Origin of the sequence: Halorussus salinisoli, from assembly GCA_005239435.1 — an archaeon.
Classification (GTDB): Archaea; Halobacteriota; Halobacteria; order Halobacteriales; family Haladaptataceae; genus Halorussus; species Halorussus salinisoli.
The window spans coordinates 57672-115342 of record SZNP01000004.1; the positions used below are offsets into that span (position 1 = coordinate 57672).

The window sequence follows — 57671 nt, forward strand, 5'->3', positions numbered from 1 at the left end:
TCAGCGGGAGCGGGTGGAGATTAGATTTCGACGCAAATGCCGGCCTTTGGAACGCAGACCTCTTGAGTCCCTCTAGTGTGCTGTTGTGTCTGGTAGAACCGCCGGAACGTTTGGACGGCGATGATGCCAGTCGCAGCGAGTGCAATGACGCCAGCGGTGGCGGTGGGGTACGAGAGTGCCACCATCACTGCGAAGAGTCCGAGGATGGCCAGTGCCGACGTCGCGATGATAGCGCCGAAACTCTGCGCCGAGATCGAGCTCAGATGCCGGGCCGGATCTTGGTTTGGTGTGTACCTCATCACAGATAGATGTAAGAGTGGCACCCGCATAAGTGTAATCTGAATTATATTTCTGTAGCGATGCTTACTGAACCACGATTATGTAGAAATATTGTCGTATGTGGCTACATCAGATACATTACAAATCAAAGCAGCTCGAAACAAGAGCACTCCCATCTAATAACAAACATCGAAAGTAAGCCAGCAAGAAAAGCAGGTATCTGGCGTGGTTTTCGATGAAGCACCGAATCGAAGATACGACTGGAGCATGGCAGACTCTGGTGACAGCTTCGACAAACTCGCCGACACGAACACGTGGAAGAACATTTTTGTGCTGTTCGACGGATTCCTCGGCCCAACGCCCTTCAAAACACTATCGAGGGTTGCGTGAACATGCATACATCCGATGAGGTGTACGGTATCACCGTCATCGCTGGCCCACCTGAAACTAGTGAATCGAGAACCTCCAGATACCGACACGGTGACGATTCCGGAGAATTAGCTTGCCCTGTGACATGGTTGTTTATTCCGATGTGACACTGGTGGAAATAGTAGGGGGAAGTGGAGTGGGAGTGCTCCGTCAGGGGTTTGAACCCTAGTCCTTGCCGTGAGAGGCCAACCAAACAACCGCCAACAAACCAACTAGCCTCTTCACCCCCACCGCGCATTCAGTGCGTTCCAGCCCTGGCAACGCCAGATAACACCACCGAGGTACATAAATACCCGCTTTGTTGGCATGGCGCCAAACCAGGTTCAGCGGATTCGTACGGTGATGACTTTCCCAATATGGAGACTGCTGTTGCAGAGAAGAGACTTCTACTGATTGCTCAATGTATTTGTTCAACTCGATAACTCACGTAACACGAGTTCGTGCATTTTCCGCTTCCTCTCTGAGTCTGGTGACTATCATCTTGAGGAAGACCCGTATGGTTTCGTCCTCGGTTACCATATCGTTCAGAACCATCCCCTGTCACCGGCAAAGTCCCCACCCAATTGGGGAGACGAGGTTCAGCAGCGACTGACTCAAAAGGCCGAACGACTAACCCGGGTCTATGGCCATCGAAGCCTCCTTCACTATCGACCAGGCCGATTTCCCGTTGAGCACCGTCTTTGCACAATTAACTGACGCCACCATCGAACTCGATCGAATCGTCCCGACGAGTAACGCCGTCATCCCCTACTTCTGGATTTACGCCGATGACACCGCCACCCTCACCACCGACTTAAGCAACGACGTCGGGATCGATCAGGTGACGATAATCGACGAAGTAGAGGGACAGATGTTCGTTCGTGTCGATTGGAACCTTGACCACGAGAGCGTTCTCACGGCAATCGTCAATACCGACGTCACGCTCCTCTCCGGGATGGGAAATCAGGAACAGTGGACATTTGAAGTGCGCGCGAACGAACAACAGGAACTCGCCGCGTTCCAAACGTACTGCCAAAAACACGACATCCCAATCGAACTCACCCAGCTGCACGCGCTCGCATCACTCAAGGCGGATCAAGAGTACGACCTCACCGAGGGCCAGCGCAAAGCAATCACACTAGCGTATTCCAAAGGGTACTTCGACACGCCGCGCACCGCCACCCAAAATGATCTCGCAGACGAACTGGGAATCACCCGGCAGGCGGTCTCCTCGCGGTTACAGCGTGGCCTTCGACGACTCGTGGCAAGTACACTCATTACCCCGCAAGAGTGACCACTTAAACCACCATATAAAGGAATGTTGCGCACGCAACAGCCACCCTCAACCAGTTGTAAGGCCTGTGCTAGGGTAATGAACTCACCTCAAGATACGCGCGGATGTCTCGAACTCGTAGACTCGATGACGACCATCGAGTTCGATGCGAATCGAGAACTGTTTCAGGCGGTGTACGACAGAAATCAAGATTCGGTGGGTCTGGCAGTGGTCGCACTGGTAGCGACCGTCCTCGACAAAGAACCTGACCATCTGGCTCCACTGTATTCCTCAATTGATGAAGATGAATTCGAGGGACTACTCCAAGAGACAACCGACACTCGGCGGGGACAGGGACACATTTCGTTCAACTACGAGGGGTTCGAGGTGACCGTGTTCGGAGACGGAAAGATAGAGGCCGACCCCACTGGAGACCACGTAGTTGGCATCGCTGGATAGAATGAGGAAGACTGAGCGGGAAGCGACGAGTGACGGAGACTTCGAAATGGCTCTCCAGGAACAACAACAACGGGTGTTAGCTAGGTTGAACGAGGAGAAAACGCTGAACGCTACACCAATCGTCCGGCATGATGAGAGCCTGAGTTGCGAGGAGTATCTCACCCTTGTCTACGAACTCCACCATGTCCATCTTCCCGAGCTACAAACAAATGACTTGGTTGAGTTTGACCGACAAGAGGACGAGGTGACACGAGGGGCACAATTCAAGAAAAAACGCCCATCCCTCAAATCTGGGGACAAAAACTGAAAATCACCCCAGGTGATGGTCACGTATCCATCTCTGGGATTTCACTCTTGGCTTGTCTGTACGGACGCCAGCCCTTTACTGACGGAGCGAGACAGACCATCCAATGGCTACCGAAGCGACGTTTACGGTGCCGTCCGACCAGTTCCCCTTGGGAACCGTGTTCCAACGATTACCAGGAGTGACGGTCGAACTTGAGCGAATCATTCCGGCCCAAGACGTCGTGATTCCCTATTTCTGGGTGCGCGGGACTGACGTCGACGACATCGAGGGTGCGTTTCTCGACCATCCGGGCGTCGAGAACATTCACCTCGTCGATTCCGTTGCAGACGAGTATCTATTGCGCGTCGAGTGGACGCTGGAGTACGACGGCGTGCTGAGCACACTGATGGAAACGGGGGTTCCCCTCACCGAAGCCGTCGGCACGAGCGAGCAGTGGACGTTCGATATTCGGGGCGACGACCGACGTGACATCGCGGCGTTTCAAGAGCGGTGTCGGGAGTTGGACATCCCGATTACGCTCACCGAACTCCACGCACTCACGCCCATCGAGTCGGAGGTCGGGACCGCACTTACCGACACCCAACAGGAGGCGCTGGTACTCGCCTACGAGCGGGGCTACTTCAACACCCCACGCGACGTGACGATGGCCGACCTCGGCGACGAACTCGGCATCTCACAGCAGGCGGTCGCGTCCCGACTCCGACGCGGAATTAGTTCGATTCTCGGCAGTTCGCTGGCCGAACTCCACCCATTAGAGTGAGCACCATTTAAACGGTTTGTGTACCCAACAGCAGAGGGGAACCGCGTAGGCAGATTACAGAAGCGTATGGTTGGGACACCCGAGTTGGACACGGTTCTTGACATCTGTGAACACAAGCATCGCCGCATCGTCCTTGCGGCACTTGCAGATCAGCACCAGTCGCTCTCGATAGACGACCTTGTAGAGGCAATCGTCAGACACAATCACCACACGTCACCGTCAGAGGCTGCTGACAAGGTAGTGACCCGGATTCGGACCGGCCTGCATCACGTCCATCTCCCGAAGTTAACTGAGGCCGGGTTCATCCAATACGATTCCGAGCGACAGTTGGTGGAGCCAACAGCCCAGCTTGAACAAGCAGAGTCCCACCTGTCGGTGATTCTCGCTGTGGATTCTGAGCTTCCAACACCACTTGAAGGACCCTAACCACCACACGATGAGGACCAACGACTCCACACGCGTCGATGGCACGCACGTAACCGAACAGAAACGAGCTGTCGAAGCACTCACCAAGGCACTCGAGACTGAAGATTTGGACGAAAAGGACTACCATATTCGGGAAGCCTTACAACTGCTCAGCATTGAAAATCGGTAGATTTGCACACACATTGATCGTATCACTGGAGGGAGATCCGTGTCATCGACGGCTTCGAAGTTGCCACGCATAGGGTGGTCTTGATTGAAACACTCCAACTACTCTCCTTCGTCGGATTCCTCGTAACCTTGGCGGGGTTCGTGTTGCTGAAGTGGAAATCCGACTGCAAGTGGGTTCGTTGAGCCGCTAGCGGTATTCTCAGCGACTACTCTCGTGATAGTCTTGTGTTCCGCTCAAATAGCATCGACGGAAAGTGCAACTGCCTGAAGAAGATTTGACTAATCGGTCGACAATAGAAGGACGCTGGTAGAACTAATCGGGATGGTCGTTCTCACTCGCGTCGTGCCTGCGTGGCTCGTTCCAACGGCTCCCGAACCTCACTCCATTTCTGGATTCGTGCGGAGCGACTGAAACGCTGTGACCGCCGTAATCACGTGTGCGATACACGAGGGTGGTTGATTGAGAGGATGCACATAACGTGTGTAGATGGCGAGCCGTATGCTCTTGTGCAGCCATACCGTAATGACGCCACGATGACCGGAATTGCGTTCGTCTGTGTCGGTAACGCAGGTCGAAGCCAGATGGCAACTGCACTTGCAGAGCGAGAGCGGGCTGAGCGGGGTATGGATGTGGAGATCATCACCGGCGGTGTTGATCCGGCTCAGAGCGTCCATGACGAGGTTGTCAAAGCGATGGGCGAGATTGGTATCGACATCAGTGACCGGAAACCACGACAAATCACACCTAAGGATATCGAAGACGTGGACTACGTCATAACGATGGGCTGTTCAGTCGAGCAATTCCGTCCGGACGACTGGGACGGTGAAAGTTACGTTTGGGAACTGGAGTCCGCTGACACCCGTGATCAGCGTGATGAACTCAATCGTCGCGTTAAACAGTTCTTCGACGATCTCGAACAGCACAAAGGAGAACCGTAGCACACCTCCATTTCCAATTGGGTGAGTCACAGTTGTACGTACGCGAAACCAATATTGGTTATTTTTGACCAGTGGGATAGCCAGATCTCGTTGCTGGACAGTTTAATGTCTTTCGAGGACTTGACCCGAAATAGTGGCGTTCTCAAGCGATTATTGGGGTAAGAATTCGGTCGGATTCTCCGTGGGTGAATTTACCGGGGCGATAGGGGATTCAGTTACGGTGTTCCCAGTGGTCGTCGCGATTGCTGCCCTTACGGAGCTCTCGCTGACCCACCTCCTTCTCGGGTTCGCAGTATTCCAGATCGTCTGGGGGCTCTACTACGGCCTTCCGGTATCGGTCGAGCCGATGAAGGCACTCGCCGCGCTCGTAATCGCAGGCGCTCTCACGGCGAGCGAACTCGCAGTCGCGGGTCTCCTCGCCGGCGTTGTTCTTCTCGTGGTTGGATGGACCGGTACGCTCGGTCGCATTGAGCTGTACGTGGGTCAGCCAGTAATTCGAGGCGTTCAACTCGGTGTCGGGCTCATTCTTCTGGAAACTGGCATTCAACTGAGCCTCGATGGGTTGACGCTCGCACTCCTATCGCTGGGCGTCGCAGCGGTCGTGATTGTCGCGGGCTATCAGAAAGCGAGTGCACTTGTCGTCCTCTGTGTCGGTGTCGTCTTCACAATGACACAAGTTGGCATCCCAGCACCACAGCTTCCTGTGTTTACGATTCGCCTTCCGAGTCTGTCATCGGTCTCTGTGGCGACGCTCGAAGGAACGGTCGCGCAACTTGCAATGACTGTCGGAAATGCCGCTGTCGCCACTCGTTACTTCTCTCGGACTTCTACGACGCCGGTGTGTCTGCCGATGAACTCTCGACGAGTATGGGCGTGATGAATCTGTTCGCCATTCCGCTCGGGGCTATGCCAATGTGCCACGGAAGCGGAGGTGTCGCTGGAAAGTACGCCTTCGGTGCCCGAACCGCCGGAGCGAACGTGATTCTCGGATCGATTTACGCGGTTGCTGCTGTTCTGGCGGTCGGTATTGTGGCTGCATTTCCCCCTGCCGATGCTCGGGGTTGTCCTCGGTTTGATTGCTATCGAACTCGGGCGAGCAGGTCTCGACACGGATCATTTGCCACTCACGCTTGGAATTGGATTGCTCGGCGTGGTGACAAACATCGGTATTGCGTTTGTGGTGGGTGCCCTTGGATATCTTCTCCTTGAGCACATGTCGTAGTCACTTCTCGGGTCAAATCCCTCTGAATGAGAAACACGCAGTGTTTTCAACACAACATCGAGAAGTGTCAGATACCTAGGTTTCGACAATGCCAACCATTCCACATTCTCCCCCGACCCATGGCCGGAAACCTACCACTGACTGAGATCTCAACGAAGCTGTTGTTGCTGGTCTGGAGAACTTTAAACGGGAAATCCTTCTACATACACGTGAGATGATGCGAACAGCCGTTCTCCCCTCTGACTGGCTACCTCACCGGGTTCGCCACGGGGAGCAGTCCCGAGGAGAGTATCCGGCGAAGGAGGACAACGATACCGTTCTCCAGGCCGTTGGCGAAGATCGCCTGCTCGTGTGATTCGTCGTGGTCGGCGTCCGGGTAGAACGAACTGACCAGCAACGTCGTGCGGTCAACCAACAGCAGGCGGCTGATGGCAACCTCGTCGTCGCTCGCGGGCCCCAAGAGCCAGTCCAGTTCGGTTTCGAACACCTTCACGGATGGCATCTCGGTATCGAGCTTGGCGATGATCGCGTCCGTCTCGCCACCGATGATCACGTCCACGCCACGGTCGACCGCGTCGTGGAGCCGCTCGTACAACGCCTCCGTCAGGAGTTCCTCCTCGACGACCACCAGCACGATCTCCGAGTCGGCGTCCGCCAGCAGATTGTGTGTCCGGGCCTCGATTCCATCGTGGCCGGACAGCGTCCACACCTCCTGCATCCGGTCGCTGTCGTCGTCCTCCGGTTGGAGGTCGAGCGCTTCGAGGTGTGACTGAAGGGTGTCGATCCGCGTGTCGTACTGCTGACGCAAAATCGCGGTTGCCTCCTCGATGCTGACCGCGCGAAACTGCTTGGGGTTAGAGTGCTGCACTTCGACCAGCCCCTTTGACTCCAGCACGCGGACGGCGTCGTACACCCGGGTCCGAGGAACCTCCGACAGCTCGCTGATTTCCTTGGCTGTCCCCGTCGCAAGTTGGGTCAATGCCAGGAAAGACCGCGCCTCGTACTCTTTGAGCCCGAGGTCCTGCAACAGATTCACCGTCTTGGCTTTAAGTTGTTCCGCGGTCATTAGATGGTCCTATCATGCTTGACTGGTTGAGAGGCCTAATTCACGCTCGGTCGGGATTTGGGTGACTGACTCTCCACACTTCGAGCAGGCGTCCATCTCCTCGCTAATGTACGTCGTCTCACAGGCAGGGCATGAATACAAGGCTGTAGTGACTTCGTGCTCGGAGTTTTGACGAGAGGACTGTGGCTCGGTCTGTGTGCGCCCACCGAGTCGGGAAGGCCACGAGTGGAGACGCCGGCTCATTGGGTTACGGCCATACCGTGGCAACGACGTACTAACGAATAAGCCCTTTTTACCATATAACCCTCATATTTGGAAAATTCAACCTAAACCATTTCTCGGTGGATATATTGAAACTCGGATGTGACCGAGAGCCTATAGACGCAGATGGATTTGAAAATTTCAAGCGATTCCCCGACTATCCTTGATCGGTGACCGACCCGTCGTCGGTGTCGTCCTCCTGATGCGCGTCGGGGCCCGTCCGTGGATAGAAGTGGTCCCATGACTGGACCTGCGTCTCGGAGATAATCTCGGAACTGTTGATCGTCATGCCCAAGCCCGCCAGTTCGTTGCGGATCTCTTCGATTTCCCTGACCGTGCCGGCGACGACCTCGACGTGGACATTCCGTTCGCCCCCAAGCAAATCGCGGGTGGTCACCACACCCTGAACGTCGAGAATCTGTTCGGCCAGCGATTCCAGCTCATTCGGATCGACCGTGCAGACGAACATGACGTGGAGGGGGTAGCCCGCTTGCTCGTAGTTGATCTCGGGGTGGTAGCCCCGGATCACGCCCTTCTCTTCGAGTTTGTCGAGGCGATTCCGGACCGTCGTGGAGGTCACATCCACCTTCTCGGCGATCTCCGTATCGGTCTGACGGGCGTTGAGCTGAAGTTGGTGCAAGATGCTTCGGTCCACGTCGTCGAGTGGGTTGTCGTCCATACTGTGTCCTTGGACGGGGCGACTGAAAAGTCCGCATGGGCCCTTCACTGGCAGAGAGTGAAGCAGTCCGTCCGATAACTTCGCAAGCATACGGATCGCCCGTTTCAGGCGTTTACAACTGAATCGAGCGCCCACATTGTGCTGAATCTATCCTCTGTATCTTGCAAGACCGATACCAATATGCCGAGAAGCTATCAGAAACGGTGTACTGTATAGAGGGCGCGTATCGGTCACTGATATCTCAGCCGTTGGTGAGAAGACGAATTGGTAGAGACAGAGGAACAAGATACTGCATCGGATCTTAGCGTTGTGATTCGCGGAGGATCAGCGGCTCGATGGCAAGTGTCCGTTTCGCTATGGTGACGACGCGAAGGACGTACGAAACGAACAGCATGAATGGAACGATCGTCACCGCAAACGCACCGCCCACGACGAGGATGATGTGATCGAGACCGAGTGTGCTTCCCGGGAACGTCCCCCCATCGACGATTCCGACCATGATACCCGCAACAGCCAATGCCGGGACTGCAGCATAGAGAATCATCTGAGACAAGTCGATGAGTGCCCACTGGAAGTACAGCGTCTTGATGTGTTCGCGCGCCGGACCAAACAGAGACAGCGCTGTTTTGAGGTCGTCAAGTAAGCCGCGTTCTTCCTCAGTGAGGCTCTCTTCGTATTCGTTCGCGAGACGTTCAACTTGGAAGATTTTCCAGCTATAATTGAAATTCAGTGCGGCGAATAACACATCGAACGAGCCGAACTGCGCATCCTCAAGTTGGTCACGGACCAGGTCAGCGTTCCCAGTGACGCTTTCAGCGAATTCATCGACCTCTTCTCGGAGGTTCTCGTTATTATTCTTGTCAATAGACTCTCGAAGAGCCGTCGCCCGTTGTGCCGTGATTCCGATGATCTGCCGGAGGAATTCGGATGGATCAGCAGGACTCGGAGATCCGATTAATTCTTCAGTAAAGTCCCGGACATCCATCGAACTGGCCATCCGCTCGCGTTGATCGCCGAGCGGGCCGTTCTCTTGGGAGAGGACGAGCTGACCGATCGTGACGACGAGTGTTGTCCCAGTCACGATGACCGTGATCATCGTCGAGAACATCGTCTCGATCATGTCGCCGGACTCGATTTGCCGTGAAAACGGTGGATCGAGGACAGCGACGGCGATGACGAATGCGACGAACACTGCACTGGTCAGGACGCTGGAGACGAGAAGGCGGTTCGCGCGCAGCAGCAACCAGAGTTTAATCCGACTCTCGCCCGAGCGCTCACGCATCGTGTTGGCCGTACTGATGTCGGTCTCGTCAGTCATACTGGCTCATCCGATTGGGCAGGTCGCTTGAAAACGAGATACTTGGTGCCGCCTCCTTCGTAGTCGATCGTCTCCACAAACTCCCAGCCATCTCCACCGAGTTGATTCAACTCTGCTTTCGGATCCTCTGCTTCTTTTTGGGTCTCATCGCGCGGCGGGCGAAGCGTCTCGTACTCCCAGCGGGTCGCCTCTGATTCGGACATCACTCCTAGTAGGTACTGCAGCCCTCTATATCCCGTTCCACTACCGAGATGGTACATTATACGGAGAACGGATTTATCGGTCTGTCTCTTTCCAGTCGTCCGTGTCTCCTTCACGGAATTCACCCTTGGCATGGCGCTCGTGGGGCCAGAAGGTAACGCCCAGCAGTACGACGTAGAACACACCCACAACGGCAACCACAGCAATCCCGGGGATACGGGCGATTCCAGCGATTGTCAGCCAGTCTTGACGCGGCGCGAACGCGGTAATCCTGAAGACCCATGCGACCAATAGGACACTGAGCAGAGCAAGGTACACACGCCGGAGCCGGTTTGCGAGTGCTTCAAATACCGAGACTTTCAGCGTCGGCCTGCGATAGTCCCTGCTCAATTCTACCCGCCAGTCGTGGCTTTCGACACCTTCGGACGGATCGAGGGCGTTTGCGAACAGGTTCTCCTGGAGAAGCCGAACGCGCGAGCGAAAGACATCGTAGTCCCGGTACCGCCGTGCTTCGATGCCCAGAAAGATGGTGACGACAACGATACCGATCAGCAAGATGTAGTGTGGGTTATCAGCACTCGAAAACGCCCACGTCAAGATTGCTGCCATCAGCGTCACCGCCCACGTCGTCGTCTGGTCGAGGCGCTGGCGCCACGTCCCCACTCGGTCTATCTCTCCGCGATAGGCGTGGGCCATCACCGAACCGAGTCCCGTACTGTCGTCAACCATTTCGCGGCCAATCTCCCGCTGGTCCGGTGCTGTTGGGTCGAACTCGTCGCTACTCGAATCGGTCATAGGGGAGAGACATCTCCTCGCTCCATAAGCAGGTATGGTGACGGCGTACTCTGAGTGTCATGTACTGGAGAACATCATAACAGTACGCATCTCTAGTGATCGGCATATTCAGTGAAGACCGCTCGGAAGAAACGGAATCAGTTGCTGCATACATCCTCTGTATCTTGCACGGTCCCATTGGACCTACCGATACGCTGCCAGAAACGGTGCTTCTCCCATGTCAATTTCTGTGGGTTCATTTCCCCTCGACATTGTTCCACAGAAGACTTTTGTCACGTCGTATGAATCGACGAACAATGCCCTCCCCACGCCTCGCCTATCGAGTTCTCGCGTTCTGTGTTCTCATTTGTGTCTGTTTGGGTACCGCTATCGCCTCGTTCGGAATAGTCCACGGGACGGCCAATACGACGATGGGGTGTTTCCCAAGCGTTGACTCGGTAGAGCAAGGAGAGGCTGTCGGAGACGTGGTTGACATCGAGATGCTGCTCTGTTTCACCGGCTCAGTCACTATCGAAGGTCCGGGGTACCACGGCAATGCGACACTCGGAGATGGACACCATTCCGGACATGTAACACTACATCTAAACACCGATGTCAACGATTCAGCCGTCTTCAACGTTACCTCTGACCGACTCGACTCAGTCCCGATGAACGCGACCGGAGACGGCTCATTCGAATCTGGAACCTATACTGTCACAGTCCATGACGGGAGTGGAGACGTCGCTGATATAGTAACCTTCGAGCTCAGCAAACCTCGGGCCCGAACACCGAATTCCACAAGTGACAACCTTACCGTGTATCGGACATCGAACACCAGCCTCGAAAGCGTTGAGAGTATCGAGGAGGCGATTGTGAACGGTACCATCGAACCTGCAGACACCGTGGCTGTGGGAGAGACCCTTGTCGTAGTCATCGACTCTGAGCGACTCGCCGACACGATGAGTACCACCAACGGCTCGACCACTGCGAGGTTCTTCACGGCGCTCGACGGAGACGCAGAGTTCCGCATCATCCAGACGAACCCGACCACGATGGCGAATAGAAAGGTTGCGTCGATGGGTCCGAAGAATGTGACGGTCTATCGTACTAGGTCAAGAGTGTACGCTGTTGTTGAGACAGGTAACCTTACGGTCAAGTATCGCCGTGTCCTTCGAAATACGCAATTCGACAGCGGAGAGCGCTACGCAGTCCAATTTGGGTACGAACTCCCCGACGACTGGTCTCGGGGGACCGTCCCATCAAGTCCGATCATCGAGTTCCAACCACGGTCGCAACTGACGACAGAACAGTCGAGGTCCACAGAACAACTGCGAACATCAGCAACGTCAACTCGGGTAGAACCTGAAACGTCCATGGTAGAGAATTCGACAACGACGACCGCTGAGCAAGTGACCATGAATGGAAAGGAGGGAAATCAGACTGGGACGTCTGGAGTACCGGGGTTCACGGGACTGATGACCCTCATCGCGCTAATTGGCTTTGCAGTACTGTGGTCTCAACGTTTATGAGTGAACTACCTGGCGGATCGCCGTACTGGTCACTTCTGACGATATCCTTGATCTGCTTGAGCAGCCGTTGACGTTTAGTAGTGAGTCGATCATCGTGCGCTTGGTCGAGCCCATCATAAACCAATATATGCACTGGAGGTCGAGAGCGTTTCTCTGCGGTAGTTGGACCAACCATTGGTTATAAACCGGCAATTCGAACACCCTCGTTCAAACATGAACCGAACCAGTACCGATGGAATCTATATACATCACCTATTCGCTGAGCGCCTATTTGTGCATAGATCGCGTCTGGTGAATACATTCGCGTCGAACCCGGGCGGTTGCGTCTATATTGGCATGTAGAACCGCGACCGTGAGCATCCCGACGAACGCTCCGTCGAGCGCCGAGACTTCCGACGGTGGTCGAAGGCGAGGCGGTCGCGTGGTCCGCTCTAATGCTCTCTACTTGGACCGGCTAGCCCGCAACTCGTATTGGAATTGACTTGCTTGGTCAAGCGTGGCACCCTGGACCTGAATTATCGCTTCTTGTTCGTTGAAGACAAGTGCAAGCCCGGTCCCCACACCCATCGGGTAAAGGTTCGTGATCCCCGGGACTGGTCGGCAGGGAATGATAGAGCGCTCAAGGACGAGCGAGTTCGCTGCCCCTCCTCTCTCGTAAATCTCAGCGAGTTGCCCCACGAATCCCGCGGTATTGGGGTCTCCAGTATCCACCCTCTCGCCGGTTGGTTGGCGATAGGACGATATCATGCGGTATCTCGCCGACCGGCCGGATGCCAGTCTCACAGCCTACTTAGATTTGTGCATCTCCACTGGCCAACACTGCTGTTTAGTGGAAAGCTATTTAGAACCGGTTTCTGAAAGCACCTCGTACGATGGAGCGAAACCCGGATAAGTTCGTCACCTTTCTCCAGCAGCGGGCTGGGCAATCTCTCCGCGCAGTCCGGTTCTATTCGGAAACTAATCAGCGGTCTGTCTACGCACGGGACGACGTTCAACAGGAAATCTCCCAAACAGACATCGAGCAGATAGTCTCCCAAGCACGTCGGGAATTAATGGAACGAGCGGACGACCAATGGCAGTTCACCCATGGTGAGATGGAAGCTACAGTACGGATTTTCCAAAATGCCGTAATAATTAACCTCCTCAGTTCCGGAAACTTCGGGGTGTTGTTGTCTCTTGATGCGGAGATCGCCTCGCGCTTGCACTCGTTCATCTATGACTGTCAGTCCTGGTTAAGCGACGAATAGCTCTGACCAAGACTACCTGACGGAGACCGAGCTCTAAAAGTAAAAGCAAAGAACATTAGAGAAGTCTTAAGTAACGGTAGTGAGACGACCGAGTATAGTTGAGCTAGAGAATGAGTGAATCCGACCAAGGGAGTTCGACCAGTGGGGAGAATGTTCTTCTCCGGACCCCAGCGATGGGCGAAAACACCGACGGCTTCGACTTACTCTCTGACACAGATCTCACTCAGACAGACCTTCTCGTCGTTTCCTACCACCAATCTCCGGATAGCTGGCTCCGCTCGTGGCTGAAAGAAGCAGGTGAGCATCCTGCCGGACTTGGATTCATCCGCGTCGGGGATACGATGCGGTCAGCGGCAGCTGCCCAATCATCATCACGTCCTGCACAAGGCCCGGACACTATCACCGGCATTGCCGATCCCCGAGATTTGACCGAACTCGGGATCCGAATCAGCGAGTATCTGGCGGCATGGGACGGGAACGGACACGAAATTCAGATCTACTACGGACACGAAATTCAGATCTACTTCGATTCCATCACCTCGTTAGTCCAGTACACAGAAGATATCCAAACGGCGTTCCAATTTCTCCATGTTCTCGTCGGCCGAGTTCAGACGGCAAACGCGAGCGCGTTCTATAAAGTCACGCCTGATGCGCATTCAGACCAGACGCTTGCGACGCTGTCGAGTCTGTTCGACAGAGCAGTGGAATATAACGACGTACAAGTTGAGAAGGAGAAGTAGTTTCACACATCCAGATACTGTAGGCTTGTCAGTCACCACCAATCGACCACGCCATCTCTGCCTCAACAGGTAACTCCTCGGTATCAAGGATTTCAGCGATTTCCTGGGACGTGACGCTCCTCTGCTGCTCGGCGGTCGCCATCAGCTCGACAAACGCGCCCTTCGGGACGGCCGTAGTGTCCCCGGCCATCTCGATGTAGAAGTCGGCGGCCCGATCTATCGCTTTACTCTTCGTGTTCTCGCCCGTCGCGTCGAGGAGGGCGTCCATGCGTCGTTCCCGCGAGTCTTCATCCGAAGGTGCATATTATTGGGCATTATCGTATCACCGTGAGGATTTTGAGGTAATCTTCGGTCCAGTCAAGGATTTCTCGGCCTTTTTGATAGATGTAGACCGTGGTGATGCAGAAGCATTTGTCGATAATGAATTCGCTCAAGGAAACCTCTCAGAACAAGCTCACGAAGAAGGTTTAAAATGAATTGGAGAAGTCACTTACGACTTTAATTTAGAAAAGTAATTTGGGGAGCTTCTTTCGTCTGATGAGTTCAAGGCCGTTTTTGACGATATTGATAGATATGGAACCTATGTTCCGTCAATAGTTCTGCATTCAGACATATCCGAGAGCATTCAGGGATTTTTCAGAGGAAGGGGTGAGCTTGTATCTGACTTAGCTGAAGGAATATCACTCTCTAGGTTTTACGACTCCATGAAAAATATCGTAAAGTCACTCCAGAACCAAGGACTAGATGTCTTCATTGATATTGACAAAATCCAAACTAAGGGGTTAGAAGCACTATCAACGTTACCTGCATCGGCGGCTACCGTTACTATGGCTCCTTATATCCCTCCTTCGGTGACGGAATCCTTTACACTTTTACTGTGGGGGTATAGCGTAAAGCGGAATCAAGAGTCACTCCGTGAACAAATACGAGATGAATTCGGTGTTTTGCTTGGCTCAACTCAAGGGAAGCCGGATGAAGAGTTCAGTTGTGAAAATGAGTTCTTGAAACCAAAGCGTGATTCCGATTTTGAAAACGGCGTGGTGGATTCCTTGATATCGTCGAAACCATTGAAGAGAAGATAGCTACACCGAGACCGTAACATGCACATCTCAGTTCGGCATTCTAACACCCCAAATCGGTTCTTCACTGTACGAAATACGGGTTCCCGTACAGCCTACACCCACTGTATCACGGACCACCAAAATACAGGCAGTATCACCTCCAGCCGACAAGCCGCCAACAAACGTGAATCGGGATTTCAGCACTGTGTAGCCGCCTTCTTACTTCAATCCCACCTATTGAGACCATCGTTCTCAACACTGGCCCCGTACTGAAGCCCCTCCCCGGTCGAAGTGCAGGGCTCCCCTCTCCTGTACTCTCCACTGACCACTAAGTCGTCCCCCGGCGTACATCCCGTAACCAATGGCTGCCTCCGCTTCGAAGGACACCGAATTCTGGTATTCGCGGGGACTCGGCCAAATTTACGATACCCTTGAAGCCCATTCAGATGGTCTCTCGACCGAGGAAGCCACAAACCGCCTCTCTAAACACGGACCAAATCGCCTGCCGAAAGCCAAGACGGTCACTGTCTGGCAGATCTTCCTTCGTCAGTTCAAGAACCCGCTCATCTACATTCTCACTATCGCGGCAATCGTCTCGTTCGCTATTGGCGAGGAGACTGACGCTGGGTTCATCGCTGCGGTACTGTTGGTCAATGCCCTGGTCGGCGGGATTCAGGAATGGCGTGCGGAGCGCAGTAGCCAGGCACTCCAGCAACTCATTCGTACCCGCGCGACGGTCATCCGAGATGGGGAGACACGCGACATCGATGGAGAGGAGGTCGTCCCAGGCGATGTCGTCCTCCTCGAATCGGGCTACCGCGTTCCTGCAGACATTCGTCTGGTCTCCACGCACGACCTGGAGATCGATGAATCAGCACTCACCGGCGAATCAGCCCCTGTCCTGAAAGACGAGGAGTGGGCAGGCGACGACCGGGCCCCACTCGGAGATCGACGCAACATGGCCTATGCTGGCACTGTGGTTAATCGGGGACGGGGCCGCGGCGTGGTCGTCGAAACCGGTGCCGACACAGTCGTCGGCAGACTGGCCGAGGACGTCACGGCCGTTGAAGGCGGGCAGCCACCCCTCGTGACGCGCATGGAGCGGTTCACCCGCATCGTCGGCCTCGTCGTACTCGTCGCCGCAGTGATCACTGCGCTTCTCGGGATTTTCGTCCAGCAGTACGACGCCGTCGAGATGTTCCTGTTCGCCGTGGCGCTGGCCGTGTCGGCGATTCCCGAAGGGCTCCCCGTCGGAATCACGGTCGCATTGGGTGTCGCTAGCCGGCGAATGGCGAAAGTCGGCGTCATCGTTCGTCGTCTGGTGGCTGTCGAGGGCCTCGGCAGCTGTACGATGATCGCGTCGGACAAGACCGGGACGCTGACAGCCAACGAACTGACCGTCAAACAGATCCAACTCCCCGATGGAAGCACGTTCGAGGTATCGGGCGAGGGGTACGCCCCGGAAGGAAACGTGCTTCAAGACGGGCACCCCCCGGAGCCCGATCTTGCAGACGAGTTGTCTCGTCTCGCCCGAGCGTCTGTACTTTGCAACGAGGGCCACCTGTCCCGACGAGACAACGAATGGGCGTGGCGTGGTGACCCGACCGATATCGCCCTCCTCGCGCTCGGTCGCAAGCTCGGGTGGTCCCGCCAGGCGGCGCTTGATGCGCATCCACTGATCGACGAGATTCCGTTCGAGCCGGAGCAACGCTATGCAGCGACCTTCCACCGGACAGCAGACGAGACGCGGGTATTCGTCAAGGGCGCGCCCGAGCGCGTTCTGGAGATGTGTACGGATGCGAGCGAGGGCGAATTTTCACAGCCAGCGCTTCAGCAGCAGGCAAACGAATTGGCGCACGACGGGTACCGCGTGCTCGCTGTTGCGGAAGGAACAGTAGAAACCGACGCAGAGCTGGAACAGCCGTCGTCCGAACCAACCGACCTGACGTTTCTGGGCTTTCTCGGGTTGATCGACCCGCTTCGGTCCGGCGTGGCGGAGGCGATTGCGTCGGCGCAACAGGCAGGTATCACAGTCACGATGATCACCGGTGACCATCCTGAGACGGCACTCGCCATCGCCCGTAATCTCGGACTTGCCGAGTCAGCAAACGAGGTTACCACTGGGGCCGAGCTGATGGACGTCTCCCAAGAGAAGCTCGCGGAAATCCTCGAAACGACTCGGGTGTTCGCACGCGTCTCGCCGGACCAGAAGCTTAAGATCGTCGAAGCAGCTCGTGGCCTCGGGCATTACGTGGCGGTAACTGGTGACGGCGTCAATGATGCCCCTGCACTCCGCCAGGCGAACATCGGTATCGCCATGGGAAAGATGGGAACCGACGTTGCCCGTGACGCGGCTGACCTCGTCATCAGCGACGACAACTTTGCGACGATAGTCGCAGGCATCGAACAGGGTCGGGTAGCCTTCGACAACATCCGAAAGGTCATCTTCTTGCTTATCTCCACCGGCGCTGGCGAAGTGGTACTCGTTCTATTGAGCCTCGCAGTCGGCCTGCCACTTCCACTGTTGCCAGTCCAGATTCTCTGGTTGAACCTCGTCACAAACGGGGTTCAAGACGTCGCCTTGGCCTTCGAACCCAAGGAGGGGAACGTGTTGAACCGACCGCCGCGCTCGCCGGATGAGCGGATCTTCAATCGAATCATGATCGAACGGACGCTTGTCTCCGCGCTCGTGATCGGTGTAATCGGGTTCGGAACGTTCGTCTGGTTACTGGATCAGGGACTCCCTGAAGCCGCCGCACGGAATCACCTGCTACTGCTAATCGTTCTGTTCGAGATCGTCAACATCGGCAACGCCCGATCCGAGACGACGTCCCTGTTCCAGTTGTCACCGCTCCAGAGTCCGATATTGCTTACAGGGACGACTGCAGCGTTTCTGATTCATCTTGTAGCGATGTACTTCCCGCCTGCCCAAGCGGTCCTCGGAACGGCACCCGTCGGTCTGGAACAGTGGCTCGTTCTCGGTGCCATTGCCCTGACCATCGCAGTCGCTATCGAACTCCACAAACTGAGCTGGAAGGCACGGTACCCTTCACGCTCCGAGACAGAGAGGCAGTCCCCCTCGCAAACTCACGAGAAGGAGGCGTAGGACACGTCGTCAAAGTCCCCTCACAGCTTCCGCTCTCTGCTGGAGACAGCCTTATCGAAGAGCACGGTGAAGAAGAGCAACTTCTGGATGATGCGGTCGAACAAGCCACCGCTGCCGGTGTCACCGTCGAATCCCGGATGCGCTACGCTCGAGATGTTGCGACAGGCATCGTTGGAGCTGTCGATATACACGATGCTGATGCGCTTTTAGTGGGGTGGCGCGGGCGGCCCCGACGACCCGATGTCGTATTGGGGAGTTTTCTCGACCATATCCTCGGAGAAGCCCCCTGTGGCGTCTTCGTCAAACGTATCCAGTCCCCCGCGGGCGATATCGAGTCGATTCTCGTTCCAGTCGCAGGAGGCCCTCCATAGAGAGCTTGCTGTCGAACTCGCCGGAACGATTGCAGCACAACGGAATGCGACACTGCAGCTTCTCCATATTCAACAGCCAGCTGCGACCGAGTCGACGCAGGAAGACGCTGCCGTTCTTCTTAGGGGGTATTCATCTCTTCTCGATGACATCGATACCAATGTCGAGTCAACGGCCCTCCAGAGGACCGTCCCGACGGGGGCCACCAAACAGATATCCTCCAGCAGGATGAAGACGATACCCAGCTCCAAGACGACGACCACCATACCCTCGACCAATTTTAGCCCGTCTGAAGGTCCGCTATAGAACTGCATTCTTCTGCGTTATCGGGCATCGAGATATCGGGCCGATAATTCATCACGAACTGACGCAGTCTGCGACTGAAGCCCATCGCTAACGTGTACGGGATATTCAACAGGGTTCTGAAGTCTACGTGTCTCCTGTGGGAGTTTCTGGAACTGTCTGCACGTCCGGTCACGACTCTCGTCTAGTGACGGAGGTGCATATACAAGCGATCCATCTATAATCACGTCAACGAGCTGTTCGTCCCCCGGTGCATCCTCGTCATGAAGCGCCAAGACGTCCCGCTCGAATTGCCCATCATCTTCGACCCGGCGAACACTCTTCTGCCCGGGATAGGTCACCTTACCGGTCGAGAGCTTCATGCTCGGCTGTAACTCGCCGTCGCGTTCGACCGCAACAAGTTTGTACACCGCATCGAGTGAGGGGGCATCGTCACTCGTCACAAGTGCGGTTCCCGGACCGAACCCCGTCGCAATGCCGCCATTCGTAAGGAAGTCCTGAATCTCGTACTCGTCGATGCCCGAACTAATGAAGATCCCAGCCTCGCCAACAATCTCCGCTACTTCCCTGGAGAGTTCGACGAGATCGCCGGAATCCAACCGCACCCCGGAGATATCTGTCCCCCGTGCTTCGGCGACGTCCATCGCCGTCTGCGCGCCGTTAATTGTGTCGTACGTGTCGACGAGTAAGACGGACTCCTCGCCGTAGACGTCAACGAACGCCTCGAAGGCCTCGCGTTCGGTCGGAAAGCTCTGGACCCACGAGTGCGCCATGGTCCCGAACACGGGGATGTCGAATTCGTGGCCAGCGGCGACGTTCGACGTTCCGGTGAATCCCCCGATGTACGCCGCCCGCGCCGCCTTCATCCCGGCGTCCGTCCCGTGAGCCCGCCGGGAGCCGAAGTCGACGAGTGACTGGTCGTCGCCGTGTTCATTGACGGTGTCACGCATTCGGGCTGCCTTCGTCGCGATCAAACTCTGGAAACCGATCTGGTTGATCAGAACAGTTTCGAACAACTGGGCTTCGAGAATCGGTGCAGTTACCTCCAGCAGCGGTTCGTTGGGGAACGAAACCGTCCCTTCGGGTAACGCACGCACGTCACCGGAAAATTCGAACTGTTCGAGATAGCTGAGGAATTCCTCGGAGAAGTCGAATTCGGTGAGGAACGCGAGCGCCTCGTCGCCGAACGATACCGTCTCTAAACATTGGACTACCTGTTCCAGGCCAGCGGTGACGACATAGCCGCGGTTAGGGGGGAGATCTCTGTAAAAGAGGCTGAACGTCGCAGTTGGGTTGTGTCCAGTTTCGATGTATCCCTGCATCATCGTCAACTCGTACAAATCGGTGAAGAGCGCGAGATTCTTGTCGGTAACCGTTCCAAACGTCTTCCGTGTCATTCCCATGGAGACCCCGATGCCACCCTCAATGGAATCACTAATAGTTCCGAGGGTCGATAGTGGAATCGGCGCGTCCAAATGCAGGCGAATTATTTTACTCGGCAAGATGTCCGATGTCCATACAGCGACAGAATTTGCCCATCGCGACCGATGACGAACGACGGTCCCCGACCGAGAATCGCCATCTCGTACCACGCTAATCGCGGTAATCCCGTAAAGCGCGAGCTCTTCGATCACCTTCGGTCCTGGGCCGACCTCGCACTGCTGGACCCGGAACGAGAACATCCCGACCTCGCCGAACGGGACCTCGATTTGTATCATATGGCTCGCTGGCATCCTGCGGCCCTCGCAGACCTCGAACGGGCGTGTGCTGCGGGGATCCCAACGCTCAATTCGTATTCCGGGGCGGCGCGACTCGAAGACCGACTCGAACGGTGTGAGACGCTTCGAGAACACGGGTTTCACGTACCGGCGTTTCAGTTTGGACGGGACGTCGAGATTACACTTCGACCGCCAGTCCTGGTCAAGCCACGTCACGAACTTGGCTCAGACGGCCACGGGTTTCGTCTCGTTCGCTCCGGGCCGATCGAATTCGAGGGTGAACGGTTCGTCGAGCGATACGTCGTCCCCCGGCGCAGTTACAAGATTTTCCGAGTCGGTGAACGCGTTCGGACGACTAGACACGAACCGCCGGACGGAATGCCGAAGGAAACGAATACTCGGCGGCAATTCGTCGAACTAACGGACGAAGTTGCCACGCTGTTCGAGCTGGGGATATTCGAACTTGATGTCGTCATCCACAAGAGCCTGTACGTCATCGACGTGAATCCGGTAGTGAGCCTCGAAGGCGTCGCCAACGCCGTAGATATCTACGAGGCCTTCATCCGGAAGACAATACGTAAAAACGCGTCCCAACGGTGACTTCGAGTTCGTCACCAGTTCGCCTCCGCGAGAGTGCCCTCCTCGTCGGTGGCGAGGTCGTAGTAGGTCACCGTTGCCTCGCGTTCGTCGGTATCGACAGTCATCCAACGCACGTCGCCCGCATATGAGGGGTTACTCCCGCCGAGGTGGCGTGCAATGACGTACTTCACGCCGTTCACCTCGGTGGTCTCCCGTCCGTGGTCCGAGGAGTAATGGCCGGAGTTGACGAACACCGTGTTCCCTCGCTCAAGGAGGTGCTGGACCGACGGGTAATTGAGGGTGAACCGGTAGGCGCTGGTGTAGCCCGTCTCCCAGTCGGGGTGGAGTTCGGTATGCTTGGCCAGCGGGGCGTGGCAGAATACAAACGTCGGGACATCGGGATCACCGTCCATCAGGCGCTCCAGCATCGATAGCTGTGGCGCAGTGACGAAGTTCTGCGTCTGCGTGAGGTGATGGAAGCCCTGATGGGGGTTCGAGTCGAGGAAGACGTAGCGCGCCCCGTCCTCGCGGAAGTGAAACCACTGTGGGTACTCTTCGGGTGGGAAGAACTCCTTCCACACTGACAGCGGCCGATCGTGATTGCCGCGAATCGGGTGATACTCCCCGTCTAGTTCATCGTCGAGCAGCGCTTTCGCTCGCCGGAAGTCCTTTCGGTAGTACTTGTTGTCGGGGTCGTCGTGCCAGCCGCCCCAGTCGGTCCGTTCGGGGTAGTGCGACGCCAGCGTACGAAGGTCACCACCCACGACGGTCCAGTCGACGCCGACCTCGTTGAGTTTCTCGCATGCACGTCTGGCGCGAGAGACGCCGTCGTATTCGCGGCGCTCACACTCGGCGTGGGTGTCCGACATCACGTGCAGGTCGAAGAGCAGACCAATCGTTCGCATGGGCTCACTCGCTGTAGAGAGCGACGCTTGTCCCTTGGTCGAGATAACCGGTCCCGCCGGTCGCCTTGGCTTTGAGTTCGTATCCCGCGAACACCTCGCCGAGGTCAGTGTAGTCGCCGGGTCGTTCGGGCGCGAATTCTACGAACGGCGTCTGAAAGTCGTCACCCTCCTCGTGTGTGAGGTCGATCTCCACGTCGTAGGGCTTGCCGTCACGCAGATGCGTCGTCCGGAGGTAGACAGTGAGCGTCGTCCCCGTCGTCACTCGTACGTGGCCGCGAACGTTGAGGTAGAGCGGTGCGCGTTCGATATCGCCAGCGTAGGGGAGCGTGAGACGGTTCTTCTGGACGATGACGTACTCGTCACTCGTGATCTCCCAGTCGATATCGCCGGGTTCAGATTGGCGTGGTGTTGACCCCAGCGGCCACGACGCGAGTAGTTCCGGGCCGCGGGTTAGCGGTTGGTAGTCTCGCGAGACGAGCCCGGATGGGCTCCGGTCGACCGGCGAGTCTCGATCGAGTGTACGCTCAAATTCGTCGGTCACGGTGGAATACCCCGAGAAGGTTACCACGGTGACCATAAAGAGTCTACTGCGAATCGTGATGCGAGTTCATCGCGATGAGCGTTCAGACGGGTCCCTGGGGACCCAGATAGCCCCATGCGTGTAGTCGATCGCCGTCGCCGTCGATCCATCGGTCGCCGATGTCGTCGCGGTAGTAGAGGTTTGGAATGATGACGTTGTCGACGCGCTCGTAGCACGCCGCCTGCGCTTGCTGCATCGTCTCGCCCTTCCCGGTTACGACCAGCGGCATTCCGGATTCGCCGGCGGCACGCCACTGCCCGTCGACGTTCTTCACGTCCTCGATGTGGATGCCCTCCCTGTCGTCGGACTCGAAGACGATCGCGGCGTTTCGGGAGTTCTCGTCGTATGTTTTCTCATCGTCGAACGGAAACGGTGGCAGCACAATACGGACACAGATTTGGTAGCCTTGGTGGACGCGCAGCTCGGGCACGCGACCGTGGGCGAGTTCGTAGAAGAATTCCCCCGTCGGCGACTCCATCCCCTCTTCTTGCAACGCAATCGTCGGATAGCCGAAGCGAGGCGTGAATTCGAGGGGGTAGATATCGGTTGCGTTGACGATGCAGTTGAGATCGATGCTTCCGACGTATCCCTCCGCGGCGAGCCAGTCTTCGAGTTGTCCGAGTGTCCGCTCGAACAGCTCGTTCCGACGGCTCCAGAACATCGACGTCCCCATCTCGCCGGTCGATGGCCCGATGTTGCCCGGGAAGAGCTTCTTGTGTTCGAAGTTGAAGTTGACCGGTTCGACGAACCGCTCGCCGTTGAAGAATCCGCAGACGGCCACCTCGACGCCCTCGACTTTCCGTTGGAGCTGAAACCCCTTCATGCGGTGGCCCCACGCTTTCTCGTAGGCCCGAAGCACGTCGATGACGTCGCTGCCGTCGTCTTCGGTGCCGACGTACAGGAGTCGCTTGACGTTCTGGACCTCGCCGAGCGGCTTGACGACGTACGGACCCGGGTTCTCCTCGACGTGGCGGATGCCCTCTTGAAAGTCCGAAAATTCGTGGTGGTCGATTGTGGTAATACCGTTCGCTTCGAGGACGTCCATCGCATACCCGCGGTCGTCCTCCAGTCGGTCGGTGTTGGAGGTGCCGCCGACGACGGCCATCCCCTCGCTTCGGAGGTCTTCCGCGAGTCCGCCGGTCCCCAGCTCTGACCCCCGCCAGATATCGTCGAAGATGATTACGTCGGCCCACTCGCGTTCGGCCTTCCAGTCGTCGGTCTTGGGGACGAATCCGTCGCCGATCTCCCGGTCGCTCTCGGCGTCGATGTAGTATTTTACGTCGTGGCCCTCGCGGTGGATCTGCCACGCGAGGTCGCCGATGAGTGCGGCGTCCGCCGAGACGAAGAGAAATCGCTTGGAATCCATAGGACACATACAACAGTTACGACCAAAAGCATACACGACGAGCCGTCCAGGACCCGATTTATGGAATACCCTTATCCAGTATAGGTGTATCCGCCGTCGACGACCACCGATTCGCCGTTGACATATGAGGACAGGTCGCTGGCCAGATAGAGGGCAGCACCGGCGATGTCGTCGGGTTCGCCCAATCGACGGGACGGAACCTGTTGGACGAAGGCGTCTCGTGCCTCGTCATCGAAGTTCGCGTCCTGTAGCATCGCGGTTTCGACGCCGCCGGGATGGATGGCGTTTACCCGAATGCCTTCCGGGCCGAGTCGGTGTGCGAGGGCGTATGTCAGCAACCGGACGGCCCCTTTCGAGGTGCAATAGGTGACGTACCCGCCGTTCCCGAGGATGCCAGCGATACTTGAGACGTTGATGATGCTTCCGCCGCCGTTCTCGACCATTCGTTCGGCGGCGGACTGCGTACCGAAGAACATCCCCTTGACGTTGACGGACATCAGTCGATCGTAATCGTCCGGCGTGACGTCGAAGAACTCCTCGGTCCGGAAGATGCCGGCGTTGTTCACCCAGACGTCGACGTTCCCAAACTTGTCGGCGGCTTCAACGGTCGCTTCGAGGTCCGCTACGTCGGTGACGTCACATTCGACGAAGGCGGCCTGGCGATCCGTCTCGTCGGTGATGAGTTCGTGCGTCGGTACCCCACCTTCTCGCGGCGTGTCGCGAACGTCGGCGACGACCACGTCAGCACCGTTCTCGGCGAAGGCGCGCGCAATGGCACGCCCGATACCGTCGATGCGCCGGTTACTACCGCTACTTCATCGGTGAGTAGTTCACTTATAACTCCTTAGACCACGTTCAGAATGATAACTCTGTATCGGAACCACCCAACCGATTCAGGGCAGACGAGAAGAGTCTTTAGTCGCCGTACTACCGGGCTCGTCAGCCTCTGTGCTCTGGTCCTCCGAGCGTCTATTCAGTCAATAACTCTGGCAGTTCGAACGGTTCTGTCGTTCCTTCGACGGCGATAATCTTCTGTGACGGAACGGAGACGTCTACGCCGAGCAACCCGGCGAGGCTTGGCTCCGTCGTTCCATCATCGCCAGTGAGAATCGACTCGACGTCGATTCCGGCTTCGACCGTCAGTTCGACGGTCGCACGCCAGTTAGATTCGAGATCACCGCGAATCCCATGGATGGTCCGAATCCGCTCACGCCCGAGCAACTGTCCGTCCTGCCGTGAGGTCTGATGCACGCGCTCTCCTTCTAGTTTCGCTACAGCGTCGACGAAAATACGGTGGAGAACGGGTTCTGAGAAGGTCACCGTCAAGTGGTAGGTCTGTCGGAACGGCAACTGTTTGACCCGATCGACCATCTCACGGGTCGTTCGAGCGAATCCATCAACCTCAATCACTCCATGAGCGGACTGGTTGATGTCCGACTCGAGACTTTCGAAGTCGATCGTTCGTCGTCGAGGCTCTTTGATTTCGATGACGAATGGCCGACCAGTGCCGAGCACCAGCGTGTCGGCGTGCTCTCGGCCCGCACCGTGGAAAACTGTCTCAACCCCGTCCATCGCTTCTCGAATTGGCGGAGACACGGTTTCCTCGACGCTCTGTTCGGCGAGGCGACCGCTTCCGCCGCACCGCTCGCACGGTTGCTGTTCGCCTTCCCGCCACACGCCACCCCAGCCACCGCATTCCGGACAGGTGAGCCGCGTCTGGGAAACGCCCGGTTCGAACTTTCGATACCGACCGTACACAAACGCCGGGTTAATTTGGACATCGACGTTGTCGAACTCGAAATCGAGGACTAGAGTTACGTCCGGGCGCTCGAGGTCCGCGATCGCTCCGGTCAGTTGTCCGACCTGCTTGCCGACCTCGCGGTTGCACTCCGATTTGAACGACTCGCCCCACTCGACGGGAACGTCGGCCCGTTCGCACAGCGTGCGCTCATTCGAGGTGAGGAACGGAGGTTCGCGCGTCCCGACGAGGTGTTACTTCACAACTCCGCCAGCTAATGCGAAGGAGGAGGTAGAGCTTGCATCACCTCGCCAATCAAGTAGCGGGATTTCACCGTCTTCGTCAGACGATTAGACCTCAGAAATCGAGCATCAGAGTCCAAGAGAGATACTTGTCTTCGTTATTTTCGTACGATGAATGATCAAATCTAGACGTGGATATCTTTCCCGTTATTTTTCAACGTTCGTCAGAACTCGCTAGAGCTACCACCTCAAGATGGCCATGGGTACGACCGTGGTTCCTACTTGCGTTGTTAAGGAGTCGATGGGTTGTTTCTCAAAGTTACTGGGGAGAGCTATAGCGTTTTGTTCGGTGTACGCGCAATTACCGTCAGTGAGTATACGTCGGCTATTCTCCTTTGACGAATTGGAGTACGACCTCACTCGTTTGTTGAATCGTTTCTGGGCGCCATTCATTGTCGTTGTCAAGACAGGGGTGATACCGGAACTCTTCACCGAGACGTACTTTCGAGAGGCGGTCAAGATCAATCATCGGCCGAGGCGCCGCGTCGTCGTCGCGAATCTCAAACGTCTTGTCCCCCGCGATTGCGAGCTTTAGCGTATCTCTAGAGTGGCGCTCAAGGTTGACCTCGTGCTCATCCGCGGACCAAGCGTATTTCGTTTCTGTCTCGGCTGGCCGGACGACAACTCGGTATGTAACGGACTCCTCGAGGAGCGAGCGGAACAGCGGCACGGCGAAGTATCTTGGTGGCGCAGTGAGTGCACGGATCGGCTGCGATTGCTCAAGTTTTGTCTCGTCGCGCCAGCATTCGAAGACGAAATTGTCGAATACGTCGTTGCCGACATCCTCGATAACTAAGTCATCGAGGTCGAAGCCGAGCCACATGATCGCTTGCTCCGGGTCAAGCGAAGAGAACGAGAGTTCCTTGGGAATGTCAGCACTAGGGTGGAGGGCGGTGATGAGGCGCTTTCGGGCATCGATCGTTGCTGTGTCGGTGTACAACCAGAGCGGTTCCGTATCCGTCTCGACACCTAGAAGTCCTTGAATTGTCACTTTAGAGTAGGGGACAGGCGGTGTGAACGTTTCCGTACAGTCGTGTTTGGTCGGTGGGTTGTAGAAGTACCCCTCTCGGCTAGATTCGTAGGCGAGTGTCTGGACAGTAAGGTCGTCGACGGCATCGTCATCAAGAGAGATTTCGAGCGGCGAGTCCTCGTGGATGAACAGGTCAATATCCGCATCCACGCCGGGTATATCCGGAACGGATACTTCCGATAGGTGGTACCGCGGACAGATGCTGCGAACCTGCCGTAGTCGACTCGTCGTCGTCTCGACTTCAGTCTGTGCAGTCTCGTCAGGGCTCGGAAGGGTACAATTGTGATGCTCGTCAGGATAGTGTGCGTCGAGCGGTCGGCCCGGCGACACCGTAATCGACTGCGACGAAGCGGCGGGGTCGAAGGCGTAGCGACGGCCATGTGACGTGTCCATCCAACCGACCGGATCTATGGACTCCGTGGTGGTCTCGAAGTCGATACTGTCGGTCGGCGGTAGGATCCCTGTAGGGAACTCCACGTCGATACACGGAAGATTACCGAGGCCATTGACCGCTAGTGTCGTTGCCGTCGCGTCGGTGATGACGGTTTCTGGGAGGGACGGGTCGTTGAAGCCTACTGATTCGAGATGATCAGCGTCGAGGCGGACGGTTCGTGTGAGAGAACGGTCGTGACAGCGATATAGGAAGCCAGCATCAGCGGTTTCGAATACGTCATTCGGAAGCTCCGAATCGGTCGCGTAGGCGGTTCCGTCGACGAGAAGTCGGTCCCAGTCCTCAACCTCTAGGAAGATTGGTCGGGTACTCCAACTACGGGGCTGTGCTCGCAGGCCACGTAGGTCGAAGTCAACGAACACGACGAATCAGACGGGTTGAACGGCCGTCTGATGCAACTCAATGCCGTCAAGTTGTTCGAGTCGGGTTCGTCACGAGGATTGGGTCGCAATCTCTATGGCTCGTGCGATTTGTAGTACGGTTTCTTCTGCGCCGCGCGCTGCGACGACTTGGAGCCCGACCGGTTTGTTGTTCACTGTGCCGCAGGGGACGGAGACTGCTGGATGGCCCGTCAGGTTGAACGGTGATGTGTTCGCGATTAATTGACGGAGGTCGGCGGTTTCGGTGACCGCATCAAACTCTGGGGGGAGTACTGGAACTGTGGGTGTGACGAGGACATCGTATTGATTGAGCGCTGTTTCGACGGCATCACACAAGGTGCGTCGCATCTCTTGAGCAACGACGTATGGACGGCCGTTGGTTGCTTCGACGAACGCGCGTGTTGCAATCGCTCGGTTCTGGGTACGGTCACCCAACGTCCCTGAGCTAATCGCATTTGCGAGCGCGACTCGTATCGGTTCGCTATAGCCGGTCGCTTCCGAACAAGGTCGGCCGCGGTTCACGAGGACCGTACTGAACTCAATACCGCTGATGATATCTGTGAGCACCGGCGCATCCAGGACTGGCGGGAGCGATAGCCACTCGGATTCCGGGGTGAGACTGTCGATTGTCGTTGTGACGCTGGTGGCGACCTCGCTGGTCGATACGTCGAATGATTCTTCAATGAGTCCAATCGAGACATCGTCGTCTGGAAAGTCCAGTGCACGCTGGATATTGAGAGAGTGGGGTGCATCTCTTGTTGAGGGATCAAACGAATCCGGCCCCATAATCTCAGTAAGCATCTTAGCTGCCGTTTCGACATCCACTGCGAGAGGACCGACACAATCAACGGATGGAGCCGTGTCAACGAATCCAAATCGAGGTACAAAGCTGTGCGATGGCTTGACACCCACGACACCACAGAAGGACGCAGGGATTCGGATGCTTCCCGCAGTATCGCTTCCCAATGCTGCATCAACGTAGCCTGCTGCAACAGCAGCACCGCTGCCGCTTGATGAACCGCCGGGGACACACTCATCGACGCGAGGATTGCGAGTCGGGCCGTGGCCACACGTTTCTCCTGTAGCGTAGCCAGCGAACTCGTCCATATTTGTCGTTCCAACCATGGCCGCTCCAGCGTCCGTGAGCCGCCGGACGACAGTCGCGTGGTGAGGTGAAGAAACCGAAAACGACGCTGACCCACACGTCATCGGGACGCCAGCGACCGTGATGTTATCTTTGACAGCGACCTCGAATCCGTTCAATGGGCCGCCCCCCGACTCAAGTTCAAATCGGTATCTGAACGCGTTTTCGGGGTCTTCTCCCTCTTTGACATTCTGTGCCGGTGGATGCTCAGGGACACGCGACTTAAGACTGGTGCTGTCTGCAATGAGGGACTTGACGTCAGCCTGTAGCTGGCGTCTATCACGCTGAGATAACTTAACATTGAATCGGGCCGCAACACGGGACAGTGCATTGTCAATCTGTTCGTCGGTAGTCATCGATGGTCTCAGTGTATTGGTATTGTAACTGGGTAGCGCGATTCTCGGTCGGCAAGGTCTCTGGATGTCCACCTCATCGATCGATGTTGTGAAGGTGTATGCGCCGCCCCTCGACATCTTCTTGAATAGCACCCCAACTGCCGACACTCACAATCTGATCTCCCGTATCGATGTATAGCGTTGCCTTTCCGGCAACTTCAGAAAGTGCCGGCGATCCATTCTCAGGTGTAGTTCCTTCGTAGTCAGTCCCCGCGATGCGTCCGGAAATCTCTCTCCATTCGTTCGATTCGCGGTCTAAGCCAATGACGGTGGCAGTAATCTCTACACCGTCCGAGAGGAGCGAATCAAGTTCACGAACGCACCGACGGACATCGACGTACTGCTTGGGGATTGGACTGTCGTAATCGGAGTACACGACATCCCAGATCTCCCACAGCGATATCTGGAAATACCAGTAAAACACGTACGTAAGCGTGTAGTTGTCGACGAGCAATCCAAACCGATTTCCTGGTGTATGCGATGAGAAATAGGTCTCCGTCCGGTCAATGAGTGCAAGGAACGGCGCAGGAAGATTCCGGTATCTGACCTCTGAAGCTACATTCATGAACTCTTCATCGTCTAAATCGAGGGCCGAAGACCCATCAGTTTCGTGCAGCGAGATCTTAATCATCACACCCCGGTCGAAGGCTTCAAGCAGCACTGGCCGGAGGTCGTTAAACTGACTAGGTGTCGCTGAGAGCTGGACCTCATCCTCTGCGTCACGAACCGCCTCCTCAGCCGCCTCCAGTACAGTCTCGTGACGTTTGACCAACGTGATTTGGTGGTCGCCGAACGATGGCCGTTCCCAGAGCGCGTCAATCTCGTCGGCAGCTTCGTCAAAGTCCTGTGCTTTGGTTCGGAGTTCACTGAGGAATTCTTCTGGGTCGCTCGGTCGCGCATGCAGCGAATTCTGTTCGAACGTCTCGACGTATCCCTCGTCTTCCAAATCCCTCAGTACGTCATAAATTCGAGACTTCGGGATGCTAGTGGCCTCGGCAACGTCCGTGGCAGAGGACGCCCCCTGCTTGACGAGCGCAAGATACGCGTCGGACTGGTACTGCGAGAAGCCCGCGTTCTGCAGTGTCGTTTTGAGGCGGTCAATGTCCATACTTGAGTCCCTCTTCGGAATGCATACAGAAATATTTTTACTGTAGTGGTACAGGGGAACTGTTCACTACTGGTGTATACATACAGACCCACAGTATTATATACAATAAAGTTCCATTGTGGGGTGTAGCCTCATGATGGACGGTACCACTTTGGAAGATCTCGACCGGCGGAACGTGCTCAAACTGGGCGGTAGTTCGCTAGCAACCGCCCTCGCAGGCTGTACTACCGGCGGAAGCAGTGGTGGTGGCAATAGTAGCAGTAATGGAAGCAAAACAGGTGACTTGGTGACAGAAGATCGCATTGGGTCCGGCAGCAAGTCGATGACCTATTGGACGATTACACCCCATTCCCACCAAGATAACAACAAAAACTTCGCGAACACGATCGCGAACGATTTCTACAAGCCCTGGGGAAAGAACCACAAGCAGTTCAAAATCGACTACGAAATTCAGCCTAGCTACGGCCAGTTGCAGACGAAACTCGCCCAGGCTGTCGCCAAGAACAACGCACCGCCAATCTCTATCGCCGACTCGTTCTGGGTGCCGAACTACTATAAGGACCTCTCCCCGGTCACTCAACAGCTTCCAGACACCGACGACTGGTTCCCGTTCGTGAAAGACGTCGCCAAGCAAAACGGTGAGTGGCGGACGGTCTGGCAGAACACCGACTGTCGTGCCCTGTACTACCGGCAAGACATGATCGACAAACACGGGTCCGGGGAAGCCCCCAAAACATGGGATGAGCTGATTCAAGTCGGCAAAAAGATTGCCGACAACGAAGACATGAACGGGTTCATGTACAATGGCGGTCGCTGGGAAGGAACTACCTTCGACAACCTCGCCTACTACTGGGGGCAGGGCGGCGAAATCCTTACCGACAAACGCAATCCGGCACTCACCAAGGGAGATAACAAGCAGAAGCTCCAGAACGTATTCGAATTCCTCAAACGCACCGTCGACAGCGGTGTGGCGCCGAAGCGTGTCGCAAGTATTAAAGATTACAACCTGCTCACGAAGGCCGCAATCAACGGTGATACGGCGATGTTCCTTGGTGGGAACTGGCAGATCTCCTCAATCAAACAGGAAGTTGATGACTGGGAGAAGTGGAAGGTCGCCGAAATTCCCCAGGTCGAGGCCAAGATGTCGGCGACTGGGAGTGGTGGATGGACACAGAACGTGTTCACCTCAAAGAACAAGTTCCTGAGCGCAGCGAAAGACTTCACGACGATGTTCGCTGAGAAAGACAAGATGGCCGCGTATGCAAAAGCAGGCGGGTATCTCCCAACCCGGCCGTCAATTTTCGAGGAGTTCGACTACTTCGCAGACGACCCGTATCAACAGAAGTTCGGCAAATTCCTTGAAAACGCGCAGGCTCGCCCGGGCGGCCCGATCTACAAAACCTTCTCCAGTGAATTCCAGATTGCGGCCGGAAAGGTCCTCACTGACCAGGCCTCCCCGGCTCAAGTGACCAACACGCTGGTCCAGAACGTAAAATCAGAACACGGGAACTGAGCGTCCCTCCAACGTAATCCATGTCGACAGAGACCAAAAACCGATCACACAGAGCTGATTGGTGGTCGAAAATCACCAATACGGCGTCATACGTGCAGGAACACCCGCTGGTCTGGCTCGCGCCAGCCATAGCGCTGTTGTTCCTGTTCAGACTCTATCCACTGATAGAAGTCGTTCGGATGAGCTTTACGAACATCTCGCTAATCCAGCCGGCGTACGAGTACGTCGGTTTCAACTCCTATATCGCCGTCATCACATCTACGGCGTTCCGGACGATGGCGAGAACGACCGCCATTTTCGTCGGTGCGAGTGTCATCGCGCAGCTTACACTTGGGATGATTCTCGCGTTAGCAATCAATTACGGCGTCAAGAAACACATCTACGGGAGTGTCTCGATACGCATTGCGGTCCTCTCAGCATGGGTGATTCCGGGAATTGTCATCGGTATTCTCTGGAAGATCATGCTCATCGAGACGAATTACGGACTGGTGAACTACATTCTGGTCCAGTTGGGCTTCAACGTCGTCTCGTTCTTCTCGGACCCGCAGATGGCTCTCTTCTCGACGATTATGGCAAACACGTGGCGTGGAACCGCATTCTCGATGATCATGCTGTACGCTGGTCTCCAACAGGTACCCCAGCAGCTCTACCACGCTGCAAAGGTAGATGGGGCCGGCCCGATCGCCCGGTTTAGGCACGTAACTTTGCCACAAATCAAGCCAGTCGTGTTCATCAATATCGTCCTCATCACTATCTACACGGTCAACACGTTCGATATGATAATGAGCCTGACCGGGGGTGGACCCGGACGGGCAACAGAAGTGCTCTCGCTCTTCATGTACTTCCTCGGGTTCGAACAGTTCCAGTTGGGCCGGGCCGCGGCTGTTGCGGTCATTATGCTCGGCGTCAACGTCGTGATGACCCTTGTGTACGTTCGGTACTTGCTTTCAGAGGAGGAAATCTGAGATGAGCACTGAAGATAGTCGCCTTCCGTCAGTTAACCTTCGAACCCGTTCGCCAATCTCGTATCTGCGTTCGCTCGGGATGCTTGATTGGCTGGTATATCTCGTCTATGCTGGGGCACTCATGTTTTTCCTCTTCCCAGTCCTCTGGGTCGCCCTCATGAGCATCCGACCGGAGGGAGCAGTACTCTCGTATCCCGTGCGGTTCATCCCGACAGAGATCACGTTCGAACCCTACCGCGAAGTCCTCACGGGGTCAGACATTGTTAAATGGCTGACTAACTCGATTAAAATCTCGGTACTGCAGGTGGTCGGTGTCGTGCTCGTGACAGTACCGTCCGCGTACGCCTTCTCACGGTTCGACTTCCGCGGGAAGAAGGCAACGCTCTTCGGGGTCCTTCTCTTCCAGATGATCTCGCCAGTAGTCATCGTCATCCCGATGTACAACCTGATGGCAGACCTGAACCTACTAAACACCCACATCGGTATTATCTTCCTGTACATCGGGCTCCAATTGCCGTTCTCGATCTGGCTCATGAAGAGTTATTTCGATACGGTCCCCGAGGACCTCGACCGAGCGGCACGTGTCGACGGCTGTAGCCGCTTCCAGACGCTCTACCACGTTCTGCTGCCAGCCGTGCTCCCAGGAATTGCCGTCGTCGCCATCTTCAACTTCGTCTTCTCCTGGACGGAGTTCGTCATGGCGTTTACACTCCTCAACGATTCCGAACTCTACACCATCGCGGTTGGAATCTTCTCGTTCCAAGGGCAGCACGGCGCTAACTGGCGAGCAATCGCAGCAGCGAGCATGGTCGCAATCCTTCCGCTCCTTATCATGTTCGTCGTTCTCCAGCGATACTTCGTACAGGGGTTGACCGAAGGAGCCGTGAAAGGATGACCTCGACTAGAACAGACCACCACCAAACATCGAAGATCACGAACTAGAACCATGTCACAACTCGAACTCAACAACATGTCGAAGTCGTATCAAGAATCAAACGGAGATACTGTTGTCGCCGTCGACGACCTGAGCCTTTCCATCGAGGACGGCGAATTCCTCGTCCTCGTCGGTCCATCAGGATGCGGAAAGTCGACAACACTTCACTGTATTGCTGGACTCGAAGAGGTGACCGGCGGCGAAATCCGAATCGAGGACGATGTCGTCAACGAGAAAAAACCAGAAGCAAGGAACATCGCCATGGTGTTCCAAAACTACGCCCTCTACCCCCACAAAACCGCACGGCAGAACATGGCCTTCGGGCTGAAGATGACGACGAACATGTCGGACGATGAAATTTCAGAGCGGGTGATGTGGGCGGCCGACCTGCTTGAAATCGAGGAGCTACTGGACGACAAGCCGAGCCAGCTCTCCGGCGGCCAACAACAACGTGTGGCGTTAGGCCGAGCAATCGTGCGGGAGCCGTCGGCCTTCTTGATGGACGAGCCGCTGTCAAACCTTGATGCAAAGCTCCGCTCCGAAATGCGAACCGAGATTCAGGAACTTCAACGAGAACTGAACACAACCACAGTGTACGTCACCCACGACCAAACCGAAGCGATGACGATGGGCGATCGAATCGCCATTCTTGACCAAGGAGAACTCCAGCAAGTCGGCACACCACTCGAATGCTATCACGAACCCTCGAACCTGTTCGTTGCAGGGTTCATCGGCGAACCATCCATGAACTTCATAGAACTACAACGAGACGATAGTCAACTCACAAGCGAGAACATCGAGTACACCCTCTCAGATGAACTCGTGACGAAAGTAGAACCAGCAACCCAAGTTACGATGGGTATTCGTCCAGAAGACATTGAACTAGCATCTACTGTCGACGAAACAGGACCGACCGTTTCGGCGACGGCCGAAGTTGTCGAACCAATGGGTGACAGGAATATCCTCCATCTCGACCTGAACGGAACTGAATTGACTGCGACGCTCGCAGAAGACGAGTTGGTGTCCGAAGGGACAACTGTCGACTTGCATTTCCCGGAAAGCCGGCTTCACTTCTTCGAGACCACGACTGGAGATGCGCTGGTTAATCGTCGAGGCTTGGTCGAGAACCTTCCATCGGAGTTCGCTACGGAGGTTGGTCAAGCATGAACGAGGACGTAGTTACACTTGGTGCAATCGGTCTCGGTGGGCTCGCACAGCGGGAACTCGCGCTTTGTGAGGAGCTCGATAACGTCGACATCGTCGCCGGTGCCGATCCGGCAGCCGATGGCCGAGAAGCCTTCACCAAGGCACACGGTGGGGAAGTCTATCAGGACTGCACATCGCTACTCAACGAACACGGCGACGCTCTCGATGCCGTCACCATCGTCACACCACATACCTTGCACTTCGACCAGGCAATGGAAGCCCTCGACTACGATCTCGACATCTTCCTCGAGAAGCCGATGGTCACTGATATCTCGGACGCCGTGCAGCTTGTTGATCGCATCAACGCCACAGACCAGACGCTACAGGTTGGCTATCAGCGCCACTTCCATCCAGCGTATCAGAAGATCAAGGCCCTCATCGATGATGGTGCAATCGGCGATCTCCATACGGTCAATTGCTTCCTCGGACAAGACTGGATCCGTCGATTCGACAGCGCATGGCGGAGCAATCCCGACCTGTCCGGTGGCGGCCAACTATACGACTCCGGCTCACATCTGTTGGATACCTTGTTATGGACGACAGGGACGCTACCGCAGACGGTCGCTGCGACGATGGACTACCGCCAGCACGAATGTGACGTGAACTCGTCGCTGGCAATCGAACTCGAACGCAACGGCAACCCCGTGACAGCGAGCGTCAGTGTGACGGCTGATGGGACCAGTACGAGCGGAACGGAGGAAGGGCTCTTCATCTGGGGGACCGACGGGCGACTCTCGTTCACCAAATCGGGGCTCACACGGCACGGCAAAGGAGAGGGAGAACGCGATACCGCAGAAAAAATTCCCGTCGAGACTGATCCCTCGTTCGAGATGTTGGCCCAAAAGAAACTAGAGAACTTCTTCGATGCTGTCAGAGCAAACGACGAGCCAGCCGTGAGCGGCGAATATGGACTCCAAGTAACGGCGTTAACCGAAGCCGCATATCGTGCTGCCGACTCCGGTCAGCGAGCCCACGTACAACACCTAATCGACACCGCTCGGAGCGAAACGGTCCAATCCGCACAGGTGGAGGGAGACGACTAATGGAACTCGGCCTCCTCACCGCGACGTGCCACGAGTCAGACCTCCATGCAATCGCCGCACGAGCAAGCGATATCGGGTATGAGACGCTCGAACTGGCGGCGTGGCCGGCGGACGACGACGTGCGAAACACAGATGAACTTCGGTTTTCCCCAAGTCGGGCCGCTGAAGAGCCAGAACACGGGCAAAGCGTACTGGACGAACTCGCCGCGTACGACCTTACGGTTGAGTCGTTAGCGTACTATCCGAACAACCTCCACCCGGACCCTGAGGAGCGACAAGGGAATCAGGCGCACCTGAAAGACGTGATTCGAGCCGCCTCGAACATGGATATCGATTTGGTCGGAACGTTCATCGGCCGTGATCCATCTATGCCGATCGATAAGGCATTAGAGGACGCAAAATCAGAGTGGCCCGAGATCGTCGCGTTCGCAGAGCGTCACGACGTTCGCCTGATGATCGAAAACTGTCCGATGGACCATTACGGAGCCTATGGAACAAACCTCTTCTACAGCCCAGCCATCTGGGACGAACTCTTCGAAGCAATCGATAGCGACTACCTGGGGCTGAATTACGACCCCAGTCATCTCTACTGGCTCGATATCGACCATACAGAGATGATCAATCGATACAGTGATAGGATCTTTCAAGCGCACGCGAAGGACACAGAAATCCGAACCGAGCGCCGGGACGAGATCGGTATCTTGGCCGATCGTGCGTCGACTGAGGACCACTGGTGGCGCTACCGGATCCCTGGACTCGGGGACATCGACTGGAGTGCCTACATCCGAACGCTCTACGACGCCGGCTTCGACGGAGCGCTCGTAATCGAGCATGAAGACCCAACGTTCGAGACCAGTGTGGAACGGTTCTGGAAAGGCGCCGAAATCGGGTATCGTGAGTTAGCCCCATACCTCTGAGATTGCCGTAACGATACCATTTCGAGAGTACAAACAGCAATCGCTCTTTTTGAAACGCTACGCACTACACAACATGACGACGACACGGAATTCACATAGTACAGCGCAATCGCTATCTGGAAAGCACCAGCCCACTTTGCTCTCAGCCATCGTGGGTGATAACCACTCCTATAAAGTAGGCACTGGAGGTAGATTCCACCCGCCCGGTACCATCCGGCCACCCCGCGCTGTCGTTCACAAGCGAGGTGAGATGCAATCGTGAGCGACCCGCCGAATCGTGATACCAATCAACTTACCCCTGAGTCAGTTGTTCGCGACTGCCTAGCGGCAGGCATCGCAGCCGCGCATCCCCAAACAGTCATCGAGAAAACGGTCACCGTCGAGGGAGCTCAGCTGGTGATTAACCCGCTGACGGACGATGACGGAATAGAGGTTTCGCTTGACAGATGGGACGAAGTTCGTGTCTTGGGTGGCGGAAAAGCCGCAGGTGAGATGGCCAAGGTACTCGAGCAGAAACTCGGCGAGCGCCTCGACAGCGGGAGTATCGTCACTAATATGCCCGTCGACACTGACCTGATAACGGTACACGAGGGTGACCATCCCTTACCGACGGAGCGCAATGTCACCGCAACTGCCGATCTCCTTGACGACGCGCAAACAGCTACCGAAGACACACTCATCCTTGCGCCGGTAACTGGTGGAGGCAGCGCGCTGTTGGCCGCGCCTGCCGGACCTTGTACTATCGACGACCTCCGAACGGTGACAGACGATCTCTTGACCGCAGGTGCCAACATCACGGATGTAAATACAGTTCGAAGACACCTCTCTCGTCTCAAAGGGGGCGGCCTCCAATCGATTGCGGCACCTGCCGATGTCATTGGTCTACTCCTGAGTGATGTCGTCGGCGGTGACCCCGCCGCTATCGCGAGTGGACCAACTGTTCCGGCCACCACGACGTCAGACGAGGTACATACTATTCTCCAACGCTACGACGTATCCCTCTCAGACAACCTCCAGCAGTTCCTGAGTGCAGCGTCCGATGGAGACACTTCCGGGACCAGCAATTCGGCAGGTGATACAGCGCAGCCAGCCCAGAGAGCCGTCACGGACGACACCAATCGGATAGTGGAAAACTGCGTGCTCGGAGACAACGAGACTGCTATTGACGCCGCATGCAGACACGCTCGCGACCATGGCTACGACGCATTGGTCCTGTCAGCCCGTATCTCCGGTGAAGCCCGAGAATCAGCGAAGGTCCATGTCGCTATCGCCGAAGAGTGCCTCCAGAGCGGGCGCCCGATCGACCCGCCTGCAGTGCTCATTTCGGGGGGCGAAACCACTGTCACTGTCTCCGGAGACGGCACTGGCGGGCCTAATTTGGAGTTTGCCCTCTCAGGGGCACTCGAACTTGAAAGAAGTGACCTACCCGAGAAAGTGTGCATCGGAAGTATCGACACTGATGGCCACGATGGAGCGACAGAGACAGCAGGCGCCGTCGTCGATACGGAAACGATCGCTCCCTCCGATCGTGAACGAGCGGTCGAATCACTACACGACAATGATGCATTAGCCCCACTCCGAGACGCTGGGACGCTTGTCGAGACTGGCCCTACGGGAACGAACGTCAATGACCTTAGGATCATCGTGGTTGAGGACAACTGACAGTACCGACTGCACACACTGAATCCACCCGGCTCGCCAGCAATTGGACGTTAGAGTCCTGAATTGGCGAGGGGCCTAGTCAATGTCTGTTCAGTGAACTGCCTTGGGATTAGGTGGAGACGGTGAATGCGCGCCCCGTAAGGGTCGTCGTCGCGGACCCACGCGGTGCCACCGTGAAAACATACACGTCCGTCGCCGAGGGCGGGTGGGACGAACCAGTTCTCGACCCCTCTGGATGGACACTCGTTGGCCGTGTTCCCGAGTACGACACGTTCGTCCTGGAGTCTTCCAAGGATGATATGTTCGAGTACGCCGGCGCCGCGCACATTGTCGGCCGCCTCCCGACCGGAGAGACGTACGCTACACGTTCAGAGGCGTCGATCAGCCAGCAGGACACTAACCGGTTCGTCCGACTCCGGACGAAACTGCAAGCCGTAGCGAACGACGGATATGCCGTCGAGATAGTCGTTCGGGAAACCGACCTTCCGGACGACCAAGGCCTCGATGAAGTCTACCGAACCCATACACGCAGAGCGGCGGTCAAGTCGCGAATGTTTCGGACACCACCCGAAGCACGTTCTCAATCGAGGTTACGCCAGCACGTCCGCGGGACCACAGCGCATTCACTGGCTGCGGTGGCCTTCAAGCAGAGAACAGACTCGCGTACGTCCATCGCACGAGTTTCCAGTGGAAGCGCGACAGGCTCCTCGGCATGGACCAGCACTACGGCAGTGCGACGGGCCGCGGCGAGTAGACATTCAACGCCTAACCGCGGGGTCCGTCCCCAACCCACTTGAGGACCAGGTATGGAAGACTTAGCCATCAACGACGAGGACCTGCTCTTAGATACTCCTACCTAGACTGGCTCGCCGCAATGTCGAACTCCGACTCGTCTTCCGTCTCGTACTGATGGACGTGCTGAATTCATCCTCTGTAGTCCGAACTGGCGATTTGCTAGAGGCGTAAATATTATACTCATACTTCGGTCTTTCCCAGCCTCAGACTTGCTAATCTCGTGACCAACCCTACACCGTATCTCTATCATTTAACAGAGGAGGGTTAAAGGACAGAAGTGAATTAAGCGGAATACTAATACCGTGTATTATACTTCCATCCTCTCGCCACGGTCGTCGCTCTCCTTGATGGCCGCCAGAATCCGCTGGACTGCGAGGCCGTCCTCGAAGTTTGGGTGGTAGTCGCCGTCAGAACTGCCGGCGTCCGCGCCGCCTCCGTCACAGGCCGCGTCGACCGCCGAGAGGAACTCGTAGTTCTCATGGACGAAGGTGTGCTCCCACCCGATGACGTGGCCCGGCGGCCACCAGTGCTCGATGTAGGGGTCGTCGGCGTCGGTGACCAGCACAGTCTCGTACCCCCTGTCGTCGCCCCGTAGCACCTCTAGTTCGTTCAGGCGTTCGAGCGAGAACCGCAGGCTCCCCTCGGAACCGTGAATCTCGACGGTGTGGTCGTTCTTGTGGCCCGTGGCGAACCGCGAGGCCTCGAACGTGGCCATCGCGCCGCCCTCAAGTTCGGCCTGCGCGGAGTAGGCGTCGTCGACCGTGACTGGCCGGGTTTCGGGGTCGCCGTCACTCTCGTCACCTTCGACGGGCCGTTCGTCCACGAAGGTCCGGAGGTGCCCGCTGACGCGCTCGACGTCACCGACGAGGAAGCGCGCGAGGTCGATGGTGTGCGCGCCCAGATCCCCCAGCGCGCCGCTCCCGGCCAGCTCCTCGCTGGTTCGCCACGACCACGGCACCTCAGGGTCGACCAACCAGTCCTGGAGGTACCGCCCCCGGAACTGGTGGATCTCGCCGAGTTCGCCGGCCTCGATCAGGTTCTTCGCGTACCGGATGGCCGGGACGTACCGGTAGTTGAATGCGGTGGCGGTCGGCACCCCCGCCTCGGCCGCGGCGTCGGCCATGCGCTCGGCAGTGTCGAGGTCGTTGGCGAGGGGTTTCTCGCAGAGTACCGGTGTGCCCGCCTCTAGCGCTGCGACGGACGGGTCGGCGTGGACGTGGTTCGGCCCGAGGTTGAAGAAAGCGTCTACCTCGTCGACCACGTTCGCCCAGTCGGTCGCGGTCCGCTCGAACCCGAGGCGGTCGGCCGCCTCGCCCAGCGCCTCCTCGTCGCGGCCGACCAGCACGTGGCGCTCGACCTCGGGCGCCTCCGGGAAGAACATCGATAATCGCGCCAGCGCGTTCGCGTGAGCCTTCCCCATGAATCGATAACCAAGGACACCGATTTTGATTGCCATCGTCGGTCACCTCATTCGGTCCAGTAGGCCTCGCCGGGCTGGTCGCGGAACACCGCGCGCTGGAGCATCGCCACCGCCTTCTCCAGCCCCTCGTTGGAGCTGGTCAGCGAGTCCTCGTGCTCGATCGAGAGCGCGCCGTCGTAGCCGACCATCCGGAGCGTGCTCACGACGTCCTTCCAGTGGTCCTCGCCGTGGCCGTAGCCGACCGACCGGAACAGCCACGACCGATTGGCCTCCTCGTCGTAGGGCACCGTGTCGAGCACGCCCTTGTACCGGGCGTTGGCGTCGTACACCTTGGTGTCCTTGGCGTGGAAGTGGTGGATGGCGTCGTGCTCGCCCAGGAACCGGATGGCGTCGGTCACGTCGATGCCCTGCCAGTAGAGGTGCGAGGGATCGAAGTTCGCGCCGATGCGCTCGTTGGTCTCCTCGCGCAGCCGGAGCATCCCGGAGGGCTCGTACACTAGCATGTTCGGGTGCATCTCGATGGCGACGTTCACGCCGTGGTCGGCGGCGTGTTCCGCGAGGTCCTGCCAGTACGGGATGGCGACCTCCTCCCACTGGTACCGGTGGGCCTCGGCGTGCTCGCCCGGCCAGGGTGCCGTCACCCAGTTGGGTGTCTCGTCGTTCGGACTCCCTGCCGGCAGCCCCGAGAAGGTCGTGACCGCGTTCACGTCGAGCTGGTCGGCGAGCTCGATAGCCTCTCGGAGCTCGGTGTCGGCCCGCTCGGCTTTCTCGTCGTCGGGGTGCAAGGGGTTGTTGTGCGTCGCCAGTGCCGAGATGCGCAACTCGTACTCGTCGAGCAGGTTGAACAGGTGATTCTGGGCCTCATCGTCGTCCAGATACTCCTCGCGCGGCAGGTGAGTGTCGCCGGGGTGGCCCCCGCAGCCGAGTTCGACCGCGTCGACCCCGATACCGTGGAGGTACGCCAGCGCGTCGTCCAGCGACTGGCCGCCGAGCGGAACGGTGAGAACGCCGATGTCCATGGAGCATAATTACTACAGAGTTAGTTAATGTTTCTGGTGATAGCAATACACCTAACACCATAATATCTCATAAAAGCAAAAACGTTATTCGCATTTTGGTGGATACCGATGATAGTTTTACTCTATCCGCAAATACTATGTCTCTTTTATGAGTTACTATTTATCGTGCGCGTTACGGCGCACAAAGTCGGACCCAAGAATAAAAACATCTGTCATAATTCCGGCTATACGGGCTGGCATCCCTGAATCACTGCTTTCTACGGATTAGTGATGGGTTGTGGTGTTTATAAGTAGGTCTTGGTCTACAGAAGTCTCTCGTATCGAATACAGCCTCTGTATTCACCACGCACTTCCTATCACCATTTAAGTATTTAACAGAGCCGTTGGCCTATAATTCCAAATCGACGCCCGTCTTTAGGGTGTATTCGTGGAGGTCGTCGCCGTCTTCGTCATACCAGAATGTGCCTGTGAAGGTGGTTCCCTTGATGAGGTAGGGGAGCCAATGCTTGTCAGCGTCCCACATCTCGTCGTACGGAAGGTCATCAGCGTTAAGCCAAACTGGTGTTGCCTCCTCGGATTCAGATGATTTACCGGAGAATGATTCCGAGCGGAAGACATGGACCTGCATGAATGGATCCTCGGCAAAGTAGAACTCTAATTCACCCATCTTCTCAACAGAATCCACGACGATAGACGTCTCCTCGCGTGTCTCGCGGATTGCGCCTTCCGCGATGGATTCCTTGTCCTCAACCTTACCCCCAGGACCAACGTATCGGCCTTCGCCGTGTCCACGTTTCTTCTCGATGAAGAGGACTTCGTTGCCATCGAAGACATAGCAGAGAGTCGCGTCACGCATGTCTTGTAAAGGAGTACCGGGGAAGCTATCTTAAAGGTTGAACCCTCAATTTTACTTAGGAATGGCTGTTGATGAATTAGATGGCCGGGGTGTCCTCCTCGGGTTGGCATGCGGTGACGCGCTTGGACGACCAGTCGAATTCTGGTCTCCCGACCGAATCGCACACGACTATGACACGCTCACAGAGATGGTAGGCGACGGAACGTGGGGGAAGCCTTCCGGCACGATTACCGACGATACTGACCTCGCACTCTGCATCGCCCGAAGCCTCGTTGAGTGCGACAACTTTGACCCGACAGATGTTGCGTCCCGGTTCGTCGACTGGTACGACAGCGGCCCCTTTGACATCGGCAACATGACCGCCCAAGCAATTAACCGTCTCAAGCAAGGAGACCCCTGGGATGTCGCTGGCCAGCAGGTGTGGGAAGCAAGTCCAGAAGGAAGCAACGCTGGCAACGGTAGCATCATGCGGTGTCCACCGCTGGCAATTCCCTACGCGGACGACCTAGAGACACTTGCCAGGGTTAGCCGCCAATCATCACAGATCACGCACGCCGATCCCCGGTGTACCTATGGATGTGCGGTGCTGAACCTCACTATCGCAGGATATCTTAACAACGCGCCAAACCCCCTTACAGGAGCCCTCGACCGACTAGGCGCGGATATGCCAGCCGAATTGCAAGCTGCGCTTGAACCACTCGCCAACGGCGATCGCCCGGACTCCCTTTCGACGTCGGGGTATGTCGTGCATACACTCCAAACGGCCCTCCATGACGTACTCACGGCCGACACCGCCGAGGACGCCATCGTCACCGCCGTGAACCGAGGTGGCGACACGGACACGGTCGGTGCCGTCGCTGGCGCCGTCGCAGGTGCTCGGTTCGGCGCAAGCGAACTCCCAGCCCGATGGGTAGCCGAGATCGATGAGGAACGCGAGCTCCGCCGCCTCGCTACCGACCTATGCACCGTGGAGGGAGACTGATGTACGTCTTGGCGTTCGATTGTAACTGGACAGTCGACGTGAATACCCACTCGAAACCATGTCGGTAGAGATAGCGGATGTTTGTAGTATTCGGTGAAATCGATGCTTTGAGGTAGTCGTTCTGTTCACACTTCGTTAGCCGACCGATGGTGAAAAATCAATCAAAAAGCGGGTTGTGGGACCAGTGGGTGTCACAGACCGTACTCACGGATATCAATACAGCTGATACGCCGGACCCTGTTCCAATGATTGACGATTCCGGTACAGAGTTGGAGATGACTAATGCATACGACTCGTACCGTTTAGGGCGGGGTACTGGCGATTACCTGTATCTGTTGTATCTCCTTGACGACCCTGTTCAGGGGCCGTCTGATATCCTTCCAGTCTACATTGGAGAGACGAGCAATGTCGCAAGCCGACTCATGGACCATTTCAGGAAGGTGCGCGATGCCCTCCCAATCTTGGAATGGGAAGACGATGGATCGTGGGGGAGTTACGGGAAATACGATCACATCGCGACGGTCTACGAGCGAGCAGATTCACCGCTTTATGCATGGGTAGTTGATGTTGACGAGATTGAGACTGGCCCATATGGGTATCCTACGTATCGACAAGAGCTTGAGGCGAAGACCGTCGGTCTCGTCCACTCTAGTCCACAGTTCAATCGGGTTTTCGCCAACCGAGATTTCGTTCCAAACAGGGTCCCGCACGAGATGGGGAAGGTGGGTCCCGAATGGGTCGACCTGGATAACGATACCCCAAACGAAGAAGCAAAGATGGCCGCTGGCAACACAGGTCGCGACCTAAGTGGCAAAGGCAAAGCAGATCTCTGGCACAACTGGGTTGAACACACAATCCATAAGGAGATTCTTGACTCCGAAGAGGCGGATCCGATTCCACTTTTCGAGACGGACGAAAATCTCGTCGTAGAACTCACGGATGTTGGATCGTCGACGGTACTCAAGCGGAGTGACGCAATTGATACTCAGATCCGCCAAGAAGGGAAGCGCTGTGTTCATAGAACTGGTGTGAAAGACGGCCCCCACGGACTGTTATACGTCATGTACCAGCTTACATCCGACAATCCCTCACCAGACGATATCATCCCACGATATATCGGCAAAGCAGAGGCATACGGGAAAAAGAACGAACTGAGTGCGAACTTCAAGGAGATCGCAAAGGATCGAACTGGAACGCGGAGTTTCGCTCGCTGGGGTGATGGAAGTTACTGGCACGTCGGAGAGCTATCAGAAACGGTGTTCGGTGAAGATTCAAAGAAACTCAGCTGGGCCAGCGAGCTATTTGAACAAGGAACCCACCGACTCAAAGACCAAACATACCTCTGGATACGAGCATGGGACCCGCAAAAATATTCAGGACCGTACGGCTATCCAGCGTATTTAGCTGAAGTGGAAGGACTGTTGATTGGATTGGCCTATGAAACGTACCCCCATCAGCTTCTTAACCACCATGAGGTCCCAAAGGAGGCACCTGCAAACCGGAAGGAATTCCAGTTTCGATCTGCCTCAGAGTAAGCTACTCACAGCTGAAGCCGTTGGTTTTCGCCTCGCACTTTCTATAACTCCAGACTATATGACTATCTGGCAGTACACCGTTTCACTCGGCCGTGCCGTCGTATACTTCGTTGCGGAACTCTTGGACGATGGTGTCCGACCGTGTAGGTCTCTCTCGCCTTCACCCTCAGTTTTTGCGGTTGCACAAGCGATTTTGAATAACTACGAAAACCGTACCCTCGTTAATAGCAAGGCTGCTCCTTCACTCATCAAAGTGAATCTGGGTCGATTTCTTCACCGTCTACATAGACTGTGGCTGGGCCGTCAAGAGAGAATCCTGTAATTGAACCGGTATAAACGAACGTATCCGTTCCCCGGTCTGGTCCGACATGTCCAGATGCGGTATTCCCGCTAACGTTATCTCCGCTGTCTTTCTGTCGAACGGTCCCCGTTACCGTAAATTCGTAATTTGCGACACCGCCCCCATTGCTCTCGATTCGAATTGTGTGTTGTCGAGTGCTATCGTTTCCCCCGTAATTATCTGGATTAACCTGTCTTCCGTTAATATATACTGTTGCTGGACCGTCCACCCAAATGGTTTGAATTTCACCTCCGAAGGCGAATGTATCTGTCCCCCGGTCAGGCCCTACGTGTCCTTCAGCAACATGACCGCGAGCGGTATCACCACTATCTTTTTGGTTGATATATCCCGTCGCGTAGATGCGATAGCGAGCAACACCACCTCCTTCACTTTTTATTGTGATCGTGCCCTCTGATTTCTCGTTTGAATCACCTATATTCTCGGGGGTAACCTCCTCATCGTTGATATACACCGTGGCAGGTCCATCAACGCTAAGATCAGTGATTTCACCTTTAAAGACGAATGTATCCGTACCCCTTTTAGGGCCAACATGTCCGGAAGCTTGATTTCCTCGGACGTCATCGCCAGAATCTTTCTGGTTCACGCTCCCTGTCGCGGTAAATTGATAGCGAGCAACACCACCGCCGTCACTTTCTATCTTGATTGTGTTCGTCGCGCTTCCTCCATCTTCGTCTGTCTTTGCTCGCGTATGACAGTCGTCTAAGCGTGGATTTTCCTTTCGAAGGTCTGGCGAGGAGTCATACTCCCCTTTGAAGACCGCCACAGCGTCGATGACAGATTTCTCCGTAATATCATCGCTCACCCCTTGGATATCACTGATGGTGATGGTTTCTGTCCCTGAAATTGGTCCAAAGGGATCCTGATTGTTGATTATCCCAGGAACATATGCTGACCAATACATCATCCCGGTCTCGAAGTCCCCCGTAACGCGAACAGTAGTGCAATCGAGGAACTCTATCGTTCCGGCTGTATTGCCTGAGTTTGATTCTAAATCAAAGCCGAGATCGCCGTTAAACAGGAAATCAGTAAATGCACCACCTGGAATCGGAATAGGCGATCTTATTTGAGCGGCACTAGCTGCATACATGTTCACTTGGAGAGTATATTTTCTTCCTTTCTCGAGGTTTGGTGTCAAGACAATAGAATCCGATTTCTCGTAATCCTCATTCACAGCCGTTCCTATCCCTGTCGCGGTATTGACGATATCTTTGGTGGTTTTCGCTAGATCTATCACTTCCATAGCCGTCTTCTTAGACGTTGTGAGAACAAAGTTCACAATTTGTTCGGTAATTGCGTCACTCGGCTCCGGTACTGCCTTATTGTATATCGGTATATGTAAGGAATCTATAACACTTCCATTCGAATCTAAAATTGACGCATAGAGAAGGAGGGCATTCTGGCTATATGGCACTGGGCCTACGGCAGAAGGAAGTTTCATTACACAACTCCCAGCCAGATTGTAATCCAGCGTAATCGGCTTTGTACCTTTATTCTGCGAAATGAAATTTTTGGTGGCAACAGCTGTGCTTCCGACGGTTACTGCACCGAGAAATCCGACTCCGATTCGATGCCGTCCAAAAACCGTACCGTTTCTATTAATGAATGCGGTATGCTGGCTATCTACCTTCTCAAGACCGCCACCGACTTTCTCCTTTATTGTATATGCCTCATCAAATCTGCTGACGGCAGTGGCTTCTTCATTTCGACTCTGCGCCTCACTTCCCTTCGCTCTGGGAGTCGCTAACCCTAGAGTTCCGAGAATCCCCTTCAGTAATATACGTCGATCAAGAGTTTCCAATCGATTTCCTTTTTGTGCCATCGAATATTCACCTTCTCCACCACAATCATTCCATATATAAACATTATCAATGGTTTTATCAGTTATTGTCATGTTTCTCATTGATATTCCCTATTATCAGAATGCGGCCCTGAGCAAACACAAGCCCGGACACGAAGTACATCTACAAATTCATCCACATTGAACCAGTTCCATTGGGTTGCCCCAACCATGCTACCATCGGGATTACGGCAGTTCGAATGCCTGTTAAAACGACCCTAGTGGGGCTTCTCCGCGCTCGACGATGCATTCGTCAGGATGCTCACGGTCATAGTAGCAGACCTATTTCGAGATCTCGGCGACCCTGCCGTCCTCGTCTATGGTGTTCCAGCCCGGACAGTAAGGGCCTGCTGTGCTTCGAGTGCTACCACTGTAGCGAGACAGAGAACTAACCCTTGGGCGATCTCCATCTTCTCGTCATTATCCCACGTCCCAGTTCCTCACTTGAGTTTCACCGTGAGCGAGACACCAACATCGTTACGCTCGACGTAATCTGTTAGTGAGGATTCGTCATTGGTCGGTACCGAGTCGGTCTCTGCACGAGAAGGTACGTTATTTTCTGCCATGGTGTACTTATACTGCTCATCGTTCAGTTGGGCGGTGCGACCGCTTCGTCGGACAGTCCGCGAAGTGCTTCTTTGATGTCGGTGCCTGTGAGTCGCCAGCACCCCTCGGGACGAGTACAATCCAACTGGTTCACAACTATGTTTTTGAACGCAGTGTAATGGGCTAGCGCGACGTCCTCGTCGCCGGTGTAGTCCAGTAGGAGTGCAAGCGCGAGTTGTGCTGGCCCGCTGCCACAATGTCCAACCTCGAAACCACTCGGACTGTGATTTGCAAGTTCCAGGCTTCGCTCAGGCGTCAGCCGCGTTCCTTCTGGCATCTAAGTGACGACTAGCTGTCCTTGTTGCCGTTCGCCGATGTAGGCCTCGAATGTCATTTGAATCGGCCCTGGTCATCACGTTCTCGGTGTGAGTAGTCGATTTCCTCAGATGATGGCCGAATATCCGTCCCAAAGCCATGACGCTGGGCGTGTTCACTTCGACTGAGGTGTTTGAGATTCTCTAGCCGGTTATCAAACCATATACCATTCCGGTGGTGGACGTGTTTGCCGGCAACGGCGTCGAAGCCGTGTTCAGCGACCATCACCAGTCGATGGATTCCAACTGAATCATTTGTTCCACGGTAATTCGACGCGCAGACCACGTATCCACGGTCGGTAAAGACGGCTGGATGAAGGCGTCTATTTGTAGCTGCCTCGTATGCGCTGCGACGCGGAATCTCAAAGCGGTCTATCCACTTCCAGATGGTCACTTGGCGACAGCCCAGTTTGTCGGCGATCTCGTTCGTACTCAGGTGCTGTTCCCAGTAGAGTTTGCGAAGGAGCGATTCGTCTCTCCATGGTGTTTCTGATTCGGTCATGAGTTGTTTGCTAGCGGACGCCGTTTCGAGCACCCCGCACCCCTCAGGGGGTGAAAAAATCCGGCCTTGTTGAAACCCTCAATCGGTGATAGTTCTCAGACAATCTACTGAATACAGCGCGCGTATCTGTCACCGAGGCGTCGTCCAATAGAGACGGAGCGCATCGATACACTCAGAGCGGTATACGGTTCGCCCGCTTTTCTCAGACTGCGAATCGTTTCGATGAACGTCTGTATCTGTGAGCAATTACCTGCCGTCCCCACTTTTGTATAAATAGAAATCAACGACCGCGGAGCGGTCTACTGCGACGTTTCCGTGGCGCAGTCCATTCGTGACAGGTCGAAATTGAGTTGGGAGACGATGGACTGGATTCGGCGAATTATGTCGGTCTCTGGTACTTTTCCGGTGTCGGACAGTGACGTTTCGTAGGCGTCGATGGCCTCGAAGGCGTCAGCAGTGCGGTGAGGGCAGGCGTCACCTGGGCCACCGTCCGCGGGCAGTTCGTCAGCCAGTGCCGGAGTAGCCCCCACGAGCGCGAGGCTCCCGATCACGATGAGTAGCGTCAGGAGCCAGTGTCTGGGTAGCTGATGGGTCATGTTCTCACCTCCATCCGGGACGACGCCTGCTGTGCCAATAAGTGTTAGCTAAAAAACATTTTAGTCGATTGTATGTCTCAACTCCACTTCAGCCAAACATGTGTCTTAACCGCGCTTCAGACAGCAATCCGAGGGTTCGGAGCGTTTACGTATTTGGTTGGGGTATGATTGCATATGACACGCAAAGAGAAGATGAAGGACTCCACGACGCTGGCGCCCGACGAGGCATTCGCCGTGCTGGGGAACGAAACCCGTATGAAAATCCTGCAAACGCTGGGGGAGGCCGGCTTCGGCGAGTCGTTATCCTTTTCGGAACTGCGCGAGCGGGTCGGCATCCGCCACGGCGCCCAGTTCACCTACCACCTCAAGCAGCTGGTGGGGCACTTCGTCCGCAAGACCGACGATGGGTACGCCCTCCGCCCAGCGGGCAACCGCGTGGTCGAAGCCGTCCTCTCGGGGACAGTCACCGACAACCCCGCACTCGACTCTCGCCAGACTGACCACCACTGTCCGTACTGTGGCTCCCCGATAGAGGTGCATTTCCATCAGAATCGACTCCACCGCTACTGTACCGCGTGTCCAGGCACGTACGGGCAGACAGCCTTGCCTGGCGTCTCGATTGATCCGGAAGACCGTGGATATCTCGGCAAGAAGAATCTCCCGCCCGCCGGCGTCACTGACCGCACCCCCGAGGCCGTGGTAGAGGCTGCGACGATTTGGAATCATCTGCTTCTACTGAAACCAGCGAACGGCCTCTGTCCCCGCTGTTCTGCGTCCCTCGAGTCATCAGTCAGTATCTGCTCGAATCACGACACCACCGACGGCCTTTGCGACGAGTGTAGCTACCGCCATGGCATCAAAATCGAACACTGCTGTCCGAAATGTATCTTCACCGCGGGCGGCTTTTTCGCAGATTTCCTGTTGACCAACTTTGATTTCGTTGCGTTTCTGGTCGCTCAGGATATAAACCCCGTCTCTCCGACGCCCGAAGACCAGCGCGTCTGGACGGATTACGACGAAGATGTCCTCTCGGTAGAACCGTTCGAGGCGCGGTTCACGTTCACCATCGACGACGATGCGCTCACTCTGACCGTCGACGACAATCTGGACGTGGTTGACGTAACGAAAGGCACGACATCTGAGACCGCCCGATGAATGCACCCTCTGTATTGCGCACAGTCGGTCAATCCTATCAGCAGGGGAGGATCTCAACAAGGTCACCTCAGTGGCTCTGTTGAAACCCTCGGAGAGTTACAGATTCGTCCGGTAGTCTGACCAGATGCAAGCCCTCCCAAAGTCGCGGTTACTCCGGTTTGTTGAGCAGGCATTTCACTTGGCTCGGCGAGCTGTCGCTCGTTACTCCTCGAAGTTCTCGAAACGACGGTACTCACTCCACCAGCACATCGTCTTGCTCTGCCTCAAGGTTCGGAAGAATACGACGTACCGGACGCTTCTCGATGAACTCATCGAGATGCCCCGCATTCGGAGTGCCATCGACCTTGAGGAACTCCCATCTCCTTCGACGTTATGTAAGGCGTTCAGTCGGCTCGATATGGCGGTTTGGCGTGTCCTGCTCAACCTCTCGGTTACGCTTCTCCCGACCAACGGTGTCGTCGGTATCGATGCATCCGGTTTTGACCGTAGTCACGCCTCAAAGCACTTAACGTGTTTGTGTCTGAAAGACGTTATTCCATATGCTCGGCGGCCTTTTTTTCTTGGTCCGGCAGTCCGCACTCTTCAAGAAATTCTGCAAACTCCTCTCGAAGCCTGGTGTTGCTAGAAGACTGTTCGATAATAGGTTCGTATACTTTGATTGCCTGGTCGATCTCACCCTGCTCGGCCAAGAACTCCGCGAAACTACGGCGAATCAGACTGTCACCGGGGTCTTGTTCGAGGCCCTCTTTGTAGATCTCAATCGCCCGGTCGACTTTATTCAGCCTCTCTAATAAAATCGCGAAACACCAGCGGAGGTTGGTGTCGCCAGGGGCGTGTTTGAGGCCCTCTTCGTAGACCTCAATTGCCCGATCGACCTCATCCTGCTCGGCCAAGAACTCCGCAAACCCATGGCGAATCAGACTGTCGCCGGAATCTTGTTCGAGGCCCTCTTTGTAAACCTCAATCGCCTGATCGGTCTCGCCTTGCCAACGTAATAAAAGTGCGAACTTCTTTCGAATCATGCTGTCGCCGGGAGAGAGTTCAAGAGCCTCTTCGTACAGGTCTTCAATCTCACTCAATGACGCGTTCTGCGAGTCGAGGAAGTCGGCGTAAGCGGTATAGACCCTCGGTGATTCTTGGACCAAATCGATTGCTCGCTCAAAGTGCCGGTCTGCGTCCTCGACTGGACGTGTACCGAGTTGATTCTCAAAAACGTGCTCGGCGAAGGCCGCATTCATAGTTGCCCCGAGATCATCCGGGAACCGATCCACTCGGCGATTGTTCAACAAAAACTCCGAGAGATCGAAAAAGACCTCTTCCAGTTCGAACTCCACTGCTTCCATCCGGATGTCGTGAATCACTACGTGCGTATCTCGCCGTCTACACTCTTTGATCGTCACCCATCCCCGTTTAGCCGCCGCATCGATGGCTGCAGAAAACCGATCGCCACCGAACACCTTGCTTTCATAGAGGGACTTGAGGACCCGCTCACGCTTTTCGACCTCGAGCGTATCGAGCACGATAATGGCGTGCAGTAAGTCCTTCGTAGCATCATCGAGTTCCCCATACTTTCGCTCCCAGTGTTCTACAGCGGTGTCTGGAAGGTGTTTGAGATCTTGACGAGTAAGCCGCGACCCTGCATTCTCACACACGGAGGTTACGTAGAACGGCGTCGGGTCGCGCTCGGTGACCGCCTCGATGAATTCCTCGCGCAAATCGTCCTCCACGTCGATGTCATGGAGTTCAAGGACCTCCGCCACGAATCGCTCGAGGCGCTCTCCCTCCAGCGGTGGGAGCCGCTCCGCCTCGAAGCGCGTCCATTGCTCGTGTTTCGCTCCGCGATCGGTTCGACCGGTGAGATTCTCAAGGTTCCAACCCTCGGGCAGTATGCCGCCGAGGTCCTCACTGCGGACGGTGGCTCGCACGTACAGATCGTAAGGATCGACTCGTTGTTGGAGTTCGGTCAGTGCATCCTCGATATCAAGCCCTTTGGTCACACTCTTTTGGATGTCGTCGAACACCAGCAGCGCGTCGCCGTCGATAGTCTGAAATGCTTTGGCTAGATCTTCCGTCCCACCAATTTTATCCGTGACCACGACCACTCGGCTGAACTCGACAGTCGTTCCCACCTCCGCGACACCCTCAACCAGCGTTTGGGACTTGCCAGAGCCCTTTCTACCTGCCAGCAGCACCCGTTCGGTTTCCGAATCGGTGACGATGTCGAAGCCTTCAGGTTCGAGAAAGGGCAGTTCCTGCCGCTCAGTGTGGACTTCCAGCTCGTATGCGAGTTCTTCAATCCAGTTGTCGTCCGTCGGTGGATACAACAGCCGGTACTTCTCCTGTCGGCCGATTAACTCCGGGCGTGCATTCAATTGCCGTTTAAATCCGTTCAGGGCTTTAGTGAGCTCTTCGACATTCTCCTGGATGTCACGTGTCATTTCGAGTTGGAGGCGTTGGTCTTCGCTAGTGGCCTTCCGGATGAACTCTTCGAGCGCCTCTTTGTAGGCCGTCTCAACGGCTTTACGGAGGTCGTCTTCATCAATGTCGTACTCTTCGAGTTCCTCAAGAACGATCTCCACCATCACATCAACCATCAAATCGACAGTCTTCTGTTGGTCGCCGAAGTTCACGTCTTTAAGCTGACGAAGGACATCCTCTCGATGGGCTTCGTAGCGATTGACGATTATCTGACAGTCTATATCTTGGCGAGCTAGCTGCTCTAGGGCGCGTTCGAGGGTTTCGACGAACCGCTGTTCGAAGGCATCAAATGCCTCAATGTCTCGTCGACTGTCGGCCCAGTCTCGAACCTGAACATAGCCAGTTTTAGCGGCTGACGCAGCAGTAATGAATTCCCCGACAACCATTTTATCGGGATGTTGTAATGTCCTCCAAATATAACTAGGGGACCTGGAATGGTCAAGCAAATTTCGAGCCCTTGCCCGGACACCAACTACTGGTTGCGGATAACGAAAGTCAATAGGCGAGGGAGGTTACCATATCGACCCGCAACCGCGAAGATTTCTACCGGCGAGGATTTAGTCTCATATTGAAATGATGTTTCTCGCCAAATCACCGTTACTCAGTCAGAAACACCAACCCTAATCAATGATACTTATCTGTTAATAGACAATGGTGTGGAGTATGAATGGCGATACTGACTCGGACGGACGCTTCCAACTCCAATCGCCCCCAGATATTGATTTTGATTCAATTTTCGGCCTTAACGATCAACTTACTGAGCTCAGAGAAACAATTTTGGAAAGCGCCACCGGAAACAGTCCCAACAAATTTCGGACAACGACAGCACTATTCTATGGTCCAAAGGGGGCTGGCAAACGACGTCTTGCCCAGGCAACCGTCGGTGAACTAACTACACACCAGTACGACTGGCTGCATATCGAATCTCTTGCCCGTTCCAAACAACAGCCAGTCGAACTAATGGAAGAGATTCTAGAGAAAGCAATTCATCAGCAGCCAGCTGTCATCGTCTTGGACTGCTTCGATGACTATCTCTCGTCAGATGCTATCCGCAAGTTCCAGACCAAGATCGATTCTGCTCGTCAACAGGGTGACGATATCGTGGCTCTCAGCGTAGTTGATAACCAACGGATGCATGGGCCAGAAATTCAAGATTATATTCGAGCCATGGATGTCGTTCTTGAGATGGAACGGCCCGATATCGACCGCCGCCGGAAGATTCTACAGAACCAACTCATGTCGGTCAGTCAGAACATTGCTGGCATCAATGCCGACGCATATGACTTCAATCGGTTAGCTCGGGAAACTGATCGTTTTGGCGTGGATGATCTCGAAATGGTTAGTCGTCGAGCGGCAGTCACCGCACAAACAAACGATGGTGTGTCCCCACCGCTTGACGAAGACGATATCGCCACGGTCATCAAACAGGTTAACGAGGACCGAATTGAGAAAATCCAGGATGAAGCGACGTTGATTGACGTCGATGTTCCTGAGATAACGTTCGACGATATCGGGGGCCACGAAACGGCGAAACGAAAACTGATTGAGCAGGTACAACAAGCCCTCACGCGGACGGACTTAGCTGACGAACTCGGTGTGGATTTTGGAGGAGGCATTCTGTTACACGGACCGCCTGGCACCGGGAAGACGATGTTAGTGCGAGCGTTGGCAAACGAACTCGATCACACATTCATTTCCGTCAATGCACCGGCGTTGAAGTCTGGGCGCAGTGGTCCAGCGAACCAAATTCCAGCTCTTTTCTATCGAGCGCAACGCAACGCTCCGGCGATTCTCTTTTTCGATGAGTTCGACTCGCTAGGCACACGGCGAGGAACGCCTCATGCCGACGAGAACGCAGTGAACACCCTACTGACCGAACTCGACGGGATTCAACGACTTGATCAAGTCGTCGTAATCGCCGCAACGAACCGGCCGAAAACGTTGGATCCAGCGCTGCTCCGCCCTGGCCGCTTCGACTATCACCTCGAAATTGGGAAACCTGAAGACGAGACTCAGGCAGAAATCTTCGAGAAACACACTACTGATCTCGTACTGGCAAGTGAGGTGACTCCAGAATGGTTCGCCGAAATGACTGACACGGTGACAGGAGCGGATATCGCGGCCATCTGTGAACGGGCCGTAACGATTGCCATGCGCGGACAAGAAGCGATGACCGCAGCTGATGTGGAACTCTCTCGTGAAATATTACAGTTAGCATACCAAGAGTTCGAAGATGGGCGGCTGTACCAAACTGAACTGGAGCCAACGCCCGCATTCCAATAATTGACGAATCAACAATACAGAGGCCGGATCAACCAGAACTCAGCGGCTTGGTCGAAAGTCTTGCTCTTGGTGTTCTCGTCGGTTGCGTCGAGCGGGGCGTCCATCCGGCGCTCGCGTTTGTCTGTCATTCGGAGTCGCACATTTTTGCACACGACCTCCCAGAACCTAGCTCTATTGGGTTACTAAAACAGTGGGGTATATAAATGGAATCAGAGTCGGCCGTGATTGGGGCGAGTGGCGCACCGAGTCGCACTGGCCGACCGCCGAGTTTGCACACACAGCCGGATGGTGATATGTGCAATTTTCGGGATTGGATTCTGTGTTATTGCATCCCCGTGTGGTCGCGTCAGAAGTAGGTTCACCGATGATCAATTCGTGGTGCGAATCTTTCATTTACGATTCAATGTGGGCCCTCCGTTCCACTGTCTCAGTCCCCCAGTCAAGAACAATCATCTCATCACTTCCTGCCTACCCATAGAGTGAAATCGATTCGACGTGACCAGGTAGAAGAACGGATGAATCATGGTTAGCGATAAGTACTAACCTGTTCTGTCTATCGAGACGGGTTCTCGCCTATGATTTCTCTGTTACGTCCTCTGCATGGGGTGTGTCACCGGCGAGTACCCATACGACATCGAGGGCGAGGAGACCGACCGCGACATGACCCGGCCCCAAGTCGGCGAACCCGCGAGCGCCAGACTCGGAGACTGAAGCGACCGCCGGATCCATGGTCGAAGAGAGGTGGGGCCGCGGTTCGCGTCAAGCGGTCCAGTCGGAGACGGGAAACTCGTCGAACCGCTCGTCGTTCGAGTCCGGAAGCACGTACTGCTCCCACTCGTGGACGTCCGGGTCGCCGTAGTCGCCGATGTCCGGGTGTCGAGGAACGTCGTCGTAGTCAGCGAGTCGCTCGCGGATGATTCGGCGGGCGCGTTGACCCGCCTCGGTGTCACCCCCGAGTCCGTCGAACACCCACCTCGGCTGCACCGTGAGTTCGAGACCGTGGGGCGTGTACCTGCTGTGACGCCGCTCGTAGGCCGGCGCGCGCGCCACCACGAACATCGGTTCGCCGGCGTAACAGAACTCCCATCTGGTGTCGGTGGGGTCGCTCGGTACGTCCTCGGGCCACGGCTCCGGGTCGTTACGGTGGAGGTACGCAAGAAGCTCCCACACCTCGTCTCGGTACTTCGCGACCGAGCGCTCTTCCTCCTGCGGTTCGAAGAAGATGGCCAGCGCGGTGACGTCGGCGATGTCCGGCGCTTCGTCGAGGTAGTCCGCGAGTCCGTCGGCGACCGTTTCCTTCCCGGCCTCCGTGGTCGCGGCAGGCGCGAACAGGTACCGGAGGTCGCCTTCTTGGTGGGCGTCGACCGCGAAGTAGCAGGGAAACGGCATCTCCTCGTCGGTCATCGTCTCGTGAAACGCGCGGTAGCGTCGGGTCTTCCACTCCGCGAGTCCGTCGTCGATGGCGGACTCGATCTGAGATTTCGTCTGGAGACCGCTCACAACCGTACTAGAGTAGACGACTGAGTTAAACTCCCTGCCCGTCGAACCGGGCCGCGAGGGCGATGGCTTACGGCCGGTCGTCGTGGACGGAAGCGAGGTCGACCGCGGTTCCGTCGGGGGTTCGCAGGTCGATGGGCGTGAGCGTGGTTCCGCTGGCGACGCCCTTCGCCGAACACGCCGAGACCGCGACTATCGCGTCCCGCTCTGCTCGGAACGTCACCGCGTCGCCAGCCTCGGCGGGACTCTCGCGCACGTCGAAATACACTTGATCGGTGACCGTCGAGTGCTGGAAGAGGTTCATCGTATCGGGTACCGATGCGTCGAGGCCGTAGGCGTCGAGCGCCAGCGAGAGGTTTTCCCGACAGCCGCCGGGTTCGTTCTGATACCCCTCGCTGGTCGGGCGGTCGGTGAGCATCCAGTCGGTGCAGGGGCCGAACATGATGTCGTGAACGCCGCAGTCGTCTTCGGTGATGGTAAGCAACTTCTCGCCCGCCGTCGTGTAGAGCGCGTCTCCGGTCGAGATGCGGAGTTTGCCGTTGCAGTCGCGGGTGTACGACTGGGCGAACGTCTCCGCGGGGTCGTCGCGGACGAACGCCACAAG

Annotated in this window: 51 protein-coding genes and 5 pseudogenes (1 of these 56 only partly in view); 28 read left to right on the plus strand and 28 right to left on the minus strand. The window is 55.9% G+C overall.

The features are described 5' to 3' along the window. Positions 1 to 20 precede the first annotated feature (20 nt). Complete coding sequence (locus tag E2484_RS11650; RefSeq protein WP_137285409.1) at positions 21 to 299, minus strand: hypothetical protein; 279 nt, start codon at positions 297 to 299, stop codon at positions 21 to 23. Between the two features lie 247 nt (positions 300 to 546). Between E2484_RS11650 and E2484_RS25530 the strand changes: the two genes are divergently transcribed. From E2484_RS25530 to E2484_RS11690, 9 genes and pseudogenes are all read left to right on the plus strand, one after another. After that, positions 547 to 669, plus strand: coding sequence for a hypothetical protein (locus tag E2484_RS25530; RefSeq protein WP_321112505.1), 123 nt, complete (start codon positions 547 to 549; stop codon positions 667 to 669). Between the two features lie 661 nt (positions 670 to 1330). Beyond that, positions 1331 to 1981, plus strand: coding sequence for a helix-turn-helix domain-containing protein (locus E2484_RS11655; protein ID WP_137285410.1), 651 nt, complete (start codon positions 1331 to 1333; stop codon positions 1979 to 1981). A gap of 126 nt (positions 1982 to 2107) precedes the next feature. Further along, positions 2108 to 2419, plus strand: a complete 312-nt coding sequence (locus tag E2484_RS11660; RefSeq protein WP_321112507.1) for a HalOD1 output domain-containing protein — start codon at positions 2108 to 2110, stop codon at positions 2417 to 2419. Continuing rightward, positions 2403 to 2726 (plus strand): hypothetical protein, encoded by a 324-nt coding sequence (locus E2484_RS25535; protein ID WP_321112509.1) that lies wholly within the window; start codon positions 2403 to 2405, stop codon positions 2724 to 2726. The genes E2484_RS11660 and E2484_RS25535 overlap by 17 nt, the downstream gene beginning before the upstream one ends. A gap of 103 nt (positions 2727 to 2829) precedes the next feature. After that, positions 2830 to 3486 (plus strand): helix-turn-helix domain-containing protein, encoded by a 657-nt coding sequence (locus E2484_RS11670; RefSeq protein WP_137285413.1) that lies wholly within the window; start codon positions 2830 to 2832, stop codon positions 3484 to 3486. Between the two features lie 66 nt (positions 3487 to 3552). Further along, on the plus strand, positions 3553 to 3912 hold the full coding sequence (locus E2484_RS11675) for a DUF7344 domain-containing protein (RefSeq protein WP_137285414.1): 360 nt from the start codon (positions 3553 to 3555) through the stop codon (positions 3910 to 3912). 466 nt (positions 3913 to 4378) lie between these two features. Further along, positions 4379 to 4492: pseudogene (locus tag E2484_RS26010) on the plus strand (arsenic resistance protein); the annotation flags it as partial. A gap of 122 nt (positions 4493 to 4614) precedes the next feature. Continuing rightward, positions 4615 to 5019, plus strand: a complete 405-nt coding sequence (locus E2484_RS11685; protein WP_137285415.1) for an arsenate-mycothiol transferase ArsC — start codon at positions 4615 to 4617, stop codon at positions 5017 to 5019. A 133-nt stretch (positions 5020 to 5152) separates the two neighbouring features. Further along, positions 5153 to 6241, plus strand: a pseudogene (locus E2484_RS11690) (putative sulfate/molybdate transporter). A gap of 247 nt (positions 6242 to 6488) precedes the next feature. Here the strand turns inward: E2484_RS11690 and E2484_RS11695 are convergent. From E2484_RS11695 to E2484_RS11715, 5 genes are all read right to left on the minus strand, one after another. Further along, the gene (locus tag E2484_RS11695) at positions 6489 to 7307 is read right to left on the minus strand and encodes a TrmB family transcriptional regulator (protein WP_137285416.1); all 819 of its coding nucleotides are present in this window, start codon (positions 7305 to 7307) and stop codon (positions 6489 to 6491) included. Positions 7308 to 7725: 418 nt separating this feature from the next. Next, entirely contained in the window at positions 7726 to 8247 is a 522-nt protein-coding gene (locus E2484_RS11700; RefSeq protein WP_137285417.1) for an Lrp/AsnC family transcriptional regulator, read from the minus strand. A 301-nt stretch (positions 8248 to 8548) separates the two neighbouring features. Beyond that, the gene (locus tag E2484_RS11705) at positions 8549 to 9565 is read right to left on the minus strand and encodes a hypothetical protein (protein ID WP_137285418.1); all 1017 of its coding nucleotides are present in this window, start codon (positions 9563 to 9565) and stop codon (positions 8549 to 8551) included. Continuing rightward, positions 9562 to 9768, minus strand: a complete 207-nt coding sequence (locus E2484_RS11710) for a DUF4177 domain-containing protein (RefSeq protein WP_137285925.1) — start codon at positions 9766 to 9768, stop codon at positions 9562 to 9564. The genes E2484_RS11705 and E2484_RS11710 overlap by 4 nt, the downstream gene beginning before the upstream one ends. A 73-nt stretch (positions 9769 to 9841) precedes the next feature. Further along, positions 9842 to 10561 carry a DUF2270 domain-containing protein gene (locus tag E2484_RS11715; RefSeq protein WP_137285419.1) on the minus strand — a complete coding sequence of 240 codons (720 nt, stop codon included), beginning with the start codon at positions 10559 to 10561 and terminating at the stop codon, positions 9842 to 9844. A 296-nt stretch (positions 10562 to 10857) separates the two neighbouring features. On the opposite strand from E2484_RS11715, the gene E2484_RS11720 reads away from it, so the two are divergent. The 3 genes from E2484_RS11720 to E2484_RS11730 all read left to right on the plus strand — a co-directional run bounded on the left by E2484_RS11720 (position 10858) and on the right by E2484_RS11730 (position 14056). Further along, entirely contained in the window at positions 10858 to 12069 is a 1212-nt protein-coding gene (locus E2484_RS11720) for a hypothetical protein (RefSeq protein ID WP_137285420.1), read from the plus strand. An 872-nt stretch (positions 12070 to 12941) separates the two neighbouring features. Then, a complete protein-coding gene (locus tag E2484_RS26280) occupies positions 12942 to 13316 on the plus strand; it encodes a DUF7522 family protein (RefSeq protein WP_137285421.1) in 375 nt (124 codons plus the stop codon). A gap of 110 nt (positions 13317 to 13426) precedes the next feature. Next, positions 13427 to 14056: a DUF7504 family protein gene (locus tag E2484_RS11730; RefSeq protein WP_449272302.1), complete on the plus strand. Its 630-nt coding sequence runs from the start codon at positions 13427 to 13429 to the stop codon at positions 14054 to 14056. 28 nt (positions 14057 to 14084) lie between these two features. On the opposite strand, the gene E2484_RS11735 is transcribed toward E2484_RS11730, so the two are convergent. Next, the gene (locus E2484_RS11735) at positions 14085 to 14324 is read right to left on the minus strand and encodes a hypothetical protein (RefSeq protein ID WP_137285423.1); all 240 of its coding nucleotides are present in this window, start codon (positions 14322 to 14324) and stop codon (positions 14085 to 14087) included. Between E2484_RS11735 and E2484_RS11740 the strand changes: the two genes are divergently transcribed. From E2484_RS11740 to E2484_RS26015, 3 genes are all read left to right on the plus strand, one after another. Continuing rightward, entirely contained in the window at positions 14323 to 14532 is a 210-nt protein-coding gene (locus E2484_RS11740) for a hypothetical protein (RefSeq protein ID WP_137285424.1), read from the plus strand. The genes E2484_RS11735 and E2484_RS11740 overlap by 2 nt on opposite strands. Positions 14533 to 15478: 946 nt before the next feature. Next, on the plus strand, positions 15479 to 18223 hold the full coding sequence (locus E2484_RS11745; RefSeq protein WP_137285425.1) for a cation-translocating P-type ATPase: 2745 nt from the start codon (positions 15479 to 15481) through the stop codon (positions 18221 to 18223). After that, positions 18148 to 18594 carry a universal stress protein gene (locus tag E2484_RS26015; RefSeq protein ID WP_394347914.1) on the plus strand — a complete coding sequence of 149 codons (447 nt, stop codon included), beginning with the start codon at positions 18148 to 18150 and terminating at the stop codon, positions 18592 to 18594. The genes E2484_RS11745 and E2484_RS26015 overlap by 76 nt, the downstream gene beginning before the upstream one ends. Before the next feature lie 69 nt (positions 18595 to 18663). Here the strand turns inward: E2484_RS26015 and E2484_RS11755 are convergent, their stop codons facing one another. Further along, positions 18664 to 18858 (minus strand): hypothetical protein, encoded by a 195-nt coding sequence (locus E2484_RS11755; RefSeq protein WP_137285427.1) that lies wholly within the window; start codon positions 18856 to 18858, stop codon positions 18664 to 18666. A 57-nt stretch (positions 18859 to 18915) separates the two neighbouring features. After that, positions 18916 to 20292 carry a nicotinate phosphoribosyltransferase gene (locus E2484_RS11760; RefSeq protein WP_137285926.1) on the minus strand — a complete coding sequence of 459 codons (1377 nt, stop codon included), beginning with the start codon at positions 20290 to 20292 and terminating at the stop codon, positions 18916 to 18918. A 699-nt stretch (positions 20293 to 20991) separates the two neighbouring features. On the opposite strand from E2484_RS11760, the gene E2484_RS11765 reads away from it, so the two are divergent. Continuing rightward, a complete protein-coding gene (locus E2484_RS11765; RefSeq protein ID WP_137285428.1) occupies positions 20992 to 21213 on the plus strand; it encodes an ATP-grasp domain-containing protein in 222 nt (73 codons plus the stop codon). 11 nt (positions 21214 to 21224) lie between these two features. Here E2484_RS11765 and E2484_RS11770 read toward each other — a convergent pair whose 3' ends face one another. From E2484_RS11770 to E2484_RS11810, 8 genes and pseudogenes are all read right to left on the minus strand, one after another. Next, positions 21225 to 22097: a metallophosphoesterase family protein gene (locus E2484_RS11770; RefSeq protein WP_137285429.1), complete on the minus strand. Its 873-nt coding sequence runs from the start codon at positions 22095 to 22097 to the stop codon at positions 21225 to 21227. A gap of 4 nt (positions 22098 to 22101) precedes the next feature. Further along, complete coding sequence (locus E2484_RS11775) at positions 22102 to 22638, minus strand: hypothetical protein (RefSeq protein WP_137285430.1); 537 nt, start codon at positions 22636 to 22638, stop codon at positions 22102 to 22104. A gap of 82 nt (positions 22639 to 22720) precedes the next feature. Then, on the minus strand, positions 22721 to 24043 hold the full coding sequence (locus E2484_RS11780; RefSeq protein WP_137285431.1) for a phosphoribosylamine--glycine ligase: 1323 nt from the start codon (positions 24041 to 24043) through the stop codon (positions 22721 to 22723). Positions 24044 to 24114: 71 nt separating this feature from the next. After that, a pseudogene (locus E2484_RS11785) lies at positions 24115 to 24881 on the minus strand (SDR family oxidoreductase). Positions 24882 to 25012: 131 nt separating this feature from the next. After that, positions 25013 to 25984: a tRNA pseudouridine(54/55) synthase Pus10 gene (locus tag E2484_RS24955; protein WP_321112646.1), complete on the minus strand. Its 972-nt coding sequence runs from the start codon at positions 25982 to 25984 to the stop codon at positions 25013 to 25015. A 424-nt stretch (positions 25985 to 26408) separates the two neighbouring features. Further along, on the minus strand, positions 26409 to 27926 hold the full coding sequence (locus E2484_RS11800) for a hypothetical protein (protein WP_137285435.1): 1518 nt from the start codon (positions 27924 to 27926) through the stop codon (positions 26409 to 26411). A 69-nt stretch (positions 27927 to 27995) separates the two neighbouring features. Next, positions 27996 to 29444, minus strand: a complete 1449-nt coding sequence (locus E2484_RS11805; RefSeq protein ID WP_170977318.1) for an amidase — start codon at positions 29442 to 29444, stop codon at positions 27996 to 27998. Between the two features lie 73 nt (positions 29445 to 29517). Then, on the minus strand, positions 29518 to 30591 hold the full coding sequence (locus tag E2484_RS11810; protein ID WP_137285437.1) for a TrmB family transcriptional regulator: 1074 nt from the start codon (positions 30589 to 30591) through the stop codon (positions 29518 to 29520). Positions 30592 to 30724: 133 nt separating this feature from the next. Here E2484_RS11810 and E2484_RS11815 point away from each other — a divergent pair, with 133 nt between their 5' ends. The 7 genes from E2484_RS11815 to E2484_RS11845 all read left to right on the plus strand — a co-directional run bounded on the left by E2484_RS11815 (position 30725) and on the right by E2484_RS11845 (position 38831). After that, positions 30725 to 32104 (plus strand): extracellular solute-binding protein, encoded by a 1380-nt coding sequence (locus E2484_RS11815; RefSeq protein WP_137285438.1) that lies wholly within the window; start codon positions 30725 to 30727, stop codon positions 32102 to 32104. 92 nt (positions 32105 to 32196) lie between these two features. Further along, on the plus strand, positions 32197 to 33069 hold the full coding sequence (locus E2484_RS11820; RefSeq protein WP_170977319.1) for a carbohydrate ABC transporter permease: 873 nt from the start codon (positions 32197 to 32199) through the stop codon (positions 33067 to 33069). A 1-nt stretch (position 33070) separates the two neighbouring features. Further along, the gene (locus E2484_RS11825) at positions 33071 to 33964 is read left to right on the plus strand and encodes a carbohydrate ABC transporter permease (RefSeq protein ID WP_137285440.1); all 894 of its coding nucleotides are present in this window, start codon (positions 33071 to 33073) and stop codon (positions 33962 to 33964) included. Between the two features lie 51 nt (positions 33965 to 34015). Further along, positions 34016 to 35170 (plus strand): ABC transporter ATP-binding protein, encoded by a 1155-nt coding sequence (locus E2484_RS11830; RefSeq protein ID WP_137285441.1) that lies wholly within the window; start codon positions 34016 to 34018, stop codon positions 35168 to 35170. Then, on the plus strand, positions 35167 to 36252 hold the full coding sequence (locus E2484_RS11835) for a Gfo/Idh/MocA family protein (protein ID WP_137285442.1): 1086 nt from the start codon (positions 35167 to 35169) through the stop codon (positions 36250 to 36252). Before E2484_RS11830 ends, E2484_RS11835 begins: the two co-directional genes overlap by 4 nt. Continuing rightward, the gene (locus E2484_RS11840; protein ID WP_137285443.1) at positions 36252 to 37169 is read left to right on the plus strand and encodes a sugar phosphate isomerase/epimerase family protein; all 918 of its coding nucleotides are present in this window, start codon (positions 36252 to 36254) and stop codon (positions 37167 to 37169) included. The genes E2484_RS11835 and E2484_RS11840 overlap by 1 nt, the downstream gene beginning before the upstream one ends. A 258-nt stretch (positions 37170 to 37427) precedes the next feature. Further along, a complete protein-coding gene (locus E2484_RS11845) occupies positions 37428 to 38831 on the plus strand; it encodes a glycerate kinase type-2 family protein (protein ID WP_137285444.1) in 1404 nt (467 codons plus the stop codon). 368 nt (positions 38832 to 39199) lie between these two features. Here E2484_RS11845 and E2484_RS24960 read toward each other — a convergent pair whose 3' ends face one another. From E2484_RS24960 to E2484_RS11865, 4 genes are all read right to left on the minus strand, one after another. Then, on the minus strand, positions 39200 to 39355 hold the full coding sequence (locus tag E2484_RS24960; RefSeq protein WP_170977320.1) for a hypothetical protein: 156 nt from the start codon (positions 39353 to 39355) through the stop codon (positions 39200 to 39202). Positions 39356 to 39933: 578 nt separating this feature from the next. Beyond that, complete coding sequence (locus E2484_RS11855) at positions 39934 to 41082, minus strand: Gfo/Idh/MocA family protein (RefSeq protein ID WP_137285445.1); 1149 nt, start codon at positions 41080 to 41082, stop codon at positions 39934 to 39936. An 11-nt stretch (positions 41083 to 41093) separates the two neighbouring features. Beyond that, entirely contained in the window at positions 41094 to 42065 is a 972-nt protein-coding gene (locus E2484_RS11860; protein WP_137285446.1) for a sugar phosphate isomerase/epimerase family protein, read from the minus strand. A gap of 388 nt (positions 42066 to 42453) precedes the next feature. Further along, positions 42454 to 42921, minus strand: coding sequence for an 8-oxo-dGTP diphosphatase (locus E2484_RS11865; RefSeq protein ID WP_137285447.1), 468 nt, complete (start codon positions 42919 to 42921; stop codon positions 42454 to 42456). 61 nt (positions 42922 to 42982) lie between these two features. Here E2484_RS11865 and E2484_RS11870 point away from each other — a divergent pair, with 61 nt between their 5' ends. Together E2484_RS11870 and E2484_RS11875 are read left to right on the plus strand one after the other, a co-directional pair. After that, the gene (locus E2484_RS11870; protein ID WP_137285448.1) at positions 42983 to 43903 is read left to right on the plus strand and encodes an ADP-ribosylglycohydrolase family protein; all 921 of its coding nucleotides are present in this window, start codon (positions 42983 to 42985) and stop codon (positions 43901 to 43903) included. A 245-nt stretch (positions 43904 to 44148) separates the two neighbouring features. Beyond that, entirely contained in the window at positions 44149 to 45438 is a 1290-nt protein-coding gene (locus tag E2484_RS11875) for a GIY-YIG nuclease family protein (RefSeq protein ID WP_321112531.1), read from the plus strand. A 248-nt stretch (positions 45439 to 45686) separates the two neighbouring features. Here the strand turns inward: E2484_RS11875 and E2484_RS11880 are convergent, their stop codons facing one another. The 4 genes and pseudogenes from E2484_RS11880 to E2484_RS11895 form a co-directional block, all read right to left on the minus strand. After that, positions 45687 to 47690 carry a hypothetical protein gene (locus E2484_RS11880; protein WP_137285450.1) on the minus strand — a complete coding sequence of 668 codons (2004 nt, stop codon included), beginning with the start codon at positions 47688 to 47690 and terminating at the stop codon, positions 45687 to 45689. A gap of 535 nt (positions 47691 to 48225) precedes the next feature. Beyond that, positions 48226 to 48561: pseudogene (locus E2484_RS11885) on the minus strand (DUF6166 domain-containing protein); the annotation flags it as partial. Positions 48562 to 48572: 11 nt separating this feature from the next. Beyond that, positions 48573 to 49058 carry an HNH endonuclease gene (locus tag E2484_RS11890; RefSeq protein WP_137285452.1) on the minus strand — a complete coding sequence of 162 codons (486 nt, stop codon included), beginning with the start codon at positions 49056 to 49058 and terminating at the stop codon, positions 48573 to 48575. A gap of 299 nt (positions 49059 to 49357) precedes the next feature. Beyond that, positions 49358 to 49654: a hypothetical protein gene (locus E2484_RS11895; protein WP_137285453.1), complete on the minus strand. Its 297-nt coding sequence runs from the start codon at positions 49652 to 49654 to the stop codon at positions 49358 to 49360. Positions 49655 to 49828: 174 nt separating this feature from the next. Between E2484_RS11895 and E2484_RS11900 the strand changes: the two genes are divergently transcribed. Continuing rightward, positions 49829 to 50809, plus strand: a complete 981-nt coding sequence (locus tag E2484_RS11900; protein WP_137285454.1) for a winged helix-turn-helix domain-containing protein — start codon at positions 49829 to 49831, stop codon at positions 50807 to 50809. A gap of 124 nt (positions 50810 to 50933) precedes the next feature. Continuing rightward, positions 50934 to 51320: pseudogene (locus E2484_RS11905) on the plus strand (IS5/IS1182 family transposase); the annotation flags it as partial. Between the two features lie 19 nt (positions 51321 to 51339). Here E2484_RS11905 and E2484_RS11910 read toward each other — a convergent pair. Next, a complete protein-coding gene (locus E2484_RS11910) occupies positions 51340 to 53673 on the minus strand; it encodes a tetratricopeptide repeat protein (RefSeq protein ID WP_137285455.1) in 2334 nt (777 codons plus the stop codon). A gap of 277 nt (positions 53674 to 53950) precedes the next feature. Here E2484_RS11910 and E2484_RS11915 point away from each other — a divergent pair, with 277 nt between their 5' ends. Further along, a complete protein-coding gene (locus E2484_RS11915) occupies positions 53951 to 55570 on the plus strand; it encodes an AAA family ATPase (RefSeq protein ID WP_170977321.1) in 1620 nt (539 codons plus the stop codon). Positions 55571 to 56329: 759 nt separating this feature from the next. On the opposite strand, the gene E2484_RS11920 is transcribed toward E2484_RS11915, so the two are convergent. Next, positions 56330 to 57070, minus strand: coding sequence for a YqcI/YcgG family protein (locus tag E2484_RS11920; RefSeq protein ID WP_321112535.1), 741 nt, complete (start codon positions 57068 to 57070; stop codon positions 56330 to 56332). 67 nt (positions 57071 to 57137) lie between these two features. Then, positions 57138 to 57671: the 3' portion of a DUF1989 domain-containing protein gene (locus E2484_RS11925; RefSeq protein WP_137285457.1), read on the minus strand. Its footprint extends 102 nt past the window's final position; only the last 534 of its 636 coding nucleotides appear in the window; its start codon lies beyond the right edge, outside the window; the stop codon is at positions 57138 to 57140.

Excerpts from the sequence above, each read along its gene's own strand:
- E2484_RS11650 (WP_137285409.1), bottom strand. The coding sequence starts at position 299 with ATGAGGTACACACCAAACCAAGATCCGGCCCGGCATCTGAGCTCGATC.
- E2484_RS25530 (WP_321112505.1), top strand. The coding sequence starts at position 547 with ATGGCAGACTCTGGTGACAGCTTCGACAAACTCGCCGACACGAACACG.
- E2484_RS11655 (WP_137285410.1), top strand. The coding sequence starts at position 1,331 with ATGGCCATCGAAGCCTCCTTCACTATCGACCAGGCCGATTTCCCGTTG.
- E2484_RS11660 (WP_321112507.1), top strand. The coding sequence starts at position 2,108 with ATGACGACCATCGAGTTCGATGCGAATCGAGAACTGTTTCAGGCGGTG.
- E2484_RS11670 (WP_137285413.1), top strand. The coding sequence starts at position 2,830 with ATGGCTACCGAAGCGACGTTTACGGTGCCGTCCGACCAGTTCCCCTTG.
- E2484_RS11675 (WP_137285414.1), top strand. The coding sequence starts at position 3,553 with ATGGTTGGGACACCCGAGTTGGACACGGTTCTTGACATCTGTGAACAC.
- E2484_RS11685 (WP_137285415.1), top strand. The coding sequence starts at position 4,615 with ATGACCGGAATTGCGTTCGTCTGTGTCGGTAACGCAGGTCGAAGCCAG.
- E2484_RS11695 (WP_137285416.1), bottom strand. The coding sequence starts at position 7,307 with ATGACCGCGGAACAACTTAAAGCCAAGACGGTGAATCTGTTGCAGGAC.
- E2484_RS11700 (WP_137285417.1), bottom strand. The coding sequence starts at position 8,247 with ATGGACGACAACCCACTCGACGACGTGGACCGAAGCATCTTGCACCAA.
- E2484_RS11705 (WP_137285418.1), bottom strand. The coding sequence starts at position 9,565 with ATGACTGACGAGACCGACATCAGTACGGCCAACACGATGCGTGAGCGC.
- E2484_RS11710 (WP_137285925.1), bottom strand. The coding sequence starts at position 9,768 with ATGTCCGAATCAGAGGCGACCCGCTGGGAGTACGAGACGCTTCGCCCG.
- E2484_RS11715 (WP_137285419.1), bottom strand. The coding sequence starts at position 10,561 with ATGACCGATTCGAGTAGCGACGAGTTCGACCCAACAGCACCGGACCAG.
- E2484_RS11720 (WP_137285420.1), top strand. The coding sequence starts at position 10,858 with ATGCCCTCCCCACGCCTCGCCTATCGAGTTCTCGCGTTCTGTGTTCTC.
- E2484_RS26280 (WP_137285421.1), top strand. The coding sequence starts at position 12,942 with ATGGAGCGAAACCCGGATAAGTTCGTCACCTTTCTCCAGCAGCGGGCT.
- E2484_RS11730 (WP_449272302.1), top strand. The coding sequence starts at position 13,427 with ATGAGTGAATCCGACCAAGGGAGTTCGACCAGTGGGGAGAATGTTCTT.
- E2484_RS11740 (WP_137285424.1), top strand. The coding sequence starts at position 14,323 with ATGCGTCGTTCCCGCGAGTCTTCATCCGAAGGTGCATATTATTGGGCA.
- E2484_RS11735 (WP_137285423.1), bottom strand. The coding sequence starts at position 14,324 with ATGGACGCCCTCCTCGACGCGACGGGCGAGAACACGAAGAGTAAAGCG.
- E2484_RS11745 (WP_137285425.1), top strand. The coding sequence starts at position 15,479 with ATGGCTGCCTCCGCTTCGAAGGACACCGAATTCTGGTATTCGCGGGGA.
- E2484_RS11755 (WP_137285427.1), bottom strand. The coding sequence starts at position 18,858 with ATGGTGGTCGTCGTCTTGGAGCTGGGTATCGTCTTCATCCTGCTGGAG.
- E2484_RS11760 (WP_137285926.1), bottom strand. The coding sequence starts at position 20,292 with ATGACACGGAAGACGTTTGGAACGGTTACCGACAAGAATCTCGCGCTC.
- E2484_RS11765 (WP_137285428.1), top strand. The coding sequence starts at position 20,992 with ATGCCGAAGGAAACGAATACTCGGCGGCAATTCGTCGAACTAACGGAC.
- E2484_RS11770 (WP_137285429.1), bottom strand. The coding sequence starts at position 22,097 with ATGCGAACGATTGGTCTGCTCTTCGACCTGCACGTGATGTCGGACACC.
- E2484_RS11780 (WP_137285431.1), bottom strand. The coding sequence starts at position 24,043 with ATGGATTCCAAGCGATTTCTCTTCGTCTCGGCGGACGCCGCACTCATC.
- E2484_RS11805 (WP_170977318.1), bottom strand. The coding sequence starts at position 29,444 with ATGACTACCGACGAACAGATTGACAATGCACTGTCCCGTGTTGCGGCC.
- E2484_RS11810 (WP_137285437.1), bottom strand. The coding sequence starts at position 30,591 with ATGGACATTGACCGCCTCAAAACGACACTGCAGAACGCGGGCTTCTCG.
- E2484_RS11815 (WP_137285438.1), top strand. The coding sequence starts at position 30,725 with ATGATGGACGGTACCACTTTGGAAGATCTCGACCGGCGGAACGTGCTC.
- E2484_RS11825 (WP_137285440.1), top strand. The coding sequence starts at position 33,071 with ATGAGCACTGAAGATAGTCGCCTTCCGTCAGTTAACCTTCGAACCCGT.
- E2484_RS11830 (WP_137285441.1), top strand. The coding sequence starts at position 34,016 with ATGTCACAACTCGAACTCAACAACATGTCGAAGTCGTATCAAGAATCA.
- E2484_RS11835 (WP_137285442.1), top strand. The coding sequence starts at position 35,167 with ATGAACGAGGACGTAGTTACACTTGGTGCAATCGGTCTCGGTGGGCTC.
- E2484_RS11840 (WP_137285443.1), top strand. The coding sequence starts at position 36,252 with ATGGAACTCGGCCTCCTCACCGCGACGTGCCACGAGTCAGACCTCCAT.
- E2484_RS24960 (WP_170977320.1), bottom strand. The coding sequence starts at position 39,355 with ATGGGTTCGGTAGACTTCATCGAGGCCTTGGTCGTCCGGAAGGTCGGT.
- E2484_RS11855 (WP_137285445.1), bottom strand. The coding sequence starts at position 41,082 with ATGGCAATCAAAATCGGTGTCCTTGGTTATCGATTCATGGGGAAGGCT.
- E2484_RS11860 (WP_137285446.1), bottom strand. The coding sequence starts at position 42,065 with ATGGACATCGGCGTTCTCACCGTTCCGCTCGGCGGCCAGTCGCTGGAC.
- E2484_RS11865 (WP_137285447.1), bottom strand. The coding sequence starts at position 42,921 with ATGCGTGACGCGACTCTCTGCTATGTCTTCGATGGCAACGAAGTCCTC.
- E2484_RS11870 (WP_137285448.1), top strand. The coding sequence starts at position 42,983 with ATGGCTGTTGATGAATTAGATGGCCGGGGTGTCCTCCTCGGGTTGGCA.
- E2484_RS11875 (WP_321112531.1), top strand. The coding sequence starts at position 44,149 with ATGATTGACGATTCCGGTACAGAGTTGGAGATGACTAATGCATACGAC.
- E2484_RS11880 (WP_137285450.1), bottom strand. The coding sequence starts at position 47,690 with ATGACAATAACTGATAAAACCATTGATAATGTTTATATATGGAATGAT.
- E2484_RS11890 (WP_137285452.1), bottom strand. The coding sequence starts at position 49,058 with ATGACCGAATCAGAAACACCATGGAGAGACGAATCGCTCCTTCGCAAA.
- E2484_RS11895 (WP_137285453.1), bottom strand. The coding sequence starts at position 49,654 with ATGACCCATCAGCTACCCAGACACTGGCTCCTGACGCTACTCATCGTG.
- E2484_RS11900 (WP_137285454.1), top strand. The coding sequence starts at position 49,829 with ATGACACGCAAAGAGAAGATGAAGGACTCCACGACGCTGGCGCCCGAC.
- E2484_RS11910 (WP_137285455.1), bottom strand. The coding sequence starts at position 53,673 with ATGGTTGTCGGGGAATTCATTACTGCTGCGTCAGCCGCTAAAACTGGC.
- E2484_RS11915 (WP_170977321.1), top strand. The coding sequence starts at position 53,951 with ATGAATGGCGATACTGACTCGGACGGACGCTTCCAACTCCAATCGCCC.